Annotated in this window: 45 protein-coding genes; 8 read left to right on the top strand and 37 right to left on the bottom strand. The window is 44.7% G+C overall.

Annotated features, from left to right (window positions below):
• Window positions 1-79 precede the first annotated feature (79 nt).
• Complete coding sequence (locus tag B3M51_RS06205; RefSeq protein WP_292757612.1) at window positions 80-484, top strand: hypothetical protein; 405 nt, start codon at window positions 80-82, stop codon at window positions 482-484.
• 145 nt (window positions 485-629) lie between these two features.
• Here the strand turns inward: B3M51_RS06205 and B3M51_RS06200 are convergent, their stop codons facing one another.
• Window positions 630-1,361 carry an HNH endonuclease gene (locus tag B3M51_RS06200; RefSeq protein ID WP_292757610.1) on the bottom strand — a complete coding sequence of 244 codons (732 nt, stop codon included), beginning with the start codon at window positions 1,359-1,361 and terminating at the stop codon, window positions 630-632.
• 630 nt (window positions 1,362-1,991) lie between these two features.
• Entirely contained in the window at window positions 1,992-2,063 is a 72-nt protein-coding gene (pqqA, locus tag B3M51_RS06195) for a pyrroloquinoline quinone precursor peptide PqqA (RefSeq protein ID WP_081443609.1), read from the bottom strand.
• Between the two features lie 361 nt (window positions 2,064-2,424).
• Here pqqA (B3M51_RS06195) and B3M51_RS06190 point away from each other — a divergent pair, with 361 nt between their 5' ends.
• Window positions 2,425-3,102 (top strand): plastocyanin/azurin family copper-binding protein, encoded by a 678-nt coding sequence (locus B3M51_RS06190; protein ID WP_292757608.1) that lies wholly within the window; start codon window positions 2,425-2,427, stop codon window positions 3,100-3,102.
• 783 nt (window positions 3,103-3,885) lie between these two features.
• On the opposite strand, the gene pqqA (B3M51_RS06185) is transcribed toward B3M51_RS06190, so the two are convergent.
• Both pqqA (B3M51_RS06185) and B3M51_RS06180 read right to left on the bottom strand, forming a co-directional pair.
• The gene (gene pqqA, locus B3M51_RS06185; protein WP_081443609.1) at window positions 3,886-3,957 is read right to left on the bottom strand and encodes a pyrroloquinoline quinone precursor peptide PqqA; all 72 of its coding nucleotides are present in this window, start codon (window positions 3,955-3,957) and stop codon (window positions 3,886-3,888) included.
• 107 nt (window positions 3,958-4,064) lie between these two features.
• Window positions 4,065-5,141 carry an NAD(P)-dependent alcohol dehydrogenase gene (locus tag B3M51_RS06180; RefSeq protein WP_292757606.1) on the bottom strand — a complete coding sequence of 359 codons (1,077 nt, stop codon included), beginning with the start codon at window positions 5,139-5,141 and terminating at the stop codon, window positions 4,065-4,067.
• 756 nt (window positions 5,142-5,897) lie between these two features.
• Between B3M51_RS06180 and B3M51_RS06175 the strand changes: the two genes are divergently transcribed.
• Window positions 5,898-8,072, top strand: coding sequence for a glutamine synthetase III (locus tag B3M51_RS06175; RefSeq protein ID WP_292483302.1), 2,175 nt, complete (start codon window positions 5,898-5,900; stop codon window positions 8,070-8,072).
• Between the two features lie 239 nt (window positions 8,073-8,311).
• Window positions 8,312-11,737, top strand: coding sequence for an ammonium transporter (amt, locus tag B3M51_RS06170; protein WP_292757604.1), 3,426 nt, complete (start codon window positions 8,312-8,314; stop codon window positions 11,735-11,737).
• Window positions 11,738-11,917: 180 nt separating this feature from the next.
• On the opposite strand, the gene B3M51_RS06165 is transcribed toward amt, so the two are convergent.
• The 26 genes from B3M51_RS06165 to B3M51_RS06040 form a co-directional block, all read right to left on the bottom strand.
• The gene (locus B3M51_RS06165) at window positions 11,918-13,414 is read right to left on the bottom strand and encodes a GGDEF domain-containing protein (RefSeq protein ID WP_292757602.1); all 1,497 of its coding nucleotides are present in this window, start codon (window positions 13,412-13,414) and stop codon (window positions 11,918-11,920) included.
• Window positions 13,415-13,871: 457 nt separating this feature from the next.
• On the bottom strand, window positions 13,872-15,635 hold the full coding sequence (locus tag B3M51_RS06160; protein WP_292757600.1) for a sensor domain-containing diguanylate cyclase: 1,764 nt from the start codon (window positions 15,633-15,635) through the stop codon (window positions 13,872-13,874).
• 560 nt (window positions 15,636-16,195) lie between these two features.
• Window positions 16,196-16,759, bottom strand: a complete 564-nt coding sequence (locus tag B3M51_RS06155) for a hypothetical protein (RefSeq protein ID WP_292757598.1) — start codon at window positions 16,757-16,759, stop codon at window positions 16,196-16,198.
• Between the two features lie 91 nt (window positions 16,760-16,850).
• On the bottom strand, window positions 16,851-17,486 hold the full coding sequence (locus tag B3M51_RS06150) for a cold shock and DUF1294 domain-containing protein (protein ID WP_292757596.1): 636 nt from the start codon (window positions 17,484-17,486) through the stop codon (window positions 16,851-16,853).
• Between the two features lie 78 nt (window positions 17,487-17,564).
• Window positions 17,565-21,161: a DUF748 domain-containing protein gene (locus B3M51_RS06145; protein ID WP_292757594.1), complete on the bottom strand. Its 3,597-nt coding sequence runs from the start codon at window positions 21,159-21,161 to the stop codon at window positions 17,565-17,567.
• Window positions 21,162-21,283: 122 nt separating this feature from the next.
• Complete coding sequence (locus B3M51_RS06140) at window positions 21,284-23,650, bottom strand: EAL domain-containing protein (RefSeq protein ID WP_292757592.1); 2,367 nt, start codon at window positions 23,648-23,650, stop codon at window positions 21,284-21,286.
• 22 nt (window positions 23,651-23,672) lie between these two features.
• Window positions 23,673-24,752: a tetratricopeptide repeat protein gene (locus B3M51_RS06135; protein WP_292757591.1), complete on the bottom strand. Its 1,080-nt coding sequence runs from the start codon at window positions 24,750-24,752 to the stop codon at window positions 23,673-23,675.
• Between the two features lie 302 nt (window positions 24,753-25,054).
• On the bottom strand, window positions 25,055-25,924 hold the full coding sequence (locus B3M51_RS06130; protein ID WP_292757589.1) for an MOSC domain-containing protein: 870 nt from the start codon (window positions 25,922-25,924) through the stop codon (window positions 25,055-25,057).
• Window positions 25,925-26,029: 105 nt separating this feature from the next.
• A complete protein-coding gene (locus B3M51_RS06125; RefSeq protein ID WP_292757587.1) occupies window positions 26,030-26,986 on the bottom strand; it encodes a response regulator transcription factor in 957 nt (318 codons plus the stop codon).
• The gene (locus tag B3M51_RS06120) at window positions 26,979-30,365 is read right to left on the bottom strand and encodes a hybrid sensor histidine kinase/response regulator (RefSeq protein WP_292757626.1); all 3,387 of its coding nucleotides are present in this window, start codon (window positions 30,363-30,365) and stop codon (window positions 26,979-26,981) included. The genes B3M51_RS06125 and B3M51_RS06120 overlap by 8 nt, the downstream gene beginning before the upstream one ends.
• 199 nt (window positions 30,366-30,564) lie before the next feature.
• On the bottom strand, window positions 30,565-31,134 hold the full coding sequence (locus B3M51_RS06115) for a HupE/UreJ family protein (protein ID WP_292483279.1): 570 nt from the start codon (window positions 31,132-31,134) through the stop codon (window positions 30,565-30,567).
• A gap of 24 nt (window positions 31,135-31,158) precedes the next feature.
• Complete coding sequence (ureG, locus tag B3M51_RS06110) at window positions 31,159-31,767, bottom strand: urease accessory protein UreG (protein WP_292483277.1); 609 nt, start codon at window positions 31,765-31,767, stop codon at window positions 31,159-31,161.
• 16 nt (window positions 31,768-31,783) lie between these two features.
• Complete coding sequence (locus B3M51_RS06105; RefSeq protein ID WP_292757585.1) at window positions 31,784-32,464, bottom strand: urease accessory protein UreF; 681 nt, start codon at window positions 32,462-32,464, stop codon at window positions 31,784-31,786.
• Window position 32,465: 1 nt separating this feature from the next.
• Window positions 32,466-32,969 carry an urease accessory protein UreE gene (ureE, locus tag B3M51_RS06100; RefSeq protein WP_292757583.1) on the bottom strand — a complete coding sequence of 168 codons (504 nt, stop codon included), beginning with the start codon at window positions 32,967-32,969 and terminating at the stop codon, window positions 32,466-32,468.
• 23 nt (window positions 32,970-32,992) lie between these two features.
• A complete protein-coding gene (ureC, locus tag B3M51_RS06095) occupies window positions 32,993-34,711 on the bottom strand; it encodes an urease subunit alpha (RefSeq protein ID WP_292757581.1) in 1,719 nt (572 codons plus the stop codon).
• Complete coding sequence (locus B3M51_RS06090; protein WP_292757579.1) at window positions 34,708-35,016, bottom strand: urease subunit beta; 309 nt, start codon at window positions 35,014-35,016, stop codon at window positions 34,708-34,710. The genes ureC and B3M51_RS06090 overlap by 4 nt, the downstream gene beginning before the upstream one ends.
• A gap of 11 nt (window positions 35,017-35,027) precedes the next feature.
• The gene (gene ureA, locus B3M51_RS06085; protein ID WP_292354397.1) at window positions 35,028-35,330 is read right to left on the bottom strand and encodes an urease subunit gamma; all 303 of its coding nucleotides are present in this window, start codon (window positions 35,328-35,330) and stop codon (window positions 35,028-35,030) included.
• Window positions 35,331-35,357: 27 nt separating this feature from the next.
• On the bottom strand, window positions 35,358-36,236 hold the full coding sequence (locus B3M51_RS06080) for an urease accessory protein UreD (RefSeq protein ID WP_292757577.1): 879 nt from the start codon (window positions 36,234-36,236) through the stop codon (window positions 35,358-35,360).
• A 60-nt stretch (window positions 36,237-36,296) separates the two neighbouring features.
• Window positions 36,297-36,986 (bottom strand): urea ABC transporter ATP-binding subunit UrtE, encoded by a 690-nt coding sequence (urtE, locus tag B3M51_RS06075; RefSeq protein ID WP_292757575.1) that lies wholly within the window; start codon window positions 36,984-36,986, stop codon window positions 36,297-36,299.
• Between the two features lie 21 nt (window positions 36,987-37,007).
• Window positions 37,008-37,754: an urea ABC transporter ATP-binding protein UrtD gene (urtD, locus tag B3M51_RS06070; RefSeq protein ID WP_292757573.1), complete on the bottom strand. Its 747-nt coding sequence runs from the start codon at window positions 37,752-37,754 to the stop codon at window positions 37,008-37,010.
• On the bottom strand, window positions 37,754-38,920 hold the full coding sequence (urtC, locus tag B3M51_RS06065) for an urea ABC transporter permease subunit UrtC (protein WP_292757571.1): 1,167 nt from the start codon (window positions 38,918-38,920) through the stop codon (window positions 37,754-37,756). The genes urtD and urtC overlap by 1 nt, the downstream gene beginning before the upstream one ends.
• 14 nt (window positions 38,921-38,934) lie before the next feature.
• Window positions 38,935-39,858: an urea ABC transporter permease subunit UrtB gene (gene urtB, locus B3M51_RS06060; RefSeq protein ID WP_292483260.1), complete on the bottom strand. Its 924-nt coding sequence runs from the start codon at window positions 39,856-39,858 to the stop codon at window positions 38,935-38,937.
• A gap of 115 nt (window positions 39,859-39,973) precedes the next feature.
• Window positions 39,974-41,224 (bottom strand): urea ABC transporter substrate-binding protein, encoded by a 1,251-nt coding sequence (gene urtA / locus B3M51_RS06055; protein WP_292483258.1) that lies wholly within the window; start codon window positions 41,222-41,224, stop codon window positions 39,974-39,976.
• A 63-nt stretch (window positions 41,225-41,287) separates the two neighbouring features.
• Window positions 41,288-41,644: an FmdB family zinc ribbon protein gene (locus B3M51_RS06050; RefSeq protein WP_292757568.1), complete on the bottom strand. Its 357-nt coding sequence runs from the start codon at window positions 41,642-41,644 to the stop codon at window positions 41,288-41,290.
• Between the two features lie 16 nt (window positions 41,645-41,660).
• Window positions 41,661-42,884, bottom strand: a complete 1,224-nt coding sequence (gene fmdA / locus B3M51_RS06045) for a formamidase (RefSeq protein WP_292483254.1) — start codon at window positions 42,882-42,884, stop codon at window positions 41,661-41,663.
• A gap of 46 nt (window positions 42,885-42,930) precedes the next feature.
• On the bottom strand, window positions 42,931-44,049 hold the full coding sequence (locus B3M51_RS06040; RefSeq protein ID WP_292483252.1) for a porin: 1,119 nt from the start codon (window positions 44,047-44,049) through the stop codon (window positions 42,931-42,933).
• A 197-nt stretch (window positions 44,050-44,246) separates the two neighbouring features.
• Between B3M51_RS06040 and B3M51_RS06035 the strand changes: the two genes are divergently transcribed.
• From B3M51_RS06035 to B3M51_RS06020, 4 genes are all read left to right on the top strand, one after another.
• Entirely contained in the window at window positions 44,247-44,741 is a 495-nt protein-coding gene (locus tag B3M51_RS06035; RefSeq protein ID WP_292757566.1) for a hypothetical protein, read from the top strand.
• 164 nt (window positions 44,742-44,905) lie between these two features.
• On the top strand, window positions 44,906-46,369 hold the full coding sequence (locus B3M51_RS06030; protein ID WP_292757564.1) for a circularly permuted type 2 ATP-grasp protein: 1,464 nt from the start codon (window positions 44,906-44,908) through the stop codon (window positions 46,367-46,369).
• Window positions 46,369-47,310 carry an alpha-E domain-containing protein gene (locus tag B3M51_RS06025; RefSeq protein ID WP_292483247.1) on the top strand — a complete coding sequence of 314 codons (942 nt, stop codon included), beginning with the start codon at window positions 46,369-46,371 and terminating at the stop codon, window positions 47,308-47,310. The genes B3M51_RS06030 and B3M51_RS06025 overlap by 1 nt, the downstream gene beginning before the upstream one ends.
• The gene (locus tag B3M51_RS06020; RefSeq protein WP_292757562.1) at window positions 47,307-48,323 is read left to right on the top strand and encodes a zinc-binding metallopeptidase family protein; all 1,017 of its coding nucleotides are present in this window, start codon (window positions 47,307-47,309) and stop codon (window positions 48,321-48,323) included. Before B3M51_RS06025 ends, B3M51_RS06020 begins: the two co-directional genes overlap by 4 nt.
• Window positions 48,324-48,341: 18 nt before the next feature.
• On the opposite strand, the gene B3M51_RS06015 is transcribed toward B3M51_RS06020, so the two are convergent.
• The 7 genes from B3M51_RS06015 to B3M51_RS05985 form a co-directional block, all read right to left on the bottom strand.
• Entirely contained in the window at window positions 48,342-49,067 is a 726-nt protein-coding gene (locus B3M51_RS06015) for a proteasome-type protease (RefSeq protein ID WP_292483243.1), read from the bottom strand.
• 90 nt (window positions 49,068-49,157) lie between these two features.
• Window positions 49,158-49,892, bottom strand: a complete 735-nt coding sequence (locus B3M51_RS06010) for an endonuclease/exonuclease/phosphatase family protein (protein ID WP_292757560.1) — start codon at window positions 49,890-49,892, stop codon at window positions 49,158-49,160.
• The gene (locus tag B3M51_RS06005) at window positions 49,862-51,979 is read right to left on the bottom strand and encodes a VTT domain-containing protein (RefSeq protein ID WP_292757558.1); all 2,118 of its coding nucleotides are present in this window, start codon (window positions 51,977-51,979) and stop codon (window positions 49,862-49,864) included. The genes B3M51_RS06010 and B3M51_RS06005 overlap by 31 nt, the downstream gene beginning before the upstream one ends.
• A 128-nt stretch (window positions 51,980-52,107) precedes the next feature.
• Window positions 52,108-53,418: a sodium-dependent transporter gene (locus tag B3M51_RS06000; protein WP_292483237.1), complete on the bottom strand. Its 1,311-nt coding sequence runs from the start codon at window positions 53,416-53,418 to the stop codon at window positions 52,108-52,110.
• 59 nt (window positions 53,419-53,477) lie between these two features.
• Window positions 53,478-53,966, bottom strand: a complete 489-nt coding sequence (locus B3M51_RS05995; protein WP_292757557.1) for a hypothetical protein — start codon at window positions 53,964-53,966, stop codon at window positions 53,478-53,480.
• A 41-nt stretch (window positions 53,967-54,007) separates the two neighbouring features.
• Complete coding sequence (locus B3M51_RS05990; RefSeq protein WP_292757556.1) at window positions 54,008-54,868, bottom strand: HDOD domain-containing protein; 861 nt, start codon at window positions 54,866-54,868, stop codon at window positions 54,008-54,010.
• A gap of 139 nt (window positions 54,869-55,007) precedes the next feature.
• On the bottom strand, window positions 55,008-57,671 hold a 2,664-nt coding region (locus tag B3M51_RS05985), incomplete at its 5' end, for a bifunctional diguanylate cyclase/phosphodiesterase (RefSeq protein ID WP_292757554.1).

The following is a 57,671-nucleotide window of genomic DNA, read 5'->3' as shown; positions in this document are numbered from 1 at the left end:
CATATCACCAAAAACACTTTACCTTTACTCCAGAGTTACTCTATAGTTTATATGGAGCAAATAATTTAAGGAGTAAGTCATGCTTTCCAATGTTGATTTAGATTCGTTTATCTGTGTGCCAATTTCTTCAGAACTTTATCAAGCTGTCGCGTCACGATATCCGAAGGGTGTGAGTGAAATAATCGATTATGCTGTATCGGATTTTTTAGATAGAATTGAGCTTGACTGGCAAGATGTTCAATTAGGTACCAAGTGGGGCAGACTGTTTCTGCCTGAGGGAACCCTACTTCGCACAAAGTATCGTGGTGAATACATCGAAGCTAAAGTTGGTGATGAGGTAATTCTTTGGAACGACGATGAATATTCCTCTGTGGCCAGCGTTACTAACGCTATGCGAAACAACACCAGCAACAATGCATGGAAAGTAATCGAAATAAAAAGGCCATCCGACAGCCGCTGGCAAATTGCTGATAATTTTCGCTAGATTCGAAAAGCCTTTGGTGTGCACTCGGGGAGGGCCATTTGGGCTCACCTCTCCTCCTCGGTGGCCACCTCTCGGGCAATCTACCGCTGGGGATGGCGGGAGTCATGGGATGCCGGTTTCGAGGGCAGAAATTGCCTACATAAAATTATTTATTCATTTTTGAAAGATGGTTCTTTAATTGCTCTATTCCTAGTGCAGGTTGAGTTCTATGAATCATTGCATGACAATTCGGGCATACAGGAATTAGATCGTTCACTGGGTCCAATTTGTATTGCTGTTTGATTTGCGAAATAGGGATAATGTGATGAACATGAATATAGTTTTTACCTAATTCACCGTAGATTTTCTCAAAATCGAATAAGCACACCGCACAAATATGCCCATGATGTTCTATGCATTTTTTTCTTGCCTCGGCATTCCGCTCATAGGAATTAATTGAAATCTTTTTTTGGGTACCTTCGAAATAGTCCTCCGAACCAAGTATCTCCTCTGGTAGGTTAAACTCATAGTTCTCGTCAGATGCATACCACTTGTCATCTACCCTCTTTAGATTTTTGGATGATAATTCTGGTGTAAAACCTTTAATGACTGGCATACCGTCATCATTCTCACCATAAGTTATTGGAAAAGTTTTTAGCTGATACCCTTCATCCTCAATTAATCTGATGTGCTCTCTAGACTGATCAAAGCCGGCAGATTTACTGCCTCTATTATTAGTAATCCATTCAAGAGCAAAAATTAATGCTGAACTGCCGTTTGTATTTCTGTCCCAGGCACCAAAGATGATGACCTTCTCTTCAACATTTATAAATGACCAACTCCATGTCCAGTTCTTACACGTAGCGCCAAGAGATTGAATGAATTGCTTCCTGCTCATAAGATAATATTGCTCTTATCAATAATTTCTATAGAGGTTATGCCGTATAGTGATTTTCGGCAATCCCAACTTTTTAGAGGATGATTGTGAAAGATTATTGCTGCATGCTGGTGAGTATGACTGGGGAGTTTATTCCCGCCTCTGCTCACCTGCGGCCAACTCTCGGGAAATCGTGGTAGGGGGATCGCGGAAGTAATGGGGTGCCAGTTTCGAGGGCAGAAATTGCCAATCTTGGGAAAGTAGTCCGATCCGGTTTCGCAAGTTCGCATGAAAAATCCTTTGGCTTTCTTATGCTTAGCTGCCAAACACTCCAGAAAAACACCTTAGAAGTTCGTAATAGGTTCGAACTGACAATTGCTTACAAGGGCCACACGGCAAAATACTTACGCTTCTTCTGCTTACTTACTCCCGAGTTCATGTTTACCTGTACTTAAAATCCCTCGACTTTGCGGTCGTGCCGGTTCGATTCCGGCCCCGGGCACCATAAAAACAGGCACTCATTTATGAGTGCTTTTTTTATGCTTGAAATTTGAGATTCGGAAATTTTTTAAAGCTTGGATGAGTAATTTATTAACCCAGCCACAAAAAAGCCCCCTTTCGGGGGCTTTTTGTTTTACGTTGTTTCAAATATTAACGATTACAGATGTACATCGTTACTTCGAAACCGAAACGCATGTCTGAATATTCTGGTTTAGTCCACATGATAATCACCTCTTGGTTATTTCGTTAACTTACGATTCAAATAGTACGCTGAGATTTAAAAAAGCCATAAGGTGATTTGCTTGTCTGGACTCAGGATTTTGCTTTATGTCTTTGCCTAGGGCTTGTTGATCTTTCAGAACCAACACTGCTGGAGGCTATTTTTTCATCCAACAAGACGAAAATGATGCGATGTAGTTGTTCTACATAAGTAATTTCCAACGCCGCAGAGCGGCTATGAAAGATCCATAAGCCCTAAAAGAAAGGGGGTGATAAAAATTAGAGGTTTAATGTAATTTCGAACGTAAGGAAGATGTCACTGTCCTAAGCTTGAACGAAATTTTTTATCAGGAGAGTACAAAATATGTTTAAAACGACTTCGGCGTTTACACAGACAAGAAAAATTACCATGGCACTGACCATGTCGTTCGCGGCCGCCACGCTGTTTACTGCCTGTGGTAGCGATGACAGTTCTGACACCACGCAAAACCAAGAAACGGAAATGAGCTCTGAAAATCAGAGCAATATGGACACGACTGAAAACATCACACCGATGCCATCAGAAACTGAGGTGGTGATTGAAGATGAACCTGTCGCGGAGCTTGATCAGACTGATAACGTCGTAGCAACTGAAGAAGACGCCAGTGAAACAGCCGCTCAAGCCGACGAGCCAAAAAGCGAAGCAGCAGAAACGCATTTCGTAACTGCAGAAGGCCTGAAATTTAATCCGCTGGTCGTCAAAATTAATTCTGGTGACTCTGTGTCTTGGCGCAATATGAGCACACATAACTCTGAATCTATTGATGGTTTGATTCCCGAAGGTGCCGAGAAATGGAACTCGCCGATGAGTGCAAATTATAAGCACACTTTCACAGAAGAAGGCATTTACATCTATAAATGCACACCACATATTGGTTCAGGTATGGGTGGTGTGATCATTGTAGGTAACCCAGTGAACCTCGAACAGATTAAAAATGCCGATGTAAGCGGCGGTGCTGGTCGTCTGGTTAGAAAGGCAATATCTGAAGCAGAAAGTATGTAGTTCTACGTTCAGATAACTAGGCTCTATAAAAAGGCACTTATTTTAAGTGCCTTTTTTATGTCTGATAACTTGTCCTGAAATAAGTCGAAAGATTGGAAACATATTTTGGACAAGCTAAAAACCAAGACTTTAGCATACCCAGAAAGCTTAATCGTTGGTCATAGAAGTGTTTGTTGTTGATCAGGTTGAAAGCCCAAGGCGAGTCATAGACTAACTATGTGTCGAATAAAATTGAACTTTTTCAATAAACGCCGCTCTGACGTTATTTACCTTAAATGGAATCGTTAAAATGACTCTTAGAACCCGAAGAAGCAGCGTATTAGAGCACGCCATAATTCATAGCCAGGATGAATTGGATCGACTGATCAAGGAATTAGATGCCCAAGAGCAACATGAGTTAGAAATGAGCCGTCGATTTGGAAGAAAGCCAAGAAGAATGTCTGGAAAGTCAGCCCCTTTACTACTTGCAAAATCTTTTCAGAATATTCAAAAGTAAAACTGAAAAATAAATTAAGCTTTTAACTTTATTGCAACGTTCCCCAATCAATATCTACAGGAACAATAATTGTCGTAAATTAATATAAAAACACTTAAATCCAGTAAGTTTTTGGTCTTGGCAGATCGATACTGGTCCCGGTAATAAATAAAACAGGCACACATTCATGAGTGCTTTTTTTATGCCTGAAATTTGATATTTAATAATGTGACTGCGTGGTTTAGTCCAAAACTCACCCACAAAAAAGCCCCCTTTCGGAGGCTTCTTGTTTTGCGTTATTTCAAATCTTAACGATTGCAGATGTACATCGTTACTTCGAAACCGAAACGCATGTCTGAATATTCTGGTTTAGTCCACATGATAATCACCTCGTTGGTTGTTTTGTTTGTCTTACAGTTCATATATTACGCCGACAGACAAAAATGCCATAAGGTGATTTGCTTGTTGAGCCTCAGGATTTTGCTGATCAGATCTCTATAGCTACCTTTAAAACACCATCACGCTGATGGGAGAACAAATCATAGGCTTCGGTAATGTTTTCCAGTTTGAAACGGTGCGTCACCATGGGGCTTAAATCCAGTCTGCCGTGGGAAATAACATCCATCAAACGACGCATACGTTCCTTACCGCCGGGGCACAATGAAGTAATGATTTTGTGATCGCCCAATCCCGCGGCAAACGCATTGAGAGGAATGGTCAGATCGGATGAATACACGCCGAGACTTGATAATGTGCCACCGGGCTTCAGGACACGCAAAGCAGCCTCAAACGTGCTTTGTTGACCAAGGGCTTCAATGGCGACATCGACCCCACGTCCTCCGGTCAGTTTCAGTATTTCGGCAACAACATCATCTTTTCGATAATCAAGCGTCACATCCGCGCCCATTTGTTTTGAGATCACCAGACGTTCATCCACACCATCCACCGTAATTATAAAGCTCGCGCCTTTTAATCTGGCCCCGGCTGTGGCACATAAACCAATCGGGCCTTGGGCAAATACAGCCACGATATCGCCAATTTTAATATTGCCGGATTCAGCGCCTGCAAAACCGGTGGACATGATATCGGGGCACATCAGGACCTGCTCATCGGTTAAATTTTCTGGCACGGGCGATAAATTGGCCTGCGCATCCGGCACCAGAAGATATTCAGCCTGGGCCCCATCAATGGTGTTACCAAACCGCCAGCCGCCCATGGGTTTATATCCATGAGAGTGTGATCCACCATCTTGTGCCGAACAGTCATCCTGACAGGCATAGGAGGTATAACTGGGACAGATTGCACCGGCTATAACCCGCTGCCCCTCATGGTAGCCCTGAATATTTTTACCCAGTTTTTCAATGACGCCAACGGGTTCATGACCAATCGTCAGGCCTTTTTCCACGGGATATTCACCTTTGAGAATATGCACATCCGTGCCACAGATGGTGGTTGTAGTAATTTTGATGAGTGCATCATTATCACCAATTTCGGGAATGGGTTTATCATCAATCTCGATGCGACCTGGCTCAATAAAAACTGCTGCTTTCATCATATTTGCCATAACGCTACTCCTCATAACTCTCTGAAATATATAGGACGTTCCCTTAACTTCCATAAAAATGGAAGCGATAGAATCAGCCTAGATCACTTAGAGTTTCAGGTCATTGACCCAGATCATTTCAGGTACAACTTGTTCTCCTTAATAAAGGCTCTGAATATACATTTAGGGGGATAGATAAAAAAAGTCAGGCATAAGCCTGACAAAAATAACGAGAGAGACAACGTCAACTACCAGAAGGATCTTCTGTTGAGATCAGTTATCCGCTTAATTCGCCACAGAAACCGTGAATCACATCTAATATTTAATAAATCGGCATACTCAGCCTGAAAAATAACGTTTTGATTGTAACGAATCACTGACGACTCAAAACAAACAGAAAATCAACAGCCGCTTCTCCCGAAACGGATCATTCTTTTAGCGCCAGATTCGCTTTTTTATCCCGATGCTACTGCGCAATATTTATGCTCCATTTTGGTGCTGACCGCACCTTCTTCGCTCGCAGTAAGACTTTGTCCAGACCTTCTCTGCTTCCATAAAAAATCAGTACCTCAGGCCTGTTCTTGTTTTGCTGAATCTTTTGTTTTCTATGATAATTGGACTGCTTATTGCTTATGACTGTGATTGGACAAAAAGAACTTAATGGTCGTGTTCTGTTCGTCGTTCTGCTCATGATCAATTTTGACTAATTTAAGCTTCTAATAAATGTGTTAAATAAATAAAACACGAATTAACAATCACCTCATAAAGGATAACGAAATGAGTGGAAACGAATCGCGCCTGACAGCCATTTCACAAATTACCAACCGCGAAAAGATCGCTGTGAAAACACCTGAATCACTCGACAAGATTTGGGCAACAGATGTATTCAATCTCGAAACGATGGAACAGGCGCTAAATAAATCGGCATTCAAAGCGGTTAAACAAACAGTACAGACTGGCGCGCCACTTGCACCGGCTGTAGCGGATGTTGTGGCCGCAGCGATGAAGAGCTGGGCGTTATCCAAAGGCGTTAAGTTCTTTTCCCACCTTTTCTATCCAATGACCAATATTACCGCTGAAAAACATGACGGTTTTATTGTGACCAATTCCGAAGGTAATGCGATTACCGAATTTTCTGGCAGCTTATTGATTAAAGGTGAACCGGACGGTTCATCTTTCCCGAACGGCAGCCTGCGTATGACCAATGCTGCACGTGGTTATACCGCCTGGGATCCCACCAGTCCTGCGTTCATTATGCACACCGAAAACGGCTCAACGCTGATGATTCCAAGCGTGTTTATGTCATGGACCGGCGAAGCACTGGATAAAAAAATCCCGTTACTACGTTCCAATGCCGCGATGGATAAAGCTGCTCGCAAAGTACTGTCATTAATGGGTGAAGAAGAAATTGCCCCGCTGAGCTCAAGCTGTGGCGCTGAACAGGAATACTTCCTGATCGACATCAACTTCGCCAATGCACGTCCAGACTTATTATTAGCTGGCCGTACTCTGTTTGGCGCTTCGCCAGCCAAAGGTCAGCAATTTGATGATCATTACTTCGGAGCGATTCCTGAGCGTGTGCAAATCTTTATGCAGGATTTCGAAGACCAGTTGTATCGTCTGGGTATTCCTGCCAAAACTCATCACAACGAAGTGGCTCCCGGCCAGTTCGAAATCGCACCGTATTATGAATCTGCCAACATCGCTGCCGACCACCAGCAGTTGATGATGACGCTGATGAAAAGCACGGCGAAAAAACATGGCTTTATGTGCCTGTTACATGAAAAACCATTCGCCGGAGTCAATGGTTCAGGCAAACACGTCAACTGGTCTGTCGGTAATGCCACGCAAGGCAACTTGCTGGATCCAGGTAGCACCCCGCACGATAACCTCAACTTCCTGTTGTTCTGTGGCGCGGTAATTCGCGGTGTAAACAAATACGGCCCGCTAATGCGTGCTGTTATTGCTTCAGCTTCCAATGACCACCGTTTGGGTGCCAATGAAGCCCCTCCGGCAATCCTGTCTGTGTATCTGGGTGACCAGTTGGAAAAAGTTTTCCAGGATATTAAAGACGGCAATATCGCCTCGTCGAAACAAGGCGGCGAAATGGATTTGGGTCTGTCTCAAATCCTCAAATTCGAGCGTGATCCGGGTGACCGTAACCGTACTTCTCCGTTTGCCTTCACCGGTAACCGTTTTGAATTCCGTGCGGTAGGCTCATCACAATCAGTATCCGGCCCATTAGTGGCAATGAACACCATTCTGGCTGACTCATTAGATTGGATTGCTGAGAAACTGGAATCCGAACTGGCGAAAACGGAATCAAGAACCACTGCGGTTTTAGCCGTATTGAAAACGCTGATGGAAGAAAATGGCAATGTAGTGTTCGGTGGCGATGGTTATTCTGCTGAATGGCATAAAATGGCGGTTGAGGAACGTGGTTTGAAAAACCTGCCGACCTCAGCCGATGCACTTCCGTACCTGCGTGATGAGTCAATTCGCGAGCTGTTCAAGCGAACCAATGTGTTTTCACCGGTCGAGCTGGAAAGCCGTTTTGAAGTCTATGCCGAGCAGTACATTTTATCGATTGAGGTCGAAGCCAAACTGGTTATCGAAATGGCCAAAACCATGATTTACCCAGCTGCCACACAATATCTGGGCGAATTATCAATGACCTGTTCCGGTATGACTGATCTGGGTATCGAAATGGATAACTCGATTGCCAGCTCAATTGCCAACGAAACCAATGCCATGATAGCGGCGGTAGCCGAACTGTCAAAAGCCATTACCAAACATGACTTTGATTCCATCGAAGCACATATGAACTACTGCGCAAATGATATCCATACATTAATGGATAAAGTCCGTGCTCATGTCGATGCGTTAGAAACGGAAGTAGCCGATGACTTATGGCCACTGCCGAAATACCGCGAGATGTTGTTTATCAAATAAACTAACATCTTCGTTACAGGCAACAAAAAAGGGCCAGAGAATTTTCTCTGGCCCTTTTGTTTTTAAGATCCCTTGTTAAATCACTTTCTATTCACTTCGCTTATTTTTAGCTGAAATGGCACAATTTCTGCTCCTTGAGAAGTCACAACACTTGATATGGCGCGGGCTGGCGCTATTGTGTCAATAACTGCCAGGCCTTCGCACCGATAGAGTGCTGACTTTATCTTCGGAGACGGATAATGCCTGATATGAGTGCGCTGGATGCTTTGTGGATTTTAATTGCAGCAATGCTGGTTCTGATTATGCAGGGCGGTTTCCTTTGTCTGGAGTCTGGTCTGACCCGAAGTAAAAATGCGATTAACGTAGCGCTTAAAAACGCCTTTGATTTGATCGTTACCGCCATGCTCTTCTGGTTGTTTGGGTTTGGCATCATGTTTGGTGCCCATGAAGGCATGAAACTCGATACTCACTGGTTTATTGCCGATTTTTCCAGAGACGAATTCTGGCACGCCAGTTTTTTCTTTTTCCAATTAACCTTTTGTGCCACAGCCGCCACGATTGTCTCCGGTGCCATCGCTGAACGCAGTCGCTTTGTGGTTTATATCATCATCACCGCGTTGATCAGCCTGCTGCTCTACCCGGTGTTTGGTCACTGGGTCTGGAGCAGCGCTGTCAATGAATCTCCTGGCTGGCTAGAAGCTATGGGGTTCACTGATTTTGCGGGTAGTACCGTGGTACACAGTGTTGGTGGTTGGGTTGCCCTTGCCGCTGTTATTGTTATCGGCCCACGTACCGGGCGTTTCATTCGAGATAAAGTACAAAACATTCCAGGCAGCAACCTGCCGCTGGCAATACTTGGCATGCTGTTTTTTATGATCGGTTGGATAGGCTTTAATGGTGGCAGCACACTGGCTTTTACCACCGCTATTGCCGGCATTATCGTCAACACCATCATCGCAGCAGCTGCCGGGGGGATCACCGCCATCCTGCTATCAAAAACACAACCGGATAACAGCCAAACTACGTCTCTGACGATTAATGGCACCCTGGCAGGATTAGTCGCGATTACGGCAGGCTGCCATGTAGTGTCTACACCGCAAGCAGCATTAATCGGGGCTCTGGGTGCGATAGTGATGTTTCTGGCTGAAAAACAGATGCACCGTATGCAGCTGGATGATGCCATTTCCGCAGTGCCAGTACATTTGGTAGCCGGAATCTGGGGCACATTGGCTGTCGCAATTTTTGGTGATTTGCAGCTGCTTGATACTGGCTTAAGCCGCTTGGGCCAACTGCAGGTTCAGCTGCTTGGCATATTTGCCTGTGCCCTGTTTATTTTTCCGCTGACAATCACATTTCTCTTTTTGCTAAACCGTTTCATACCTTTGCGCGTCAGTATCGAAGCCGAGCAGCAGGGGTTGAATGTTTCAGAACATGGCGCGAAGACTGAACTGACTGATCTGCTTTCAGCTATGCAAAATCAAGAGCGTAGTGGTGATCTGAAGCAACGGGTGCCAGTTGAGCCTTTTACCGAGGTTGGCCAGATTGCCTCTCAGTACAACCGGGTGATTGCGAACTTAAATCGTATGGTGACACGCACCCGATTGATTGTGCGTGATATGCGAGACGGGGTAATCACCTTCTCCAGCCAGGGGATTGTGACCAGCGCCAATCCAGGCGTGGAAATTATGTTCGGTCTTCCAGCCCACCAGTTAGTCGGGCAGCCAACCGATGTATTACTTCATGAACAAAACCAGCAAACTTTTTCGGGCACAACTCCGGAGCGTTTATTTGTCACCCTGGCCAGTAGTCAACAACCGGGGCCTTATGAAATCATCGCCAGACATAGTCAAGGCACCCCTTTTACACTCGAAGTCACCACAACTGCCAGCCCAACCGAGGAAGGCGTGCAATACAGCGCTATGCTGAGAGATATCAGTGAAAGAAAAAAGATGGAGGCTCGTCTGCACCGTCACTCTGAGTTGGCACAAGTCACACTGGAAGCCATCACTGAAGCCGTTGTCACCTGTGATGCAGCCTATAACATCGTCTACCTGAACCCGATGGCCAGTGAACTATTGGGACAGACATCCGAACAGGCATTCGGACAGCCGATTGATGACATTATTCTGATTGAGGACAGTGAAGCGACTCAAATTAACATTACGGCATTGTGTCAGGAGTACTCAGTTAAATCGCCTAACACCAGCCAAAAACGTCTGTTTCTGCTGAAAAACAAGCAAGGGGATGAGTTTGAAGTGCAGCTGAACTGTGCGCCCTTGCTCGATACCAACCGCCAAAATATAGGCTGGGTAGTGGCACTACAGGACATTACCCAGAATAGTCGTTTGCAAAAGATGCTCAGCTTTCAGGCGGTGCACGATACCCTGACAGGCCTTATCAACCGACGGGAATTTGAAAAGCGCTTGGAATCGCTGATCAATGAAGCCCACCACGATAAAGCAGAGCACTTGCTTTGCTATCTCGATTTAGACCAGTTCAAATTGGTAAATGACACCTGTGGTCATAGAGCTGGTGATGTTCTGTTGAAGCAACTCTCCAGTCTCCTTAAACCCGTACTGCGTCAAAGCGATACTCTGGCAAGGCTGGGGGGGGATGAATTCGGGGTGCTGCTCAGTCATTGTCCTATTGAAAAAGGTCTGGATATTGCCGAGACACTACGAAAAACCGTCACTGCTTTTCGTTTTTCCTGGGAAGGCCAGGTGTTTTCTGTCGGCGTCAGTATCGGTTTGGTCAGTATTACAGAAGCCAGTGGCAGCCTGGATGAAGTGTTGAGCCATGCAGATGCCGCCTGTTATGCCGCCAAAGATCGCGGGCGTAACCGGGTGCATCTGTTTCAGCCGGATGATATTCAGGCCCAGGAACGCCAGGGTCAAATTCAATGGGCCAGTCGGCTACAGGAAGCACTCGATAAAGACCTTTTCCGGCTTTATTTTCAAACGATTGTTCCGCTGGAAAACAGTGATAACATCATGCCACATTATGAAATTCTGGCCCGAATGATCGGACCAGAGGGCGAAATCATTCCGCCAGGTGCCTTTATTCCAGCGGCAGAACGTTTTGGATTAATGCCCAAAATCGACCAGTGGGTCATTCGTAACACACTGTCCTGGATGGGTGATCAACTTCGCCAGAATCAGCAGCCCGTATTTTGCTCAATTAACCTGTCTGGTGCCTCAATTGGTCGTGAAGACTGCCTCCAATTAATTCAGGAACAACTGGAAAAACGCAAAGTACCGGCAAATAATATTTGCTTTGAAATTACTGAAACTGCCGCCATCGCTGATCCAGCCAATGCCGGTCGCTTCATTACCGAACTGAAACGCTTAGGCTGCCAGTTTGCTCTGGATGATTTCGGAAGTGGCCTGTCTTCATTCGGCTATCTGAAACAATTACCCGTCGACTACTTGAAAATTGACGGTATTTTCATTCAGGAGCTCGCCAATAACCGGATTGACCAAGCCATGGTCGCTTCAATTAACAATATCGGCCATATTATGGGGTTAAAGACCATTGCAGAATTTGTTGAAGACGCTGCAACACTCAATATCCTGCGTCAGATTGGAGTGGATTATGTTCAGGGCTATTACCTGTCACGGCCAGAACCCTTGGAATCACTGACCAGTGTTCGGGTTATGCCGCGTTGAATAACGCTTCGTTAGGGGCAAAATTTTAGGTAATAGATTCAAAATAATTAAAAAAGCTTCCTGAACTTTGCTGAATGCAGCAAATGGTCAGCTATCTTTGACGAAATACTTTTATAAATTAGCTAAAATCAGTTTGGCTGAGCCCCATCACTCAATATGAATTCGGGCTTTCAACAATTGCTACTCATGAGCAGCCTGAAAAAGCTTGACGATATTTCGCCCATTTTTCTTAGCGTCGTACATAGCAGAATCAGCACAATTTAATAATTCATCATCTTCAGTGCTGTTTAATGGATAAAGCGCAACGCCTATGCTGGCTCCAACACTTACTTTTACACCCTCAATCTTCATTGATGACTGTAAGGACTTTAGAATTTTCTCTCCCACCTGCAAAGCGGTCTGTTCATTGCTTACTTTATGAAGCAATACCACGAACTCATCGCCCCCCAGTCTCGCTACCGAATCTGGTTTACGCAGACAGGCACGAATCCGTGCGGCACATTCAAGCAATACAGCATCACCCACATCGTGGCCATAAGTGTCATTAATGGGTTTAAATTCATCCAAATCAATAAACATTAAGGCCAAAGAGTATTTATCCCGTTCCGCCATGCTAATAGCTAAATGCAACCGCTCTCGAAAAAGTATTCGGTTCGGTAAACCGGTCAGTGGATCGTGATGAGCAAGATGCTGTGTATGTTCTTCCATAACTTTTCTATCAGTAATATCGTAAAACCAACCCAACATCATTTGCTTGCTGTGATAATCGATCTGAAGATAGGAGGCGAGAACCCATTTAGTGATTTTCTGAGCTCCATCAAAATTCAGTTCAACTAACTGGTTAGTAATCTGCTCACCTCGCTCAATTATCTTCACCGCATCATCATATTCCACTTTATTGGCGTAATAGCGTCGCGGAGTGATACCGATGGCTGACTCATATTTATTTTCGATTAAACCTGTATAACTTTTATTGGCAAATACAACCTCTTGATTGGTTATATCAATTATTGATGCCGCAATGGGGCTGAAATCCAACATCATTCTCAAGCGAGACTCGTTTTCTAGCGCTTGGATATGAAGCTTAGCGTTTTCCAGAAAAGTTTCGCCGGTCTTTTTAGCTGACAAAAATACAAATAATGTGAATAGCAAGAGCATTGAGCTCATACCGAGGGAAATCGTTTCGCCCTGCTGAAAAAGAAAGATTATATGTGGGAACAAAGTAGGTAGAACGAATGCAGTAACAGATATGCGATCTACTGAGAGTGAAGCCATAGCTCCCGCAGCCAATCCTCCGATGGTAAAGGACACAAATGCCTGATGAGAGATATTTCCCTCAGGCATCATAACCACTCCTCCTACACCCCAGATAATGCCCGTAATTAAAACGCTAAAACGAAAATACTGTAACCAACGCTTCTGATCGTGTTTAGGTTTTGCGTCTTTGCTTTGCCACTTATTGAACAAAATAAGTCTTAGGATCACGACACTCATTAAAGTCCCGTACCAGCTCAATGAGGTGGTTAAGGGAATAATGGGCTGTTGAACAACAACCAATACCAACCCTAAGAATGCACTAATAGTGATTGAAAAAATGATTCCCGAAAAAAGCATTTTGACTTTTTGGTTTAAGACACTTTCAATGTAAACTGGGTGGTCTGAATTTGGCTGAGCCATATAACAACCTAATTTAACCTTCTGATATGGAAATGAATTTTTGTTCTTATCCTCAGAAATTTTTATCACTTGAGGATCAGAAATCTTACTCCCTTGTGTTAAGAATGTAAGTGAACAGGTATCAAATTTTAAATTAGTTATTTAGGCCCCATATTCTGCTACAGAAAAATATTCAGCTACACCTGGATTTATCTCAAAATATTAACCAAGACCAAAATCTTATACATGGTCTTACTTATCTCCCTCTAATGCTTATGTTCTCATTAAACATGAAGAAGTATCCTGGGGAATTTGAAGCTACTTCAGGAAAAACTGATGATTAAAAAGATAATTATCTTATGTAGATCACAATTAATTTATTCACACCTTTGATCACGCTTTATAGGTTAAATTTAAACTGGCCTTATACTCTTATTAAGTTCCGTTTAATGCTCAAAAGTGCTCTATGAGATTCTATTTACCCAGCTTGAACTTCGGTTTCTAGCGGTTGCATTTCAGCACAATTGACTCGATTTCTGCCCATCGTTTTCGCCTGATATAAGGCTGTATCTGCCAGTCCGACAATCGATTCTATCGAAAGGTCATCCTGAGTTTGTTCAGCAACACCGAAGCTTGCCGTAACATTTATTGTCTGGCTTTGGTAGATAACAGGATGCTGCATAATCGTTAAACGTAGGCGCTCTGCCAATTGTCTGGCTTTTTCTATATCTGTTTCAGGTAAATATAAAACAAATTCTTCTCCGCCCCAGCGTGAGGCGACATCCCCTTTTCTGATGCAATCTATGATCAGTCTACCGATTTGACATAACACTTCATCCCCACCGTCATGACCATACTCATCATTCAGTTTTTTAAAATTATCCAGGTCAAAAATGATAATACTGCCGGTTCTTCCATTTCGCAGACTATTGCTCCAGGCTTTTTCAGTTGACTTTAGAAAGCCCCGGCGATTATTGAGCTGGGTTAATGGATCGGTATCAGCCAATTTTTCCACATGCGCTTTTTGAGCCTGGATACCACGGATCCGGCTGGACAAGGCCAGAGCTAATAAAGTCGCTTCAATGAGCATACCGATTTCTGCAGCTCTGAACAGCCATGGATTAAAGGGAATAAAGCCCCAGGTAGAGATCGCGGTAAGCATTATCCCCAGGCAACCAGCACTGACAGCAAAGACGAAATAAATGGCATGCGGAATATTACGTTTCAGTGCAAAGACTCCCATCCCAAACATCAGCATGATGTACAACGTGACAAAGCTAAACGCTAATAAGAGTGCTATGCCTTGTAGCGATAAAACCACGCAGAGTGCAAACAGACTCATCGATGACACAATAATGATTGATAGCGCTTTGACCGTTCGCTTTGAATATCGCTTGATATTGAGGAACAACAGGCCAAAAGTCAGTCCGAGACTGCATACCAGCAATAATAATAATGGCTGAATCCATTGTTGAACTTGGGGAGAATCCGGCCACAGAAACATAAAGCCATGTCCCGTGTAGCCCATGTTTGTCAATAGAAAAATGAGCATCAAACTGCTGTAAGCCAGATAGATTTTTTCACGAAGACCTATGTACAGCATGGCGTTGTAAAGCATCAGCGCTAACAAGTATCCATAAATCAGTCCATAACTGTACTGTTCGAGCGATTGCTTGGTTTGCTGCTGATCGGCAGACAACAGGTATATGGGCATGACCATCGGATCTGGAGTAACGAACCGAATAAGCAAGTCTGTTTGCCCAGGCGGAAAGTTGATGGAGGCTTGAAAATTTCGGGTTATAAACGGTCTTTGCGAAAAGGGATATTGATCCCCCATTTGGTACTGGGTTATTTTGCCGGACGCGTGATGAAAAGCAGCAATTTCAATGTTATCCATCCATGAATTATCAATGACCAGCCGCCGCTGACTATTCTCTGAATTATTGTTGTTTACGGTAATGCCCAACCAGATTGGTGCAACAGCAATACCGAAAGTGAGAACGCCCTGCTTGCTGGGTTGAAACTGTTGTTGCTGATAGAGCGTTAAGGCTTGCTCCAGACTGAGTTTATTTTGTTCGATGAAATAACTGGAATGTAATCCTAAAGGAGCCGCCTCAATTTGCGAAAGGTCGATAATATCGGCCCAACTCGCCTGAGTTAAGGATAATAAAAGCGTAAAGAACAGTAATAGCCTTACCCATACACGTCTGCTGAAATACCTAAAGCCTGCTACTGAACTCAAACTGTTTCCTTAAACTGCTATTAATAAATCAATAACATCCCATTCAATTGATTTTATTAAGCTTATGAAATCAGTGTTCAATAGCCAAACATCCATTCTGGCAGTTCACTAGCCAAGCTAAATTTAGTAAGTAGCAATAACTGTTTTTTAATATTCCATAATTTGGCTTTGGCCGCAATTCTAATAAGGTTTAACAAGACAAGGTTATTCAGCTTAGGCCATAGATCAACATTGTTCTAGCCCATCATTTATATCGAGAATTGTTCAAAGGAATCAAACTTGATTTCTTTTTATACTTTTTCAAGTTAGCTGACCCCTTGATTACTTTCTATTTTTACATTTATTAGATGTTATCAATATATCTTTAATTGCTGGTAAATAACTTACAGCTTCATCGTGATAATAATGGGAGCCACAGCCACTAATTAACAATACCATTAAAGCCAAACTATCGTCCTTTTCACTGATGCACAGTTTCTCCTTTTATATCTAACAGCACCCTTTAATCAATCTACGATCAAGAGGTTAGCCACTGGCCGAGCTTCTAAATCCATAATTTGTTAGTTACCATTTGGACACATTTCTTGCCATAACCAAAGATGATTTTCATCAAGAATTGATTTAACATAGGCGTCATCCTGCTCCCTCCACTGGATATCTTGGCGGCACCATTCAATACCTTTAAATTCCCTACAATGCCCATCGATCACATCAAATGTTATTCCAGCACTAGTTAAAAGATTTATAACTTCAGGGTTACGGTCTGATAGAAAAACCTCGTCCTTAACTTGTCCTACATTTCTCCAAGACTTTCGACAACACTTTTCTGAGCATGGATTCATTCTGAGATCAGAGTGTATTTTTTCAAAGTTAGCTTTATCATCTTCTTTCACGCAAATCCACGTATAACGCGGATCAGGTTCGGGGTGGAAAAGATGCTGGAATTTCCTGTCATCTTTTTTTGGAACTATAAAATCAATATTATTAACCGCGAATTCGGAAATTATTAGATCTTGTTTTAGGTCAGTTAAAACACAGCCTTCCCAGCCAATATCAGAATTACATCCCATTAATAAAGTAGCTAACACAAAAGTAAAAACTAGCTTTTGTTTTATAAAGAACATATGACACCTTCTTATGGAGGGTGAACCCTTTGATAGCATTATGAATAAATCCGCTTTGACCACGTTCAAGGGTTCACCCAACTTGATTTGCTTATAAGCCATTGAATAATGGAAAAACCACATTATTCATGAAGTTTGCTCCTTTCTCTGTATGAAGCCAAAACAAACCAGCTAAATTCAACAAAACTGTTACCCAATAAACATTTATAAACGCTTTCTTGATTGATTTATGGCGTAATTTCTTTTGGGCGATATAGGCACCCGGCCATCCACCGATTAGAGAAATTAAATGCAATGTGCTTTCTTGGATTCTCCATTGGCCATTTTGAGCCGCGGATTTATCCATCGCGTAAGCGATAAACGCAATCAGACTCATGATTAGATACAGACCGACTATAACTAAAGGTAACTTTCCACTTAAGACGGACACAAACAGCCCAATGAAAAAGACAACAGTAAAGACGCCACCGAAGCCTCTTTGGCTTTTTACTTTTTCTCGTTTTTTTGACTTAGAAATGTCACGAGCAAATTGAATATTTTCGGCTTTATAACGATTGTTAATATCACGGGCTATTTCGTAGATAATGACTTCACCATTCACTGGTCTACGGAATGGTGGGTTGAAGGCTTTAATATGGACAAAAGCACGCTCTCCACCGCCATTTGGCTCGACAAAACCAAAGCCTCGATCATCATTCCAATTTGATATTTTCCCTTGCAGCTTCATGCTTTCCCTCGCATTTTATATCTACCAGCTTGTAGGGTGCCTCTGGCATAACGTCGAACTTGCTAGCTCAAAAATTATTCAGAGTGTTCCCAGTTCAAATTTCAGCTTTAACCATCCATCTTCCAATCTGGTGGACTCAGTTTCACTGCGTTTTAATTGTTCGCTGTTCACATCAGCGTGTTGTTGAATGTACTCGATAACGGATTGCTGACGTTTTTCAGCTAATTGTTGCAGCTGGGTAGCTGATATCGACTCTGCTTCAATTAATCGCTGTTTCAAATCAGCGTTGTAAGCCAGCACATCCAGTTCAGTTGTATCCTGAGTTTCAGGTTTTACAGTGAATTCTTGTTGCAGTGTCCTCAAAATTGGACTTAATTCCGCCTCAAGATAAAGTTTTTCCAAAACTGTTTGTCGACGTTCTGCCAATTGTGTTTCCGGATCGGTTTGATCGAGACGCGATTCAATACGCTGCTCGACGGCTGATTTTTTGAGCTGTTGACGATCGGCATCAATTGCAAAGGTTGGGGGAATGTTTATCGCCAATTGCGGACGCTCGGCCAATGCTCCTGCAAGCTTCTGTAATTTTTCCTGTTCAGGAGGAGCCAGGCCACTGTCGCCGGGGCGAAAACGTACGTTGTCTATGGGTTCCTCATTGTCACTGCCGAATAACCCTCCCAAAAATTTGAAAGGTGCCGTAACAATATTGGTGACTGCCTGATTAATAGCTTGCCCAATAACCGCACTCATATCGAAATTGGGATCACTGACACTGCCGCTTACTGGAATGGTCAGATCAATCCCCCCTTCCTTATTTTTAAGTAAAGACACCGCCAAATCTAACGGTAAATCCAGGGCATCTGGCGCCTCAACCCGTTCCCCAAGCTCGATATCACGCAACACAATATTATTTGTTGCAGATAGTTCACCCTCATCAACCTTATACGTCAGCTCTACGTCACCACGTCCTTCGTCGATACGTCTACCTGCAAATTTGATTGTATAGGGGCTCATTGCAGGCAAATCAATATTACTGAAAGACAGTTTTACCGTCGCAAAATCGCGAAGGGCTAATGGTTTTATTTCACCATCAATTTCCACCAAACCAAATTCATCAACCTTTCCTTCCAATGTCATTTCTACAGGTTGCTCCGAAAGCGTAGAAAAACCACTTATTTCGCCATTGAGTGCCTGCATATTTGTATCAAAAACTATCGGTAAACTGGCATCGGTAAAACGTGAGCTGGCGTCATTAATAATGGCTTTGCCAATTGACACCTCATATCCATTGAAGAGGCTGTCTTGATCTTTACTCTCTGTCTCAGCTTTGTCGTTTGGTTGCTCCTTGAGTAATCCTCTTACATTGGTTTCGCCATCTTCGTTGATAAATATGCGGGCATATAGTGCATCAACAATCACTTCCGAGATGGCTAGTCGTTGTTTCGCTAATGAAAAATCAATTGTATTAAGGTCCAGCTGGTCGAAGCTGAACAGTTTTTCATTGTTTTTCTGATTATCGAGCTGTACACCTTCAACCGTTAGATTAGCCTGGATGCTAAACGGCTTTTGTTGATTAGAAGTAATCTGGGCGGTGGAGCTGACTTCACCTTTGACAATACCAACATGTGCATACATGCTGAGATAAGGTTGCACCGGCTTCAAGGCTAATTTATCTATAGTAGCCTCTGCCTGAACGTCCAGTTCTGGAAACAATTGAATGTCACCCTCAATCCCAATATCACCTCCTGTTTGCAAACTGATATCAGTAGTAAAAGGAATCTGATTACCCTCTGCCATAGTGAAATTCTGCATGCTGCCAGACAGCATCATTGTTTGAGTAAAGGGCGTTTTCAGTTGTTCATCCATTAACGTCAGCTTGGTATTATTGATGGCCAGATTGGCGATATCGAGCTGAAGTGGTGATGCTTCCGTATCCGGTTCATCCGTGGCAGGCTCAGGCATATTTTCCAATACTTGTAACCAGTCGATTTCACCCTGCTCGTTTAGGGTTGCAGCCAGATTGAAATCATCCAGTGAAACCGATTTTATAGTGAGCTGATTGTCTGGATAAACATAACGCCCATTACTAATGGTCAGCTTACCGCCTTGCAATAACGCTTCACTCTCACCAGGCTGGTGAATATCTAACTCGGCTATTTCAATATCTACCTCACTGAGATCTATTTTTGTAGCATCACCGGCCAAATTGATATCGTAAGACGTTTGCAGTTCAACTCGGCCACTATTCAGTTCAACAGGCAGCTGCCCCTTAAAATAACGATATGGCGTCTGCAAACTGAAATTGTCCAGCGTTACCTGGCCTGCTACCTGTAACGGCGACATGGTTAAATTTCCGCCTGCCGACAATTTCGCGTCGTTTTCCAGTCCAATCTCTAAATCTATATTGGCGGTTTGACTGGCCTCTGTGGAAAAATCTTGTAGTTGAATATTGACCGGACGCAATACCGTTTCAAAAGGCTCCTGCGGATTTTCATCACGATACTGAATCTCACCTTCGGTAAAACTTAACGCATCAATTTTCAAGGTAAAGGGTGACGTGTTTTGTTTAGCGGTTTGTTCATCAGTAGCATCCGTCACTGCCTCAGAACCTTGTCCAGGCAGGCCAGCTATTAACTGCATCCAGTTGATATCACCCTGCTGGTTTCGGCTGACTGCCAGTTTGAAATCAGTCAATGAAACGTTATCCAATATGAGCTGATTTTCCGGAAAGGCATAACTGGCGTTTTTTATCTCCAGTTTCCCGTCTTGCAATAACGCTTCGGTCATTTCGGGCTGATGAATACTAAAACCGGTCAAGCCTATATCAATCGCACTGAGATCAATATCTGCCACTTCATCGGCAAAATCGATATCGTAGGACAATTGTAAATCCAGCCGCCCCTGGTTCAATTCAAATGGCAACTGTGCCTTAAAATAACGATACGGCGACTGTAAACTGAAATTATCCAGAGTTACCTGACCCGATAACTGTAACGGAGCCATGCTTAGCTTTCCGTCTGCGGACAATTTTGCGTCATTTTCCAGTCCGATCGCCAAATCTAAACTGGCGTTTTGGCTGGCCTCGGTGGAAAAGTCTTGCAGATGAATATTAACCGGACGCAATACCGTTTCAAAAGGCTCTTTGGGTACTTCATCCCGATAATGAATCTCACCTTCGGTATAGTTAACCGCAGCTATTTCCAAGGTGAATAAAGACTCGTCTTTTTCGCTGGATTGATTGGCTTCGTCTTCAGACGCATCCTCTTTAGCTGAAGCAGCCCAGTTGTCCGCCAGTCTTGTCAGCGTATTATCCGTTGTTGAATAACGTCGGAAATGTAGTGTCGTATCAGCCAGGCTGATTTCTTCCAGTCGTAAGGTCAGTCTCACCAAGTGCAAAGGTTGCAGATTGAGGTAGAGCTTTTCTGAGGCTGCCAGCGGCTCATCCTGCTCGGTGGTTAATTGCAGATTGTCGACTGTCGCTTCAAATGTATAGGGATTAAACTGGATTCGTTCAACACTGACCTGGACGCCAAGCCGCTGCTGCAGGGTCTTCACCAATTGCTTTTCTGCCACCCAGGGCAGTATAAAGAAACCGATTAGGGTATATAACACCAAAATACCGACGACCCAGATCAGTAGACTTCGATATTTCAGAAAGGTGTTTTTGGCAGATTGCATGGCTAATAGCTGATCTCAGAGGTAGAGATAAGTTAGTGTACCGAAATAATACGCTTGGGCGTAACCAATGGGCTGAAATTGTTTGTTTTTCAGGCTGCCACTAAAGATACCTTCATTTAAGGTCAGCTCTGTGTTTCAACCAGTTCTGCCTTAGGCATACTGAAATAGGCCCCTTGGGAAAAGTCGATGCCCAGCGCCTGAACTTGTTTCTGTACAGCTTCGCAGTGAACAAACTCCGCAACGGTTTTGATGCCAAGACTTCGGGCAAATTGCACTACGCCACGGGTCACAATAATGGCTGACTGATCATCATTGAGGTTTCTTATCAGGCTGCCATCGATTTTGATGAGATCTACATTAAGACGTAGCAAATGTTCAAAATTAGAGTAACCGGTGCCGAAATCATCGATGGCAATTTTACAGCCAAAGCCTTTGGCTTTATCGATAAACAAACGAACTTCGTTGTAATTATCGATGCCATCGCATTCGAGGATTTCAAAAATTAACCGTTCTCCAACCTGATAGGTTTTGAGCTTTTCAAAAATAAACTGCGTAAGCTCTCTGTCGAGTAGATCATGATAGGAAAGATTAATTGAGAATTCGTAATCCAGATCGGCAAATTTCTGGAACGATTTTTCTACCATTACCCTGGTCAACAAGCTATCAAGACGTAATTTACTGGCAATGGCTAAAAACAAACCGGGACTGATCACTTTGCCATCCGGCTCAATCATACGGATTAGGCATTCATATTTAGTGATTCGACCGCTCTGATTATCGAATATCGGCTGAAACCACGGCACAATGCGGTCTTGTTGCAAGGCTTGTTTAAGCTGTCTGGCCCAGAACAGGTTTTGTTCGTAGACACGCTTAACATCCTGCTCGTTATTGTAAATGGAATAATTTCGCGATTTTTCACGGGCAATACGTAATGCAGCGGTTGCATGACTAATCAGTATATCGGGAGAGCTTTCACTGTCGGTGTCGGTATTGTGCTGTTCGGCGGCACCAATGGTAGCCGTCAGGCTAATATCCTGATCCTGCCATTTCAGTTGTTGTTCCTGCAGGAAATCACTTAATTGTCTTAAAAAGCCGATTAAAAACTCTTTTGTCCAGGCAAATCCCAACAGAACAAACTCGTCACCTGATAACCGATACAGTCTGGCGCTATCAGCATGATTGTACCCCTGACAGAATTCAGCAATATTTCCGGCAAGGCTTTGTAAAACTGCATCACCACAATCATTACCAAAAATACTGTTCAGCTCACGGAACCGATCAATATTTATCAATATCAGGGTACTGTCATGATGCTGTTCCAGATCCATTAATAATCTTGCCCTATTGGGTAAGCCGGTCAGTTGGTCGGTATAGGAAGCCTGTAATTCCTGCATCAGCAAAGCAATGCGATAGACCAGATAAGCTGATAGCAACAGTATGACAATACTGGTTGCAATGAGGATACGTTGATTAATCATCCGCATCGGAGCGATCACGGCATCAATTTCATTTTTAGGCATACCAACGGCAAATAACATTTGAGCAGGCGTGGCCGCCGCGTAAAGTACATATTCTTTGTCTTCAACGCTGAACTGATGCATTTGCAACAAAGCTTTTTGCTGACGCGATTCAAGCTGCGAAATGTCATGTTTAGTTGATAAACCGATAAAGTCCTGGCGCATTACTGAATCAATAATTTGTTGGGCATAACGTTCATTATTAAGTCGGCTCAAACTGGAAAGTTTGCGTTTATTTTTATCTATCAATACTGCAAAGGTGTTTGGGGTAATGCTCACCTGACTGACCAGATCAATAACCTGTTTCGCTTCCCAGTCTGTTGAAGCATAACCAACCACTTGCTGTTGGCTGTTCAATATGGGTTTTATTAGCGTCAGTACGGCACTGTCAGTGATTTCATTGTAATAAACCGGCGTCCAGTAGATTTTGCGGCCTTGCATACCATTATTTTCAGCATCTTTTAGACCTGCCAGTTCGAACCAGCGTTGTTGCTTAAGGCCGGTTAAATCAGAACTCGACTCTGTGAGTGTTTGTATGGTGTTGGTTTTGTCGCGAAATGTATAACGGGAAATCAACTGATCTTTCTGACTGACATACTCGGAGTCAAACCAGATGCCCACGGCTGAAGTACCGTTAAAGTCATTCAGCTTGGTTTTTAAAAGCGTATTCAGCTCAGTATCAAAGTCCTGTTTAGTGCTTTGCGAGCCATATAAATCAACAAACAGATTTCCGATACGGGCTAAATCCGTGGTGTAACGTTCCAATGCACTTTGTGTTTGTGCAATTTTATTCAGATTGTTGAAAAAGGTTTCTTCAATCTGCTTCTGCCGCACTCCACCAATGGCATCTTCAGAATAATTCAAATTTAGGGACGACAATATCCACATACCGGCAATAAACAGAATTACCAGCATAAATAACATCCACAAGATGAGTTTTTTGGAGGAGTCGACCAGTAATGAGCGCAGCATCAATCAGCCTTACCAGAAACCATTATTCCTGTCCTTCCAACGTACGATGTATTTGTTGGCGGGCGCTATTGAGCGTATCAGGATTAATTCCATTTCGAAGTTTTTGAGCCAGTTCTGCCGCTTCAGCAGAACCCTGCTGCTGTGCGATCTCAAACCAGGCAACGGCTTTGGCTTTATCCTCGATGCTATTATTTCCTTGGAATATCTGTCCCATCATTAAAGCAGATTCGGCATATCCTGCTCTAACAGCCTCTATCAGCCAATTCTGGCCTTTAATAAAACTTGAAGGATTTTTATTCTGTTGAACCATTAAGGCCCCCAACGAGTGTTTTGCAGGAGTATTGTTATTTAGTGCAGCACGCTGATACCAAAAAAGTGCCTTATCAATGTTCTGCTCCACTCCAATACCGGTCTCATAACTCCAGGCAGTCATATACTGTGCATCGGCGTAATCATCTTCTGCGGCTTTCTCAAACCAGTGAAAAGCCATTTGAGCATCCTGCTTTACGCCCAGCCCGGAAGCATATAGCTCACCGATCAGATAGCGTGCACGCGGGGATTCTGGTTCAACTTTTTTCGCCCATGTTAATGATTGTGAATAATTCGCCAGCGCTTTATGAATAATGGCCATATTTAATTGAGAACGCACATCGCCTCTATTAGCTGGTAACAGACAAGCTGTTTTTGCTTCTCTAAAATTGCTGATAGTTGTTAACAAGTAGCAATCGTTCAGTTGCTGTTTATTTACATTTGAGACAATGGCTTCATCCAGCACAGTTTTCTCAGGGAGTGACGGGCTTTCCGTATCAGAATCAGCTATTTTTCCGGATGGCTTGACGTTTGCCAGCCTCAACGCAAATGCTTCTACCTGTTTAGGACAGGAATAATTGTAACCAGCCTGGTAGCGATTCAGTGATTCCTGGGTAAGGGGTCGAGTGGCATATTTATCGGCGATTTCCTGACAGCGAATTTTTCTTGCAGCGCTAATCTGACGCAAGGGTTCAGCACGATCTTCATCGTCATTATGCTGATTAATATAATCGGTCAGAGGATCGATATAAGGCTGGGCTAACAATGCTTCTACCTCATCATCATAGTTCACATTGTTTGCAGGGGAGCTGAGAGCCTCAAGTTGGTCGCTTGTTTTTTCTAGCCAGCCTCGTGACTGCGCAAAGATATCCTTGGGTTGGTACCCGGCGCATCCAGAAAGCATGCTTATTAACAACAGGGAAATTGCTAGTCGTTGCAATGTGGGCCTTCAACTTCAAATTAATAATTGCTGAATAAGATTAATCTAAATTGCGTTAAGTTTCTTAGTTTTCAGATTAATACGTGACTCATTTGAACAGAAATGCGCCTATAAATTCAAAAGTATGTAAATTCACACAATCTCTATCAAGACGATCATGTCTGCAAAAAAACCTCATCCCCTAACCGAATCACTGCACTTTGTTTGATGGCTCCATAAATACCCAGATTTTGATCGGCTTGTTTGACAATGGTTCGTAATATGCTGCTGTCGGATTCTAGCGATTGCTGTGTTCGGGTCACCGCCCCACAACGAGGTGTGCTGCTACTACATTCAATGGTGGCACGACCAATTTGCAGTTTATTATCAACCCAGGCCTGCTCAACCAGCCCTTCCATGCCAGGCAGCGTTTCGATAACCAGATTGGGACGAAAACGTTGCACATCCCAATCGGCTTCCGGATTGAGTTGTTGCATATGAGCTAGCGTCGCGGTGGTGAGCAGGTGAAAAGGTGTCACCAGAAAAAAAGTCCCTGGGAGAGAAACAAAATCCTTTGCTGCTGATGGCAAATCATCCAGGATCTCAGGCAATGGTTCATCGGCTTCACGATCAAAGGTGTCTTTTAACTCTTGCAACCAGGTATGGTCATCTTTTTTATGACGTCGATAAAAATCCAGTTCGGCTAAGGGCCTTAGCGACTCCAACGTTGACTCATGACCGGTTAATTCAGATAACAGACTATGGATCTGGGAATCGTCACTGCCTATAACACGACCATCCGGAAAATGGATGTCGACCTGATCATGGGCTCCGGTCATCTGGGTACTGCGACAACGGGCAACACAACGTAATAACTGGGGCCTGAATTTACAGCTTTGAATTTCCTGACGCTCCACATCCCGCAACGCCCAGATACGATCCCCTTGTAAGCCCATATCGCCCAAATGACAATAATTCAGGTTTTCGCCTGCCATGCCTTTGACTGGATAACGCCAGATTTGTTGTACGGTTCCAACTTTGATCATGAATACTCCTGAATTATCAATCAGATTGATAAATGCCCGTTCAGTGTTTTTTCATGTTCACGCCGTTGTAATACACGAAATTAAAGATGAGTTTGGATAGATAAATTACTCGTGAGCGCCAAAACTGTTGCTACCGCTTAAAGAGCGCAGTTTATTAACCGCTAGCGAAGCTGCTGCCGTACGGGTTTCCACTCCCAGTTTAGTAAACACATGTTCCATATGTTTATTAACGGTACGCGGGCTGGTACCGAGAATTTCACCGATACTTTTGTCGGTTTTGCCAAGGATTACCCAGTGCAACACTTCCGACTCCCGGTTGGTGAGATTAAATACCGCACGCAAGGCTTCAATCTGTGCGGTTTCAGACTCTTCTCGTAACAGGATCAGCCATTGCTCTTCACTTTGCAGATCAGCAGGATTAAAAATTAGTCGCCCGGTTGGTTTATGTACGATGTATGGACGTAACCGTCTTTCTCCACCCTGATGTAATTGCATCACCCAATCCTGCAATGCTCCAGGGGTATCCTGAATCAACAGATCGTCATCATGACTCATATATTTTTCAATCAACTGACGCGCCAAAGGGGTTTGCCAGACAATCTTGCCGGTGCTCGGTAACACCGCAATGGCAGCCTGGCCGAATGCATCCAGTGCGCCCTGGGTCTGATTGATCAAACGTGAATTTTTCAGATGCGTATTGATACGGGCAATGACTTCGACCGGGCTCAACGGTTTGGTGACATAATCGATACCACCAGCGGAAAATCCGGCAACAACATGCTCGGATTCGGTCAGGCCAGTCATAAAAATCACTGGAATATGTCGGGTATTTAAATCCTGCTTTAGCAGCCGGCAGACTTCAAATCCATCCATTCCGGGCATTAACGCATCCAGAAGAACAATATCCGGAGTAGCTTCCAGACTGATTTTTAATGCGGATTCGCCATTATCGGCCACCAGAACGGTATAACCGGATTCCACCAAAGCATCATGTAAGAGCGCCAGCGTATCGGGTGTGTCATCAACCACCAGCACCACAGCATTAAGCGGGCTTTCAGACATTAGCTAATTTCTCTTCTATAAAGGTTTTCATGGTGCCTAATTGAAATTTTTCAGACATTTGACGTATTTCACTAACAAACTGTTCACAGGACAGACCTTGTTCATCAATCTCGGTAATCAATTTACGGACACCGACCAGATAGCCCATGTTGATCATCTCCAGCAAGTTATTCAACACCTCTACCGGGGGCAGTGAATATTCCACCACGGAGGATTCAGAAATCAGTTCTTCCTTATTTTCTATCCATTGCAGATTAAGTCTTTCACCAATCCAGTTGATCAGTTCAAAGAGATTAACCGGTTTCAGGATAAAGTCTTTATCGGTAATACCCGATGAATTTTCCAGGTTTTTATCGAATGCATTAGCTGAAATAATGCCAATTTTGACATCAGACTTATGCACATTACGGATCAGATGACAGGTTTCCCAGCCGTCCATTTCCGGCATCGCCAAATCCATAAAAATGATTTCCGGCTGAAAATCCGGATAAATGCGTAAACATTCTGCTCCCGAAGCAGCTTCTTTGACTTCGAAACCCAGTGGCTCAAGAATATTTAACAGTAGTTCACGATCCACCGGTTCGTTATCCACCACCAGTAATTTACGCCGCGGTCCCCGGTAACCCACTGGCATTCGGGTGGAGATAAGCGGTAAATCTTCTTCGACCCGCACTGAAGGTAAAAACAGTCTGACAAAAAAAGTGGTGCCTTTGCCAACCTTACTTTCAACGTGCAAAACACCACCCATCAACTCGGTGAGCAACTTGCTGATCGTCAGTCCTAATCCGGTACCACCAATTCCCTGTGCCGCACTGCCCCGAATAAATGGCTCAAAAATATGATCGAGCTCGGATTGCTTGATGCCAGGGCCGGTATCTTCCACCTCTATCGAGAGAAATTCACGGGCATGATTAAACCGCAGGTAAATAGCACCTTCACTAGTGTATTTCACTGCGTTACCAATAATATTGATCAATATCTGGCTTAACCGTTTGTGATCGGCACGCACAATTCGAGGTAAATCCGAGCTGATTTCATATTCAAATTTCAGCCCTTTGTTAATCGCCTGTAATTCAAACATGCTGATAATTTGCTGGATATACTCAGGAAAACGCAGCGATTTGATGTCAAATTGCAGCTTTCCACCTTCTATACGGGCAATGTCCAAAGTGCCTTCAATCAACGACAGTAGATGTTCACCACTACGCAGAATCACTTTGATGGCATTTTTGTTTTCTGTCGTCACATCGGCATTGTTATCCATCAGTTGGGCATAGCCCAGTATGCTGTTTAATGGAGTACGCAACTCATGACTGATACCGGTGATATAGCGACTTTTAGCCTGGTTTGCCTGTTCTGCAACCACACGGGCCTGCTGTAATTCAGCATCGGTTTGTTCATGCAAAATGATTTCACGTTGCAGCAAACTGGTTTGATGGTTGGACTCCTGCTGGGCCACATTACGACTTTGTGATGTCAGAATAAGCCACCAGACAATAATCCCGCTGACCAATACCAATGCTGCAAAGGCTTTCAGGAAGCCAATCTGGATCTCCGGCAAAATCTGCCACGCATTCTCGGTCAGGGTCAGCGAGATATGCAGATAAATCAGCCCAAAAATCGACGCAAGCAACAGCACCGTCATACCCATCAGCAGAATGTAATGCCCAACCCCATTCTGGATATAACCCCATAATGCTTTCGGCAGCAGTTTTGTCATGGTCGCCTGCCACTGCGAATCCAGTTTGGCATGAGGCTTACAGGCATCATTACAGCGGGCATCCAGACAACAGCACAAAGAACAAATCGCACCTTGATAGGCTGGACAATAGGCTATGTCGTCAATTTCGTACTCACGCTCACATATGCTGCAGGTTTCTTTGGTTTTAGCGGGATGAAACTTATATGGCTGACGCGCCAGATAATATTTTCCTTTGGTCCACCTGGCAAATAACGGCGAACAGATTAACGCCGTAAACATGGCAATAAACGATGAAAATGACTGCGCTTCCAAGCCAAATACGCCGACAAACGCCAGCACTGATAACAATGAAGCAATCGCCATTGCTCCCACTCCTACCGGGTTGATGTCATACAGATAGGCCCGGCGGAATTCGACGCCTTTAGGACTTAAGCCAAGGGGTTTATTAATCACCAGATCGGCCACCACCGCGGTGATCCAGGAAATGGCGATATTCGAGTACAGCCCCAGAATCTGTTCCAGTGCCTGAAACACATCCAGCAGCATCAACATGGTCGCAATCAAGACATTGAACAATAACCACACTACCCTGCCAGGATGGCTATGAGTCAGACGAGCAAAGAAATTGGACCAGGCCAGTGAACCTGCGTAGGCATTGGTGATATTGATCTTAATTTGGGACAGCACCACAAAAAAGACCGTGACCGCCAGCAACACATCCGCGTTGGAAAAAACATAGCTAAATGCCACATGGTACATATAGGTGGGGTTAACGGCTTCTTCAACCGACTTGGCCCCGTTCAACACCAGGTAAGCCAATAAAACCCCGGCAAACATTTTGATCATGCCGATAAAAATCCAGCCCGGACCGGCGAATATAACTCCTAAATGCCAGCGAAAACGGTTTTTTTGGGTTTTTTCCGGCATAAATCGCAGAAAGTCGACCTGTTCCCCCACCTGAGGGATCAATGCCATACCAATGGCGATGGCAGTACCAAACATATAAATATTAAACGTACTGTCATAACCAGAGCTGCCGGCAAAATTCATTAAGCCACGAATTGCATCGGGCTCTTTGGCAAAAATAAAAATGAATGGCAGCACCATAAGGAATAGCCATATCGGCTGGGTAATCATCTGGATCCGGCTGATTAACGTCACACCATGGGTCACTAATGGAATAACCACCACAGCAGAAATCAGATACCAGACATAGATGGGCAAGTCGAAATACATGCTCAGGGCATACGCCATGATCACGGCTTCCAGCGCAAACAGAATAAAGGTGAAGGTAGCGTAGACAAAAGAGGAAATGGTAGAACCGATGTAGCCAAATCCCGCACCGCGGGTCAGCAAATCCATATCCAGGCCATACTTGGCGGCATAATAACTGATGGGCAAACTGGTCAGAAAGATAATCAGACTAATGGTCAGAATGGCCCAAAAGGCATTCACAAAACCAAAGTTAACGGCCAAAGCACCGCCGATAACCTCCAGAACCAGAAATGAAATGGCACCAAGTGCAGTATTGGAGACACGGAAAATCGACCATTTTCTGAACGAATGTGGTGTAAAACGCAACGCATAGTCTTCCAGCGTTTCGTTGGCGACCCAGGTATTGTAATCACGACGGATTTTAACAATACGTTGCGGTGCATTATTTTCTGATGACTCCATCAAAGCATTACTTCCCGATAAATTTAGCCCATGGCTTGATGGATCTGCGCACTCAATAGAATTGAGTTATATACACATAGCTTACCCAGTCACATCATAACGTATGACTGACGAGTTTTTATCTACGTAATATTGCGTATTGAGGTTTTTAAAGCTAGAAATGACGGGGGATGAGCGATCCCCCGTCTCTAGACATCATTTACATGATCAATAAATAGGCGCCACTAAGCGTTAAAAGCGCAGCAAAACCGCGTTGAAGTATTATGCCTAATTGATTTTTAAAGCTCGCGAGATAAACCCCTGCGCTGAGTAATATCATTGTGGCCAATAGCATGCCCGCAACCGCCGCCATACCATTACCGGCAGCCACCAGCTCCTGACCATGAACAAAGCCATGCAATAACGCAAATACTGTGGTTAATGTCAGTTGCCAGAATCGATTAATTGAGGTGTTGAGTAAAATCACCAGACCCATTGCCAAAACACTGACGGCAATCGCTACTTCAACAAATGCCAATCCGGAAATCATTGCACCCAGTGCCACACCGCCCAACATAAATATCACAAACTGCATCGGCACCTGCCAGCGTGCAGAAGACAAAGACTTTCCGGCCCAGTAACCTACCGCCAGCATCACCAGCAAATGATCAATACCGGTAAACGGATGGGTGAACCCACTGGCAAAATTAGCCATATCATGGCCCGGATGGGCAAAAACAATGGCCGGAAAAGCGAATATACCCAGTAACGTTAACATCATTTTTTTCATTTCTTTTCCCTCTTGATTAAACGATTAATTCAACATCAGTCCCTGTTTTTCAATAAACGCCACAATCTCATCCAGACCGTCTTCCTGTTTCAGGTTGCTGAAAACAAAGGGCCGTTCGCCACGCATGCGTTTTGAATCACGATCCATCACGTCCAGCGAAGCACCCACCAAAGGCGCTAAATCGGTTTTATTGATCACCAGCAGATCCGACTTGGTAATGCCCGGGCCGCCTTTACGGGGTATCTTTTCACCGGCAGACACATCAATCACATAGATAGTCAGATCCGACAATTCCGGACTGAACGTCGCAGCCAGGTTATCGCCACCGCTTTCGACAAACACGATGTCCAACGGATCGAAACGTTTACTGAGTTGGGCCACAGCTTCCAGATTCATCGATGCATCTTCACGGATGGCTGTATGCGGACAACCACCAGTCTCAACACCAATAATACGGTCTGCAGACAAAGCTTCATTGCGGGTTAAGAACTCGGCATCTTCCTTGGTATAAATATCATTGGTCACCACAGCAATATTGTATTTATCACGTAATCTTTTACATAAGGCCAACGTTAAGGCGGTTTTACCGGAACCAACCGGACCACCTATGCCAACTCGTAAAGGTTCTTTCATTTTGTTTTTCTCTTCTTCATGAACGAAATAAACGGGAATACTGGGTTTCATGTCGACAGCCAGCAATGCTCAGCGCCGGACAGAAATTCTGAATATCGTCATCAGGCAATTGTATGGCTTGATCAACTAAAGCAGGCAAAGTCATCGCTAACTCTGACAGAATACGTTGCCCGGCCACCTGTCCCAAAGGCACGGTTTTCATCACCGCACTGACCTGATTTTCCAGAAAAGACCAGGCATAGGCATGCAACATATCATCAAGCGCAATTTCCCAGCACAGGGCGCTGACTGAATAAATGGTTGGAAAAGCCGGTTGTTGCAGGCTGCCGCTTAATAAGACGATTTGAGGTGGCCAGGTAGCTAAATCACGTTGTAAACGGAGTAATGAATAGGCCATCTGCCGGGTTTCTGCCAGTGCTTCACTGCTATCGCGTCCTGCCTGATAATACTCATCCCAATAGTGTATTAGTGGACCATCCATTTGTTGCCAGGCTTTATATAACCTTAGCAATACCGGTAATTCAAAGTTGGCATAATAAATCGACAGCACATCGCCAATCCACTGCTTCGATGATTCAATATCAATCACCTCACCGGAGTCAATTGCCCATTCGAGTCCCTGTGAATAACTGTATGCACCTACCGGCAGCATCGGACTGGCAAGCTGTAACAGACGGGAAAGCGAGGTAGAGCTCATCTTAGTGACTATGTCCGTGTGCATGAACGTGATCATGTGAATGTTCATCGTCATGATGATGGTGATGCCCGCCACCAGCAGCATAGGCTCCGGATTCCGGTTCAAATGGTGCCTGTAATTCTTCAACCTGCACACCTAACCCCAGCAACATATCTTTGAGAACTGAGTCAGTTTCCAGCTTTAGCCAGCCATCCCCTATTTCCAGCGGAACATGACGATTCCCCAAATGGTAAGCCGCTCGAGTTAAAGCCTTTGAAGTGGTAGCAGTTACTTTCATCATGGCCTGATCGGCAGCAATCACTTCAATGATTTCACCACTATCTGCCTGCAGAAAATCGCCACCACGTAAAATTGTGCCGCGCTGCATATATAACGCGGCTTCTACGCCTGACTGCAAGGTCACGCGAATCCGGCTTTTCTGCCTTAAATCAAAACTCAGACTGACCACATCAGCAATCTCCGTATCGCTGTGAATATGATCCAGTTTGGTCGAAATCGATAACATTGTTGACCCTTGTCTATAAATTGCTAAAACAGGAAATAACGCTGGGCCATTGGCAGTTCGGTGGCAGGTTCACAAATCAGAAACTCGCCATCGGCCATGACTTGATAGGTTTCAGGATCCACGTCAATTTTTGGCGTGGCATTATTCAGCACCATATCTTTTTTACTGATATTTCGGCAGTTTTTCACTGCTACCAGCGGTTTCTGCAAATCCAGTGCTGCAACCGCAGGATTGGCCAAAGCCGCTTCGGAAACAAAGGTTAATGAGGTTTTTAAGGCTTTACCAAAACTGCCAAACATCGGCCGATAATGCACCGGTTGTGGTGTGGGGATAGACGCATTAGGATCGCCCATTGCCGCTGCGGCAATCATGCCGCCTTTTAATATCAGCGACGGTTTCACCCCGAAAAATGCCGGACGCCATAACACCAAATCAGCAAATTTACCGGCTTCAATGGAACCGACTTTATGGGAAAAGCCATGGGTAATCGCCGGATTAATGGTGTACTTGGCAATGTAACGTTTTACCCGGAAGTTATCTGCATCACCTTCGCCACGCCCGGCATCTTCTTTCAAAGGTCCTCGCTGTACTTTCATTTTATGCGCGGTCTGCCAGGTGCGAATGACCACCTCACCTACCCGCCCCATCGCCTGGGAATCTGAAGACATAATGGCAAACGCTCCGGTATCGTGAAGAATATCCTCAGCGGCAATGGTTTCGCGGCGGATACGTGATTCGGCAAACGCCACATCTTCGGCAATCGATGGATCCAGATGATGACACACCATCAACATATCCAGATGTTCATCTATAGTGTTGATACTAAATGGTCGCGTGGGATTGGTGGACGAAGGAATAACATTTTCGGCTGAGATAGCTTTGATAATATCCGGCGCATGACCACCACCAGCACCTTCGGTGTGAAAAGTATGAATGGTGCGGCCTTTAAAGGCAGCCAGCGTGGTTTCTACAAAACCTGATTCATTGAGCGTATCGGTATGGATCGCCACCTGAACATCCATCTCTTCGGCCACGGATAAACAATTATCGATAGCAGCAGGTGTAGTACCCCAGTCTTCGTGCAATTTCAGGCCGATAACGCCAGCTTCAATCTGTTCTCTGGCAGGTTCTGGTTGGGAGACATTTCCTTTGCCAAAAAACCCCATATTCATCGGAAAGGCTTCAGCGGCTTCCAGCATCCGGTGAATATGCCAAGGTCCTGGCGTACAGGTGGTTGCATTGGTTCCGGTTGCCGGTCCGGTGCCACCGCCCAGCATGGTGGTTATCCCCGACATCAGGGCTTCTTCAATTTGTTGAGGACAGATCCAGTGAATATGACTGTCGATACCACCCGCGGTAAGAATCATGCCTTCGCCGGCAATGACCTCGGTGCCGGCACCTAAAGGAATCGTTACGTCAGGTTGAATATCTGGATTTCCGGCTTTGCCAATGGCCCATATATGTCCATCTTTGAGCCCCACATCGGCTTTGATAATGCCGGTAACGGCATCCACTATCAGGGCATTGGTAATCACTGTATCAGCGACTTCAGAAGATACTTTCTGTGACTGCCCCATCCCATCGCGGATGACCTTTCCACCACCGAACTTGACCTCTTCACCGTAGGTGGTGAGGTCCTGTTCGACTTCAATCCATAATTCTGTATCGGCCAGTCGGATTTTGTCGCCAACAGTGGGGCCAAACATTTCGGCATAAGCCTGCCGATCAATTTTCAGACTCATGATAAAGCTCCCAGCACACGACCAGCAAAGCCATAAACCTGTCGCAAACCGGACAACGCAACCAATTCGACGGTACGTGTTTGACCAGGCTCAAACCGGACAGCGGTACCCGGAGCAATATTTAAGCGAAATCCATATGCCTTATCGCGATCAAACTGCAAAGCATCGTTGACTTCAAAAAAATGATAATGCGATCCAATCTGTACCGGCCGGTCGCCGCTGTTGGAGACATCAAGAGTGATTTGTTCGCGATCTACATTCATCTGTAAATCGCCTGGTTTTACTCGCATTTCTCCGGGAATCATAGTCAGTATCCTCAGATAATTGGGTTATGCACGGTGACCAGTTTGGTGCCGTCAGGAAAGGTGGCTTCGACCTGAATTTCCGGCAGCATTTCAGCAATACCCTCCATCACATCATCCAATGTCAGTAATGTCGCACCATAGTCCATCAATTCAGCAACCGTTCGGCCATCTCTTGCCCCTTCCATAATCGCCGCCGAGATATAGGCAACCGCTTCCGGGTAATTCAGCTTCAGACCTCGGTCTTTACGTCGCTCGGCCACCAGTGCCGCGGTAAAAATAAGTAATTTATCTTTTTCTCTAGGAGTCAGTTCCATTGCTTTTTCAACCTTGTTTATCTTTATCTAGGTAGCCCAAATGCGAGGCCGGACAGCTGATCGCTTGCCATACCACGGACGCAGGCAGTGCCATAATTTTTCAAAATATATTTTGGCTTCCTGGGCACAGGGACCAATATAACGTGCCGTGAATATATCCGGCAGTGCTGAAACGCCATAATCGGCTGAAGAATCAATATTAATGTCCTGACAGCTTTGCAGGATCTCTGCAGGCGCAGTGCCAGCGGCCACCACGAAACTGCCAAATACCACTTGGTTATGTAATCCGGCCATTGAACGCAGCACTCTGCTATCTGGATCCAGTAATGCAGACTCATTCCAGATTAATCTGTCTTCACGTTTAATCAGTAACTTTTGGCGAAAACGCCCACTAGTCCAGCGCTCACCACTTGCCTGCCTGCCCAGACAAACCACTTCCCAACCCGCAAATACGGCTGTTTCACTAAGATTAACCTGAGTATTAAGCGCCACATCAGCGCCGTTAAATACGATATTTTCCTGCGGCAGCCATTCTAATTGACCATTATCATCAATCGTCATTTCAATTTGTTGACTGGCCTGACGACCAGCTGACTTATACCATTTGGTGGCGCCTGGAGTGGTTAGCACTGCGGATGATTCGGTTTGCATTTGCACCGTTAATTGCAGATTATCGCCACCTGCCACGCCACCGGGAGGGTGAATAATCACGCCATGGGCAGGATTATCACCTTCAGGGTAAAGAATTTTCTGAATCACCAACGGCCCATAATGCTGTCGACGGGCAAGGATGGTTTTATTAATGCGGCTATCGAAGATCAGTTTGAGACTGGCATCCCAGCCAGTCATCAACTGATTAATTACGGGTTTATCATTTTGTTGTGTTAATTCTGAGTAAACATTCATGCCAACACACTCCTTCATGTTGGACATAGAGCATCATATTTAAGCGCCAATAACAAACGCTTATACCGTCAAATATTTCTTTATCGTGTCGGCATCAACGTCAGCCCGCATATCCTCGTGGATAAATTTGCCTTTTTCAATCACGATAATACGGTCAGCAACTTCCATTGTGAAACTCAATACCTGCTCAGAAACGATAATGGTGATTTCACGCATTTTACGAATTTCATTCAACACCTTGGCAATGTCTTTGATGATGGAAGGTTGAATGCCTTCCGTCGGTTCATCCAGCAGTAATACTTTGGGATTGGTCACCAAAGCCCGGGCAATCGCCAACTGTTGTTGCTGCCCACCTGAAAGGTTACCCCCCTTGCGATGCCGCATATCATGTAACACAGGAAACAAGGCAAATATCTCATCCGGAATTTGTTTCATTTTCGACACCTGCAGACCTGTTTCGATATTTTCCTGCACCGTTAAGGTTGGAAAAATCATTCTTCCCTGCGGTACATAAGCAATTCCATTGGCAACACGGTTGTGACTTTCCATACTGCCGACTTCAGTCCCTTCAATACTGACTTTATCTGATTGACTGGGCAGGATCCCCATCAGGGATTTGAATAACGTGGTTTTACCCATTCCGTTACGTCCCATAATGGCCAGCGTTTCATTTTTACCGACTTTAAAGCTGATGTCATGAATAACCTGGCTCTGGCTGTAACTTACTTGCAAATTTTCTACTTCAAACATGGTTAATCTCCCAGCTTAAAATCAATGCCCAAGATAGACTTCAATGACTTTTTCATCCGCCTGAACATTGTCCATCGTCCCCTCAGCAAGAATTTTGCCTTGGTGCAGAACGGTGACTTTACGGGCGATTTTCTTCACAAACTCCATATCATGCTCAATCACTATCACCGATCGATTCTGGCAAATCCGATTGAGCAATTCGGCGGTTTCATCGCGCTCTTTGGCGCTCATTCCGGCCACTGGCTCATCCAGCATTAATAATTCCGGGTCCTGCATCAGTAACATGCCAATCTCCAGCCATTGTTTCTGACCATGACTGAGAATCGCCGCTTCAGTATCAAGAAAGTTTTCCAACTGAATTTCTTTGGCCACTTCATTAACGCGTTTAATCACTTCATCAGTGGTCTTGAAAAACAGACTGCCAAATACACCACGTCCTTCCGGATATGAAACTTCAAGATTCTGGTACACCGTCAGGTTTTCGTAGATAGATGGCGTTTGGAATTTACGACCAATACCTGCCCGAACGATTTCATGTTCGGCCATCTTGGTCATTTGTTTGTTTTTAAAACTAATCGAACCGGAACTGGATTTGGTTTTGCCGCAGATCAGATCCAGTAAGGTGGTTTTACCTGCTCCGTTAGGACCAATAACCACTCGCAGTTCATTCTTATCGATATACATAGTTAACGAATCGACTGCTTTGAAGCCATCAAATGAAACGGTGAGATCTTCAATTGCCAGCAAAAAATCTGTTGTAGTTGTCATTATTTAGCTCCCTCGGTGGTGGCTTCAGATTCAATCTTAGTGGCAGATTTTTTTTCTGATTGCACTGGTTTATCAAATAATGGCTTTAAAAACTTCACTTTGGGTGCATATTTGTTGTAAATACCCGCCAATCCATTTGGGAAAAACATCACCACTGCGATAAACAACCCACCCATCAGGAATAACCATAATTCAGGGAAAGTTTCTGAAAACGCCGTTTTACCGTAATTCACCAACAAGGTGCCGTAGACCACACCAACCAATGACATACGGCCACCGACAGCAGCGAAAATAACCATTTCAATCGAAGGAACGATGCCGACAAAAGACGGTGACATAAAGCCCACTTGCAAGGTAAACATCGCACCGCCGATGGCAGCAATGACGGCTGATACACAAAATACGAATATTTTGAAATTGGAAACGTCATAGCCTGAAAAACGCACCCGATCTTCCTTGTCTTTCATCGCCAGAAGCAGTTGACCGAGTTTGCTGGTGAGAATGAATTTACTCACCATAATGACGCCCAATAGCAAAATAGCATTGATGAAATATAGGATATATTTGGAAGAATCATCCCGAATATCCCAGCCGTTTAAGGTTCTCAGATCGGTAATACCGTTAATACCGCCAGTAAATCCCTGCTGACCAACAATCAATACCGTCAGAATCACCGCAATGACCTGCGTGATTATCGCAAAGTAAACACCGCCTACCCGACGCTTAAACATCGAGTAACCAATGATAAAAGCAAATATCGACGGCACCAGAAGAATAGCTAATAAGGTAAAAGTGAAACTTTCAAAAGGCACCCAAAACCATGGTAACTCGGTCAGCTGATTCCAATCCATAAAGTCTGGAATACCTGGCGTAGTCTGAATACTGGTGCTTTCCGGATCAGAGGCTTCGAGTTTCAAGAACATGGCCATCGCATAGCCACCCAGGCCAAAAAATATCCCTTGTCCTAAACTTAAAATGCCGCCATATCCCCACAACAACACCAGACTGACCGCTGCAAAAGCGTAGGTCAGATATTTTCCGACCAGATTTAACCGGAACAAGTCTAATGCCAGAGGTAATACCACTAAAATCAGCAGTGCCAGAATACCAAGGGCAATCGCCCCACTCTTACCACCTAAAAATCGCTCATAGACAAAATTCATCATTTATCTCCTGCTGGTTATTTACGAACTTTGATTGAGAACAAACCTTCAGGACGCATCATCAAAATGATGACCAAAGCCAGCAAGGTAAATACTTTCGCCATCGAGCCGCTGATAAAGAACTCCAGAATGGATTGCGCCTGAGCGATGGTGAATGCTGAGGCAATGGTGCCGAACAGACTGGCTGCACCACCAAAGACCACAACCATAAAGGTATCAACAATATATAAAGAACCTGATGTCGGTCCTGTAGAAGCAATAGTGGTAAATGCTGCACCGGCAATACCGGCAATACCGCAACCCAGCGCGAAGGTCAGGCGATCAACCTGTTTGGTATTAATACCGACGGCGCCACTCATGACCCGGTTCTGTGTAGTCGCCCGCACATTCAACCCCCAGCTCGAGCGATACATCAGCAAAAACACACCGATAGTGACCAAAGTGGTCAGACCTAAAACAAACATGCCATTAATTGGAATAAATATCGTTTCTGTCGGCATCCAGGAACCCATCAACCAATCTGGTAACGTCGGGCTGACTTCGCGTGCTCCAAAAATTGAACGAAACGACTGCTGCATAATCAGACTCAATCCCCAGGTCGCCAATAACGTATCCAAGGGTCGCTTATAAAGATGCCTGATCAGCACAAATTCTGTGAGGTAGCCAAATAGCCCGGCCACTAGGAAGGAAACTACAATTGCAAATAAAAAGTAGTAGTTCATAAACGCTGGAAAATAGCTTTCCGTGACTACGGAGAGAAGGTAAGTTGTATAGGCACCCATCGCCATAAATTCACCATGGGCCATATTGATAACACCCATCTGTCCAAAAATAATTGCCAATCCTAGTGCCATCAGCAGTAATACACTGAACAGACTGATACCGGCAAAGCCCTGCATGGCTAGAATTGAAGTCAATTCCTGTACTGAATACTCACCCATAACGGATACTCCGTAACATTTACTCGTTAATCAAAGGTTGAACAACCTTTCGCTCTTCTGTCACTTGGCAGGCTGGTCAAGGACCAGCCTGCTTTTGCGAACGTTCTATTTCGATCTATTGGTAACCTTCTGGGAATGGGTTTGGCTCAATCAGATCAGAGGTATAAACCACTTCTGCCTGACCGTCTTTGTTCCATTTACCAATACGGGTTTTGCTCCATAAGTGATGATTAGGATGCAGTTTGACGTAACCTTCAGGCGCTGTAGTCAGCTCGATATCACCTTCTTCAGATGCGGCAACAACTTTATCCACATCAAAACTTCCAGCTTTCTCGACTGCTGCTTTCCACAACCATGGGCCAAGGTAAGCGGCCTGAGTCACATCACCGATAACGCTGTCTTCGCCATGCATTTCTTTAAATGCTTCTACAAATGCAACGTTGTTCGGATTGTCCTGGCTTTGGAAATACTTCATAACCGAGTAGAAGCCTTCCAGGTTTTCACCACCGATACCCAAAACTTCATCTTCAGTCACAGACAGGGTCAACAGCGTTTGTTTATCTGCTGTGATACCGGCAGCGTTCAGCTGTTTGAACCAGGCAACGTTACTGCCGCCCACAACTGCGGCGAAGATAACGTCAGGTTTTTTCAGACGGATTTTGTTGATAACTGAACCAAACTGGGTATCACCTAATGGTTTGTACTCTTCACCCACCACTTTACCGCCCAGTACTTTTTCGATATGGATACGAGCGATCTTCATTGAAGTACGTGGCCAGATGTAGTCAGAACCAATCAGATAAAAGGTTTTGGCATCTTTTTCTTCAGCAACCCAGTCCAGACCGGCAAGGATCTGTTGAGTGGCCTCTTGACCGGTGTAGATAACGTTTTTGGATTGTTCCAGTCCTTCATAGAAAGTCGGGTAATACAACAAACCGTTTTCTTTCTCAAAAACTGGCAAAGCGGCTTTACGTGACGCCGATGTCCAGCAACCGAAAACTGCCGCTACATTATCATTCACCAGTAACTTTCTGGATTTCTCAGCAAATGTGGGCCAGTCGCTGGCACCATCTTCCTGAATGATCTCAATCTGGCGGCCGAGGATACCGCCACTTTCATTGATCTGTTTGATGGCAAGCTTTTCGGCTTCCTGGGCACCGGTTTCACTGATCGCCATGGTGCCGGTTAATGAATGCAAGATCCCTACGGTTACAGTGTCATCTGTCACTGCAAGTCCGGTAGTATTGACTTCAGCAGTCGGATAATCCGCTGCCATCGCACTACTGGTAATAAATCCAGCAGCCACCATTGCACTTAACAGTGCTCCGGTTTTACCTAAAAATTTTCGTCGACTGAAGTAACTCATCGTGTATCTCCTGTTAGCAAATTTAGAGTGAACAGCGTTGTTCCGAACGGTTTTTCTTGGAGCTCAATGTCCGAGCATCCAGGGTCTTGCGGTTTTCTTGGTCTGCATCATCAGGCCGTTGGGGTTACTTTTGGCCTGAGCTGCTTTTTTGGCTTTATCAGTGGTATCGGTTTTACACGTGTGGGTTCCTGAACAACCGCAGCTGGAACGTCGCACTTGTTTTGGTTCATGAGCTGACTTTTCATTGCGCTCGTTTGCAACTCGCGTGTTACGGTCCATCAGGGCAAGATAGGGTGCGCTGATAACTCGTACCGCCGTCTCGCCACATTCAACACATTCCACCGATTCGTCGGCTTCACTCATTTTGCGAAGCGCGCTGAAATCGCCACAATGCTCACATCGGTAGTCATATATCGGCATAACGTGATGTCCCGTCTTAAGAAGTCGAACTTAAGTCAAAGCCCTGGGTGACAAATTGTGATGGGCCATCTGCCGTCGGGTTGATGTTGAAATCAAAGATTTCGGTCGGAATCCACAACGTGGCACAGGCATTCGGAATATCCACTACGCCGCTAATATGACCCTGAACCGGGGCGGTACCTAGAATCGATAGTGCTTGCTCACCTGTGTAACCGAATTTCTTCAAATATTCGATGGCATTCAGGCAGGCTTGACGATAAGCAACATGTACATCCAGATAATGCTGTTTACCTTGCTCATCAACTGAAATCCCTTCAAACATCAGGAAGTCACTGTAAGTCGGTGTTAAAGGACTGTTTTTGAACAGTGGGTTTTTAATGCCGTATTTCTTCACACCGTCTTTAATCAGGCTAACCTTGATATCCAGATAACCGGCCATTTCGATAGCACCACAGAAAGTGATTTCGCCATCACCTTGTGAAAAGTGAAGGTCGCCCATGGACAAGCCACCATCTTTCACATAAACCGGGAAGTAGATTTTTGAACCTTTGGTCAAATCCTTGATATCGCAGTTACCGCCATGCTCACGTGGGGGAACGGTACGGGCACCTTCTTTTGCTGCTTTAGATGCTTCATCACCTTTTAAACGCCCCATTACTGCAGCCTGTTCATTTGGTGGCAGTGCTAAAGGTGGAACCCGATCCGGTTCGGTTGCAATCAATTCTGCTTCACGTTTGTTCCATTCGGCCAACATCTCTTTCGATGGCAAACAACCAATCAAACCGGGGTGCATAATGCCTGCGAATTTAACGTTCGGCACATGACGTGAAGTGGTGTAAATACCGCTAAAATCCCAGATGGATTTACGTGCTTCAGGGTAATGATCGGTTAAAAACCCACCGCCATTTTCTTTTGAAAAGAAGGCGTTAAAACCCCATTGTGAATCTTCAAAAGTACCGACATCTAAGATGTCGACCACCATCAAATCACCAGGCTCTGCACCTTCCACCCCAATCGGGCCACTGAGATAATGGACTTGTAACAAGTCCACATCACGAATGTCATTGGCACTGTCGTTGTTACCGATCTGGCCACCAGTCCAATCCATACATTCCACACGGAATTCATCGCCCGGTTTGACCATGGCAATCATCGGAATATCAGGATGCCAGCGATTATGGATTTGACCGTCCTGTTCCCAGGGCTTTTTATCTAAATCAAGTTTTACTAATGTTTTCATCGGTATCTCCTACGTTGAAGAAACGTTTTTCTAGGTAATATTTGGATTAAAATTGCAGCTGCATTGAAACGACGAATTGATCTTGATCAGCTAAGCCATCCCTTTCCAGATCACGATAAACTGCGGTAACAGATGCGTTATAGCCATCAATGAAGTAGTTCACACCAAAATCTGTACGCTCGGTTTCACCAGCATCAGAATCAAAACTTTGGTAGCGAACGAATGGCATAAATTGGCCCCAGCCAACTTTTTGGTTAAAGATGTAACCAGTACTTACGTAATAAGCATCGCCCTGCTCTGATAGGAAGACATCATCAGTGTCATAATCGAAATAGGCGGCTTCCAGCGATACAGCACCTGCTGCCAGTTTCTTCTCAATGAGCAAATCAACTGTCCACTGTGAGTAATCACCTACTTCAGTTGCTGAAGCTGAACCATCGCCTTTATGACGGCCTGCTAAACCAATAGTGAATATATCTTTGGTGCCTAGATAGTTACCTGTGCCGTAGTATCCAGGCTCTTTATCCCAGAAGCTGTATTGCAAGCGCCCGGCATACATGAGGTCATCATCTTGATTGGCATTATTGGTAACGTCTCCAACACCACTGAATTCAAAAATCTTGTCAGCTTCAAAAGCGCCGAAAGAATAAGCCAGGCGTTGGTCAAATGCAGTGGCGACCAGAGCTACACCATCATCACGACCGATAGTGCCGCCATTCCAGCCGTAACGTGCAGTAATATTTGCCCAATAACCATCACCTGATGTGTAGTAAGGGCCTGCCATATTTGCCCGACTGCTTGGTGACAGGAAACGACCTGCCCAAATCGCCATATCTGGGGTAAATTGGAAAATACCGGCCGCATCAATAATCTGGAAAGAATCATTTCCACCTGATTTTTCAGAGTTGAACATCCCTTTGATGTATTTATTTAATGAACCCGAAACATACAAACGTGCACTGTCCAGCTCAAAATCATTAGTATTGCCGCCATCATTTGCGGCATCTTCAAGATTGCTATAGCTGCCACGCAAACCAAAACCAACACTGACATACTGATCTTCACCAAAAGTAATCGTGCCAGCAGCATGAGTAGTCGCCACTGGGGCCAGAGTAGTGGTTGTGGCCAAGGCGACCAGATATGCAACTTTGTTCAGTTTTTTCATTTTTCTTCTCCCGAAAATCTCACCAGAATTAAGCGTTTTGTTGAATTCGCCTCGGTGCTCATCAACCATTCATTTCGAGAGCCATACTAGTCAGCCGGCTCTGGTGCTTAAATACGTCAAATTGCGTACATGGGTTACGCAGGGTTTCAGTTACTCTGAGAACACGCTTTCAAATAACAGGTTGTTAAGGAGGAAAAATGAAACCCCAAAGCATTCAGGTAATCGGTTCGCTGATTTTGTTCAGTAGCGTGTTAGTCATTTCGGGTTGTGGGGGAGAATTCAGTTATAAACGGGGCGCGACTGCGACAGATTTTCAAAGTGAAAAAGATCGCTGTGAGACAGAGTTCCGTTCTGAAAAAGAAATTGATCAATGCTTGCAACAGCAAGGCTGGTTAGTCGTTAGTGCAGATAAGCCCTTGATTCCGCTAAGTCGAGGTGAAAGCAAAACCATTTCGATAGCGGATGATGCCATGGCAGAAATTGACGATAAACCTGCGGATCCTATGGAAAAATTACAGGTTAATTCCTGGTGGCGTGCGGGTGCTGGACCGGAAAAATTAATGAATGACAGTAAAGCCTGTACAGCTGAATTAGGTGAAGAACACTCGCCTGAAGCGAATATGAGCCTGGTTACCCGTGGATTATTAGGCTGTATGCAGAAAAAAGGCTGGGCTGCCTTATTACAGCAGTAATTACCTATGAATAAGCTGGAGTCTGTTGATTTTTATATCCACCACTGCTGGTGGATATAAAAGACAAACAAATCATGTGATGGGATGCATTAGGGCTTGGCCAGGATTTAGGGCATAACTATTGCAGTCCCATTATCATGACTATCTGAAGAAGGGAAATGAGCATGATGCAGCTGTGGCGTGATTATGATCCCGGAGAGTTCTACGATGAGCTGATGTACGACCAACATCAGCCAAGACACTTCAGTTATAAACTGCTGGATTATCTGAAATCCATGCGTAAAGAGGCATTCGCGCAGCGTATAGTTGATTCTGAACTCGAAATTCTTGAGCGGGGGATTACCTTCACGGTGTATAGCGACGCCGGTAATATTGATCGTGCCTGGCCCTTCGATATCATTCCCCGCATCATTCCCAAAGGTGAATGGGACTGCACCGAAAAGGGGCTGGTGCAACGAATTCGTGCCTTAAATATGTTCATCAATGATATTTACAACGATGGCAATATTATTCGAGATGGGTTGATTCCGGAAGATGTTGTTTTGCAATCCAAAGGTTACCGACCTCAATGCAAAGGCATGCAACCGGCGCATGGCATTTGGGCGCATATTTGCGGTTCGGATTTAGTGCGTGATGACAGCGGCACGATGTATGTTTTGGAAGACAATTTGCGTGTGCCATCCGGTGTGGCCTATATGCTGGAAAACCGCAAAACCACCAAACGGGTATTACCGGAATTATTCAAATTACTGCATATCAGCCCGGTAAATGATTATCCATCACATCTTTCAGCAATGCTGGCTTCGCTGGCACCGGACGACGTATCCCATCCAAAAATGGTTTTACTAACGCCGGGAATCTATAACTCAGCTTACTTTGAGCATGCCGCATTAGCTCAGCAAGCGGGGTTGATCTTGTTGGAAGGCGCCGATTTGACCGTTGGCAATGATGGTTATGTCTATATGAAAACCATTCATGGCCTCGAACGAGTTGATGTCATTTATCGACGCATAGATGATGATTTTATTGACCCGCTGGTGTTCCGAGAGGATTCCACACTTGGCATTCCCGGAATTATGCAAGCCTGGCGTGAAGGGAAAGTGGCTATTGCCAATGCGCCCGGCTGCGGTGTTGCTGACGATAAAGTGATCTATGCCTATGTGCCGGCAATGATTCGCTATTACCTTAACGAAGAACCCTTATTGCCCAACGTACCGACCTGGATGTGTCGAGATCCGCACCAACTTCAGCACGTTCTCGACAATTTGCCGGATCTTGTCGTCAAACCTGCTAATGAGTCTGGTGGTTATGGCATGCTGGTCGGGCCGCATTCCAGTGAAGAGAAAATTGAAGAGTTTCGCCAGCTATTAATTGCCGATCCCAATAACTATATTGCTCAACCGACCCTCAAATTGTCGGTATCACCCACCAGCTGCGGCGATCATATTGCGCCTCGTCATGTAGATTTACGGCCATTTATCCTGTCCGGTAAAAATAACTATGTCACGCCCGGAGGCTTAACACGTGTTGCCCTTGTCAAAGGTTCGTTAGTCGTCAACTCTTCACAGGGTGGCGGCAGCAAAGACACCTGGATAGTGGATGACTCACATTTTGGAGGGCTTAACTGATGTTGTCGCGGGTTGCTGAACGGGTTTATTGGTTGGCCAGATATCTGGAGCGGGTCGAAAATACCGCCCGTTTAATCAATGTCCATACCGGGTTGCTGATGGATTTGCCCAGAGACGTCGAAATTGACTGGTTTACCTTAGTCACTATTTTTGATGCTGAAATGTTTTATCACGCCAACTTTGAACAAATTAATGAAAATAATGTGATGCAATTTTTGCTGGCGGAACCCAATAACCCGATATCGTTACTTAATTCATTATCCGCCGTTCGGGAAAATGCCCGAACCTCGTTAGACATCCTTCCGGAAGAAACCTGGGAGCAGGTAAATGAGCTGTATCTATTGGTTAAAAATGAAATGGCCGCGATCAGTAATCGTCGACGCCGTCAGCAATTGCTATTGACCATTATGGAACGCTGTCAGACCGTGTGGGGCATATTGGTTAATCATATGAGCCGCAACCATGCCTATCATTTTATGCAAACGGCCAAGCATCTGGAACGCGCCGATATGACCAGTCGCATCCTTGAAATGACTTCATTACTGATGGCTGAAAACCGCAGTGAATCAATGCGTGCAGCAGAAGGGATTTTATGGACACATTTATTACGCGCATTAAGTGCCCAGCAGATGTACACTCAGACTTACAGTTCATCCGTTAACGCCGATGGCGTATTAACTTTTCTGATTCGAGATGAGGCTTTTCCACGTTCTTTATTCTTTTCGCTTAAAGCAATTGGACGGTATTTATGGCCATTGCCACAGGCAGCATCAACTTTGGAACATCATCAAAAAATTATGTCTGAAATGTTTAATGAAAACCTGAAAGAGCTTCCAGCCGAGATGATTTATACCCGGATGGATGAATTACAGGCAAAACTTGCTGAATTGAGTTCTCAGATAAGTCAAAAATGGTTCCATCCCGATAGATCTGTCGCATGAAACGTTTTTATTGTCATTGCGGGCAAGAAGTTTTTTTTGATAATACCTACTGCAACAGCTGTAACAGCATTTTAGGATTTGATACCGAACAGCAAAGTATCCTCAGTATCGAGCCTTACAAAGGCCAGTTCCGTTCGGTGGAAAATCCGGACAAACGTTATAAACGCTGTGTACATCATCAACATTTGATGCAGTGCAACTGGTTGCTGCAGGCGGATGATAACTTTACGCAATGCTTATCCTGTCGGTTAACCCGTGTCATACCTAATCAGAACTACCCGTATAACGTTAAACGCTGGTCGGTACTGGAAGCGGCTAAAAGGAGAATGCTGTATGGCTTGCTCCGGTTGGGTTTACCAATAGATCAATGGCCATCCACTGATACACAGCAACTGCAGTTTCATTTTCTGGAAGACCAGATAAGTAATCCGATTGACGGTCATGAGCAGGTTTTCAGTGGTCATGCGGCAGGTATCATCACGTTAAATGCTTCAGAAGCTGATAACAGCTATCGTGAAGCAACCCGGGAGGCCATGAATGAGCCTTATCGCACGTTATTAGGTCATTTCCGTCATGAAATCGGGCATTTCTACTGGGAAAAACTGATAAAAAACCAGCCGATTTATGATGCGTTTAAAGCATTATTCGGTGATGACACTATTGATTATCCTCATGCTTTGGCAGCTTATTACGAGGCTGGACCTCCTGAAGATTTTCAGCAGGAGTTTATTTCAGCCTACGCCAGTGCTCATGCATTGGAAGACTGGGCTGAAACCTGGGCACATTATCTGTTGATGCATGAAACACTGGAAACAGCGGTGGAATTTGAGGTTATTCGTCCCCCCGAAACGGATCGGGAATTTCATGTCTGGTTATCAGAATGGATGCAGCTGGTGTTGGTGTTGAACGCGTTGAACAGAAGTATCGGCAATGCTGATGCCTATCCATTTGTGGTGTCTACCGCAGTGCAGAAAAAGCTGCAATTTATCCATGATCTAATGCATGAAATTTAACCTTTAACGACTGATTTTTTACTGCTCACTGAACCTGGGCATCTCGGTAAAGGCCTGACGAAGCTTATCACCCCACGCCTTCCTCAATTCAATAAGGTATGGATGTTCTACTCCAAACCGGTAGTGATTGCTAACATTGTAACTGTCTTTTTTGTACATCAGCACTTCAATGGGTGGGCCGACACTGACATTACTCTGCATGGTCGAATCCATTGAGATCAGTGAACAGGTGGCTGCATCCAGTAAAGAAGTATCCGGACGGATAAAACGATCCAATACCGGCTTGCCATATTTGCTCTCGCCAATCTGCAGATAAGGCGTTTCTTTGGAACTGGTAATGTGATTACCCTGCGGATAAATCATAAATGCCTGCGGAGGCCCCCCCTGAATCTGACCCGCCAGCAATAACGTGGCTTCCGGGGCAAAGCCAGATGCTTCATTTTCAGAATAACGGCGGATTCGACTACTGAGGATTTCACCAATGTAATCGGCGGTATCGGAAAGATAACTTAAGGTATTTAAATTACGCGCCTGAGTTTCGCGAATATCGCGATGAATCTGTTCAACCACAAATTGCGTAGTAGCCAGATTACCTGCACTCATTAATACCAGACATCGATCAGCATGGGTCTCAAACCGGGTCATCTTACTGTAGGTACTCACCTGATCGATTCCGGCATTGGTTCGGGAATCGGATGTCAGCACTAATCCTGCATCTAAGGTAATGGCTACACAATAGGTCATACATGCCTCTGAAGTTATCTTAACAAAGATAGTCGACATTTAGCTGCAGAGCAATGCCTAAGACGGGTTATTTAATGTGCCTGATAGCGATCAGAAAACAATCTCGGCAACCAGCGGCAAATGATCTGATGCCTGTCTTGCTAAAACAGATTTATGAACTGAGAGTTTAATTTTGCTGCGTTGCGGAGCAATCCAGATTCTATCCAGAGCGAAAATTGGCCAGCGTGCCGGAAAAGTGGCTAAGTGTGGTGGGGCGCTAAAGTGTCTATGTAACCAACGTAATGGACGCCCCCATAACAACCATTCATTTACATCACCCAGTAAACAGCTGATATCGGCTTCCTGTTGTGATTTAACATCCAGTAACTGCTTCACCTGCCAACGTCGCTCTGCCGACTTCAACCCTAAATGGGTTGCAATCACCTGTAGTTCATAGCCGGCGACATCAAAAGTAGCTTCGATAGCTCCTCGCGGCTCGAAACCAGCAACACTTAAATCAATATGTTTGAATGACTTTAATGGTAATTTTGTTAGCAGGGCATTACCGTAATGACGGGTTTCCCGAAACAATGTCGGACCGGCAATAGCTTCATGCCCCGTCTGATAGGCCAGATACTCCAGTAAGTCCAGCTCATCAATCGAATGGTGTTCTACTTCCTGTAAAGCAATAATATCGGCATCGATTTCTTTTAAAACGGCAGCGATACGGGCAGGATCAAATTGTCCATCCGCCCCTATGCAGGCATGAATATTATAAGTAGCGATCTTGAGGGTAATTGGTTGTTTTATTTGGGTCACGTGTCTGTCGAAATTCTGTTCAGCCATCTTTTGACACCGTACATCAAGCTACCAATCCCTAAAACCACCAATACAAAAATAGTAATTTCTAATGGTTCAGGCTGTTGAACGACTCTTAACAGCGAATTCGCAAAAACGGTTATTGCTAAAATCCCCGGCAACATCCCTAGCAGCGTTCCCCAGATAAAGTCTCTTAATTTGATATGGGAAGCACCTGCGACCAGATTTATCAACACAAAGGGCGCGACGGGAATAATCCGAACCGTAATAACAGCCATCACACCATGATTGGCCAAGCGTTTGGACAGTCGGTTTAATTTTGATCCGGCCATTTGCGACACACTTCTCCGACCCAGCCACTCGCCAACGATATATCCCAAAATCGCACTTAGCATTGACCCCAGAATAGCGTAGATACTTCCCGGCCAGGCACCAAAACTTATCGCAACGGCGACGACCAGTAAGGTCAGCGGCACTGCGAATAGGCCTGCAATAGCAAAACCGGTGATAACAATAAGGGGGGTAAAAGGATAGTCGTTGAGGGTCTCGATCAATTGTTGAAGATTTTCAGCCGTTAACCAGTCATTTAGTGGTGTCCATTTCCATAAAGCCGTCATTGCAATGACGGCCAATAATACTAATGCGGCGATAATGATCTGTTTTTTAGGTGATTTTGGCTCGTCAATTGGTACCAGCTTCCGGCTCATTTCAACCGAGTCTACCGGGCGTTCAGGATCGATATAATCAGCTGTGGGGGTTAATTCATCGATGCTTTCGTCAATTTCACAATCCAACCTTCTCAAGGTTCGTGGAAACTGTTCACGAGAATTAATTAACGAGATCAGCGAATCATGCTCTGCTAGCATTTCCTCAAGTTCATTCGCTGAAACATCAAGATGCTCACTCAGCAATCGCTGGCGAAAAGCTTTTATCGCATCAGACTGTTCTGCATTTTCTGCTTCAATCGCCAAATCACATTCACTATCAAGCCCCATGGAGCGATTACTTAAATTTGCTGAGCCCACTCGCAAAAACACATCATCAACAATCATCATCTTGCTGTGCAGGCTGATGTAAGTATCGCCTAATGCCTCGTAATGCGGGTAACAGATCCGCAAACGGTCATATTTATCGGCATCACACAGCTTTCGGCTTACTCTTGAACGCAACACGTCCATTGTGTGTTGTTCAAGCCAGCCACCGGTCATTCTGGGACAGATAATAACGACCTCCGGACCATCTTGCTCCGTAAGTCGCTGGGCTAAAACCTCCGCCAATTTCCAGGAGGTAAAATACTGATTTTCTATGTAGATAAGTTTTTGGGCCGCCGCAATGGCATCCAGGTAAAGTATTTCAACTTCGGTAATCTCCCTGTTCCCCTTAAATTCCGGCTGGGTTCGGGCAATAGCAATATTGACCTGTCGAAAATCAACGTTGATATCGTCAGGCCAAATATCATCCTGGTTTGGGGAGGGGGGATCGAGATGCTGACCCGTTGCTTTTTGCCAACGTTGCCGCGCCAATTCTGCCAGGCTCTTTGCCGCTTCTCCATCAACCATCATCTGCATATCATGAAAAGGGGGATAGAGCTCATTATCCGGATCAATACGACGCTGATCGTCCGGTGCATGTTCACTGCTGTCCCAGCGATGTTTACCCGGATCAATACCTCCACAGAAAGCGATTTTATCATCGATAACAACCACTTTCTGGTGCTGAGAACTACCAAATGGGCACTCACCATCAAGCTGATAATGTAATCGGGGCTGCTTTTTCCAACCGGGGCGAAACAGGGGTAGCCATTCCCGCTCCAGCGTATAGAGCATTGCCCAGTCCCAGTTGAGGATATAAATATTTAGCTCCGGCTTCTGCTTGAGAACGGCATTAATCAACTCTCCTAATTCCGCAGGCAAATCCGTATGGGTTTCCCCTCGCACCAGTCTCAGTCGGCTATCAATATCCCAGGCAAGAATATAAACGGCAGATTGTGCTTGTGAAATTGCAGTATGCAGGGTACGAAAGTAGTTTTCTCCATCCACCAACAAGGAGGCTCTGTCAGCCTGAACATAACGCCAACAGTTTTCTTCCGGACGGATAATTTTTTTATCATGCATATTCAGAATGAGCTCCCTGCAATGATTAATTACCCGTCAAGCCTAGCACAGCAATGCTTGAAACAAATTTACTCAGGTTAACCCAAAAGTGGTTATCACATCTGATTCATCAATAATCTGTTCAAAGATCAACTGAAATACTTCATGAGAATAGTGATTAACATGAATATCGGCAGGAAACGGCCAACCAGATATATTCGCCATTCCCACCAATGTGAATACGTCCCCAAAACCGAATGAATTTTGGCCGGAGGTATGAACCAGCAAAACAATGCAGCGCCGATGATGCCAGACAGGATAATAATATTGCCCCCGGCAATCCTATCGACCATGTCGAGCACCGGTTCACCCGCTATCTGTAAATTCATTGGGGTAAAACTCAGAGCGGAGGCCGAGCCAAAAATCAACATAACCAACGCCACCAGCATAACCGCTTTAAAATTAGTGATGCCGAACTCCTCGGCAAAAGCTGATACGACGACCTTTAATCCTGCCAGCGTGGAGGTGAAGGCAGCGGCAAAAAACAAGACAAAAAAAACAATGCCAATGAACCATCCCGCTGACATTTCTGCAAACACTTTAGGCATTGTTGCAAAAGCCAATTGGGTACCTTCTTCTGGAGACAAGCCCTGACTGAACACAAATGGAAAGATCATCCATGCGGCAAGCAAGGCAATTGAGGTCTGAAATACCGCGACGATAATGCACGCTCTGGGAAGGTTGGTTTTTCGCGGAATGTAACTTCCGTAGGTGATTAGATAGCCTTGGCCAATTGCCAGCGTATAAAAAGCCTGGCCGAAGGCAAAAACCCATAATTCGCCGCTGGTCATTTTAGACCAGTCAAACTTGAAGAAAAAATTAATGGTCTGTTCCCAGCCAGAGGTTTTACTGGCCATCACTACCAAAAAGATCATTACCGTCAAAAGCAACGGCATCAGAAGTTTTGATAATCGCTCAATTGATTTCAAACCGTTAATCAGGACGATAGAGGCCAACCCGATAATGACCAGAAAATACCAGAAGCTGTTATACCCCTCGGTAAACTGATCAAATACTCTTAACTCACCCCGGCTGGCATCAATGGCATAGCCCAGGGTCCAACCGGTAATAACTAAATAATAACTGGTAATCGCAATAGTAATGGTCACAACCAACCAGCCGTAATAGCTTCCCAGACGATTGACTTGTCTGAATGTGGCAACGGTATTCCCATGGGTAAGACGTCCGGCTGCTACTTCAAGCATCATAATGGGTAACACAACGATAAATAAGGCCAGTAAATAAGCGATGACAAAGACGCCACCACCATTTTCGCCCACAATATAAGGAAACCGCCACAGATTACCTAGCCCAACAGCTGCTGCTGCCATCGATGCTATAAAGGCCGGTTCAGAGCTCCATTGTTTTCTCGATTGAATGATAAAACTTTGGTCTGGCATAAAAATCTTCCGTTTCAAACATCAGAGTTAAACGGTTTAAAGTTAGTTGAAAAAAAGAATTACTGGGGAATAACGCGATAGTAACCACTTTTCCCACGTATCAATAAGGCCGGAGTTCTAGCGGGTAACATTTCTTCAGCACTTTCGACCGCCTGAACAATTGCTATTTTGTTGCCCGCGGGTTTATCCAGAATGTATTCAACCCCCAGCTCAGACTTAATCTTTTCATCAAAGAACTGTCCAGCCAATGCTCCGCCCACCAGCGCCACAATCGTAATGGCAACTCCTGCAGGATTATCCGCCTGGGTAATTCCGTAAGCTGAAGCTCCGGCAACTGTTGCACCAACTGCAGCGCCCCAACCTGGACGTTTATCTCCGAGCCCTTCAATTCTGACCATCCGTGATGAGATGATCCAGACATCTTCAACCGCCATAATCTCGCCAATTTCATCTCGGTAGTAATTACTCTGAGTACGTGATGCACAGGCAGTGATAACCGGTAATACCATCAATGTAATCAAGAGCCATCTGGTTAAATCTCGAGACATATTTCATCCTGATTATTTTTCAAACGAATTTATATAGGCTGTTACCCATAAAGGACACAATAGGCATCAATCAGATCCGCTTCTAATTCCTGATAATCCAGGTCACTCATTTGGAAAAAGCCAAGTGCCGCCTCTTTTCCCAAAAGCCATTCACAGTCATCATGATTGTACTTATGTTTACTAAGAGCATTACTGGCAATCTTACTCAATGCATATAATGCCTTTTGTGCATAAGTCACGTCTTTATCATGGGTAAAGTTTTGCTCATGGTGGCGCAAAATCAGCTCAGGAAGAAATTTAGGTAGTTGCCATGTGTTGGCAATGAAATATCCGACAATGGCATGGTTGGTGGGAAAGTAGCTTTCCTCAATATCGGTAAATTTGCGTTGTGGGGAGCTGTTAGCCTCCATTAACACCGTTTTGTAGTTGTCATACTTGATAGCCATTAGCGGGATGCCACAATCCCTGAATAAACCAAACGAGTAGGCATCTTCACGGCTGCAATGCTCAGTTTTATTGAAGTAGGAATGCGTAATAGCCATCATATTGGCTGTTTGCATACTGGTGTCCCAGAATTTCTCCAGAGAAATGGAAGCTTTTGCGGTTAAAACCTTTCGTAATTGAAAGAAACTGACCAGCCGCAAAATTGAATCAATACCCAACATATTGACTGCGGTTTTGATATTACTGATATGACGCTTTTGACCATAGGCGGCGGAATTGACGATCTTTATAACACTCCCAGCCAACGCAACGTCTTTTACAATCACTTCCGCAATGCCACTCATGGAAGGGTACTTTTTGCATTGCTCCAACTCCAGTTCAAGCAAAATTTCCGGTTTTGCCGGAATATTAAAATCAATGCCTTGCAAACCATCCTGATTTATCTCTTTAGCTTCCACTTTTATCCCTTAAGGTCAATGTCATTTAAATAAGCATCAAATTTAAATTATAAATTCATTATAAAATAAAAACCCTACATAAAGTGTGGATTGTGAACGCAATGTGAAAATAAAATGTGTGCTGTATCTCTTTAACACGTTATTTTTGGTGAAACGCTTTCCATTCCTCCTGCAATTGATACTCATGACACCAGTTCAAAATATGTTCAGCCGGCATAGGACGGGCAATCTGATAACCCTGCGCAAGATCACAGCCCATCGATAACAGCATCAAACCATGTTCGACGGTCTCGACCCCCTCAGCAATCACTTGCCGATTAAATGCCTTGGCCAGACTAATGACACCATCAACAATATTGTAATCACTGTCATCTTCCAGCATATCCCGTACAAAACTCTGGTCAATTTTCACCGAGTTAGCCGCCAAATGTCGCAGATGGGTTAGCGAGGAATAGCCGGTACCAAAATCATCAAGTGCAATCAAAACACCTACTCGATGACGACAATCATCAATAATGCGACTGAGTGTGGGCACATCACCCAATGCACTGCTCTCGAGGATTTCCAGTTGCAACGATGCCGGCCGAATATCGTGATAACGATTTAAAATCTGTTGTAAAGATTGAATAAAGTTATTGGCATGTAGATGATTTGCTGCAATATTGACACTTACCACAATATCCAAACCGGCCTGCTGCCAGTACTGAAGTTGTTGCAGAGCGGAATTGATAACCCACAGGCCCAGCTCAAACTCCAGCTCAGAGCCTTCCATATCTGATAAAAAGTCGCCAGGGAACAACAATCCACGCTCCGGGTGCTGCCAGCGAATCAAAGCCTCTACTGCAATTATTTCGCCGGTTCGCATATTTATTTCCGGTTGATAATGCAAGACAAATTCATCGTTTAACAACGCCTCACGTAACCGCTGTACTACATGATGCTTTTGGATAACCTGCTGGTTTAGTTCAGGATTGAACATTCTGGAAGTATTGCGCCCAGTGATCTTGGCTTGATACATTGCCTGATCAGCATGACGCAGCAAGGTATCCAAATCCACATTGTCCATTGGATACAGGGCGATACCACTGGAGGCACTGATCGTAATGCTTCGGTTATCTATCCAATAAGGCTCTGCAAGGGTCTGATGCAATCTGATGAGCAGCTGCTCACACTGCTCATAGGAATTGATATCACGAAATAAAATAGCAAACTCGTCACCACCGAAGCGGGAAATAGTATCTTCCTCCCTGACGCTGGCACGTAGCCGGTCAGCCACTTCAATCAGCAATAAATCACCCACATTGTGGCCATAGGTATCATTGACCGGTTTGAAATCATCCAAATCCAGAAAACAAATCCCTAACCAGGTACCTAAACGCTGACTGTGAGACACAGCCTGACTGAATCTGTCAGCAAATAACACCCGGTTTGGCAAGTGAGTCAGCACATCGTAATGTGCCATCAGTTCGAGCTTTTCCTGCTGCGTTTTTGATTGGGTAATATCGGAAAACAAGCCTGCGTAATATTGCTTGAGGCCTTGGGGATTAGTCATCGCCGTGATGGTCAGTTGCAATGCATACAAATGTCCATCTTTATGCCGATTCCATATTTCACCTTGCCAATGTCCGTGATTTTCCAGCTTCCGCCACATTTCCTCAAAGAAAACATCATCATGTTTGCCTGATTTCATTATGGCCGGTGTATTTTGCAACGCATCCTGAGCGGTGAAGCCGGTAATTTCAGTAAAAGCCGGGTTAACTTCCAAAATACGTCCCTGGGTATCGGTTACCACTATTCCCTCATGTGCCTGACTGAAAATCTGCTCAGAAAAGTGAATTTTCTGTTCTGCCAGTTTACGGCTGGTTAAGTCATAAACCACCAGTAACAGCTCTCTGTTCACAGCATCATCCAGCGGTGAGACTGAAAGCAATACATCGCGCGGTGTGCCATCTTTACAGTGAACTTTGATCTCAACAGAGTGCTCAGGTAACTCCTCGGCATCAATGGTCGAATCACACCAGGCATTTATTTTTCTCAAATATTCCTGATTGATATCGGTTTTATTCCACCAAATAGCAAGAGTAGGCAGATCGGCAGTGCTATAGCCATAGAGTTCGGTAAAAGCGGGGTTAATAAAACTTACTTTCCGATCCATTGCCACCATAATGTAGGGGATGGGAGATGAGTCTATTACCTGACGAAACTTCAGATTGGCCAGAGAAGCTGTAAACATGAAGCGAACAAAAGCAGTCAACAAGGCAAAAATGGCCAATGCAACACCAAACACCAGAATTCTGGATTGCCATACATCATTATTAATGGTTTTCCAGCCACCTTCAGGTTGTCCTGTCAGCAGCCAATAGCCGTCCGGTAAGGTCAGCGGCATGGTTAAGACCGGTTCTTTAAAAAGGGAAGCGTCACCAAAAAATACTTCGCCAGCGGTACCAAGACCATCCTTCCCCCGAATGGCTATATCAATTGGTAACGTCTTATCCTTAAGGCCTGAGGCCTCAAAAAACGCCTCAACATCAATAACGGCTGAAATAATGCCCCAAAAATATTCATCTCCTTTCTCATCGTTAAGATAGACAGGAATACGAGCAATCAATCCGATCCCACCCTGTTTAAGCTCAAGAGGACCAGCCAGTACCAGTTTTCGATTTAGTCTCGCACGTTCAGCCGCATCTTTTTGTGTGGGCTCCCGAAGGTAATTCAGACCAATAGCCTGTTCATTTCCTGCTATCGGGTACATATAACGAATAACCATTTCGGGGGCAGCAGCAATATTTCGCAGTTGCGTGTG

It is taken from the genome of Methylophaga sp. UBA2689, assembly GCA_002354555.1.
Taxonomy (GTDB): Bacteria; Pseudomonadota; Gammaproteobacteria; order Nitrosococcales; family Methylophagaceae; genus Methylophaga.
This window is presented reverse-complemented; position numbering and strand designations above follow the sequence as displayed.

What these genes read in the sequence shown, in the direction of transcription:
- B3M51_RS06205 (WP_292757612.1), top strand. Translation starts at nt 80, where the DNA reads ATGCTTTCCAATGTTGATTTAGATTCGTTTATCTGTGTGCCAATTTCT.
- B3M51_RS06200 (WP_292757610.1), bottom strand. Translation starts at nt 1,361, where the DNA reads ATGAGCAGGAAGCAATTCATTCAATCTCTTGGCGCTACGTGTAAGAAC.
- B3M51_RS06190 (WP_292757608.1), top strand. Translation starts at nt 2,425, where the DNA reads ATGTTTAAAACGACTTCGGCGTTTACACAGACAAGAAAAATTACCATG.
- B3M51_RS06180 (WP_292757606.1), bottom strand. Translation starts at nt 5,141, where the DNA reads ATGGCAAATATGATGAAAGCAGCAGTTTTTATTGAGCCAGGTCGCATC.
- B3M51_RS06175 (WP_292483302.1), top strand. Translation starts at nt 5,898, where the DNA reads ATGAGTGGAAACGAATCGCGCCTGACAGCCATTTCACAAATTACCAAC.
- amt (WP_292757604.1), top strand. Translation starts at nt 8,312, where the DNA reads ATGCCTGATATGAGTGCGCTGGATGCTTTGTGGATTTTAATTGCAGCA.
- B3M51_RS06165 (WP_292757602.1), bottom strand. Translation starts at nt 13,414, where the DNA reads ATGGCTCAGCCAAATTCAGACCACCCAGTTTACATTGAAAGTGTCTTA.
- B3M51_RS06155 (WP_292757598.1), bottom strand. Translation starts at nt 16,759, where the DNA reads ATGTTCTTTATAAAACAAAAGCTAGTTTTTACTTTTGTGTTAGCTACT.
- B3M51_RS06150 (WP_292757596.1), bottom strand. Translation starts at nt 17,486, where the DNA reads ATGAAGCTGCAAGGGAAAATATCAAATTGGAATGATGATCGAGGCTTT.
- B3M51_RS06145 (WP_292757594.1), bottom strand. Translation starts at nt 21,161, where the DNA reads ATGCAATCTGCCAAAAACACCTTTCTGAAATATCGAAGTCTACTGATC.
- B3M51_RS06140 (WP_292757592.1), bottom strand. Translation starts at nt 23,650, where the DNA reads ATGCTGCGCTCATTACTGGTCGACTCCTCCAAAAAACTCATCTTGTGG.
- B3M51_RS06130 (WP_292757589.1), bottom strand. Translation starts at nt 25,924, where the DNA reads ATGATCAAAGTTGGAACCGTACAACAAATCTGGCGTTATCCAGTCAAA.
- B3M51_RS06125 (WP_292757587.1), bottom strand. Translation starts at nt 26,986, where the DNA reads ATGTCTGAAAGCCCGCTTAATGCTGTGGTGCTGGTGGTTGATGACACA.
- B3M51_RS06120 (WP_292757626.1), bottom strand. Translation starts at nt 30,365, where the DNA reads ATGGAGTCATCAGAAAATAATGCACCGCAACGTATTGTTAAAATCCGT.
- B3M51_RS06115 (WP_292483279.1), bottom strand. Translation starts at nt 31,134, where the DNA reads ATGAAAAAAATGATGTTAACGTTACTGGGTATATTCGCTTTTCCGGCC.
- ureG (WP_292483277.1), bottom strand. Translation starts at nt 31,767, where the DNA reads ATGAAAGAACCTTTACGAGTTGGCATAGGTGGTCCGGTTGGTTCCGGT.
- B3M51_RS06105 (WP_292757585.1), bottom strand. Translation starts at nt 32,464, where the DNA reads ATGAGCTCTACCTCGCTTTCCCGTCTGTTACAGCTTGCCAGTCCGATG.
- ureE (WP_292757583.1), bottom strand. Translation starts at nt 32,969, where the DNA reads ATGTTATCGATTTCGACCAAACTGGATCATATTCACAGCGATACGGAG.
- ureC (WP_292757581.1), bottom strand. Translation starts at nt 34,711, where the DNA reads ATGAGTCTGAAAATTGATCGGCAGGCTTATGCCGAAATGTTTGGCCCC.
- B3M51_RS06090 (WP_292757579.1), bottom strand. Translation starts at nt 35,016, where the DNA reads ATGATTCCCGGAGAAATGCGAGTAAAACCAGGCGATTTACAGATGAAT.
- ureA (WP_292354397.1), bottom strand. Translation starts at nt 35,330, where the DNA reads ATGGAACTGACTCCTAGAGAAAAAGATAAATTACTTATTTTTACCGCG.
- B3M51_RS06080 (WP_292757577.1), bottom strand. Translation starts at nt 36,236, where the DNA reads ATGAATGTTTACTCAGAATTAACACAACAAAATGATAAACCCGTAATT.
- urtE (WP_292757575.1), bottom strand. Translation starts at nt 36,986, where the DNA reads ATGTTTGAAGTAGAAAATTTGCAAGTAAGTTACAGCCAGAGCCAGGTT.
- urtD (WP_292757573.1), bottom strand. Translation starts at nt 37,754, where the DNA reads ATGACAACTACAACAGATTTTTTGCTGGCAATTGAAGATCTCACCGTT.
- urtC (WP_292757571.1), bottom strand. Translation starts at nt 38,920, where the DNA reads ATGATGAATTTTGTCTATGAGCGATTTTTAGGTGGTAAGAGTGGGGCG.
- urtB (WP_292483260.1), bottom strand. Translation starts at nt 39,858, where the DNA reads ATGGGTGAGTATTCAGTACAGGAATTGACTTCAATTCTAGCCATGCAG.
- urtA (WP_292483258.1), bottom strand. Translation starts at nt 41,224, where the DNA reads ATGAGTTACTTCAGTCGACGAAAATTTTTAGGTAAAACCGGAGCACTG.
- B3M51_RS06050 (WP_292757568.1), bottom strand. Translation starts at nt 41,644, where the DNA reads ATGCCGATATATGACTACCGATGTGAGCATTGTGGCGATTTCAGCGCG.
- fmdA (WP_292483254.1), bottom strand. Translation starts at nt 42,884, where the DNA reads ATGAAAACATTAGTAAAACTTGATTTAGATAAAAAGCCCTGGGAACAG.
- B3M51_RS06040 (WP_292483252.1), bottom strand. Translation starts at nt 44,049, where the DNA reads ATGAAAAAACTGAACAAAGTTGCATATCTGGTCGCCTTGGCCACAACC.
- B3M51_RS06035 (WP_292757566.1), top strand. Translation starts at nt 44,247, where the DNA reads ATGAAACCCCAAAGCATTCAGGTAATCGGTTCGCTGATTTTGTTCAGT.
- B3M51_RS06030 (WP_292757564.1), top strand. Translation starts at nt 44,906, where the DNA reads ATGATGCAGCTGTGGCGTGATTATGATCCCGGAGAGTTCTACGATGAG.
- B3M51_RS06025 (WP_292483247.1), top strand. Translation starts at nt 46,369, where the DNA reads ATGTTGTCGCGGGTTGCTGAACGGGTTTATTGGTTGGCCAGATATCTG.
- B3M51_RS06020 (WP_292757562.1), top strand. Translation starts at nt 47,307, where the DNA reads ATGAAACGTTTTTATTGTCATTGCGGGCAAGAAGTTTTTTTTGATAAT.
- B3M51_RS06015 (WP_292483243.1), bottom strand. Translation starts at nt 49,067, where the DNA reads ATGACCTATTGTGTAGCCATTACCTTAGATGCAGGATTAGTGCTGACA.
- B3M51_RS06010 (WP_292757560.1), bottom strand. Translation starts at nt 49,892, where the DNA reads ATGGCTGAACAGAATTTCGACAGACACGTGACCCAAATAAAACAACCA.
- B3M51_RS06005 (WP_292757558.1), bottom strand. Translation starts at nt 51,979, where the DNA reads ATGCATGATAAAAAAATTATCCGTCCGGAAGAAAACTGTTGGCGTTAT.
- B3M51_RS06000 (WP_292483237.1), bottom strand. Translation starts at nt 53,418, where the DNA reads ATGCCAGACCAAAGTTTTATCATTCAATCGAGAAAACAATGGAGCTCT.
- B3M51_RS05995 (WP_292757557.1), bottom strand. Translation starts at nt 53,966, where the DNA reads ATGTCTCGAGATTTAACCAGATGGCTCTTGATTACATTGATGGTATTA.